General features: G+C 38.4%; 52 protein-coding genes and 3 pseudogenes (2 of these 55 running past the window's edge). 26 read left to right on the top strand and 29 right to left on the bottom strand.

All coding sequences use genetic code 11. The features are described from left to right. The 6 genes and pseudogenes from F985_RS23840 to sdhC all read right to left on the bottom strand — a co-directional run. Positions 1-1,696, bottom strand: the 5' portion of a protein-coding gene (locus F985_RS23840) for a 2-oxoglutarate dehydrogenase E1 component (protein WP_004705894.1). The gene continues 1,145 nt to the left of window position 1, outside the view; 1,696 of the gene's 2,841 nt are visible here — the first part of the coding sequence; the start codon lies at positions 1,694-1,696; the stop codon falls past the left edge of the window. Between the two features lie 157 nt (positions 1,697-1,853). Then, positions 1,854-1,982 (bottom strand): annotated as a pseudogene (locus F985_RS25540) (hypothetical protein). A gap of 283 nt (positions 1,983-2,265) precedes the next feature. Further along, positions 2,266-2,976: a succinate dehydrogenase iron-sulfur subunit gene (locus tag F985_RS23835; RefSeq protein ID WP_004705893.1), complete on the bottom strand. Its 711-nt coding sequence runs from the start codon at positions 2,974-2,976 to the stop codon at positions 2,266-2,268. 14 nt (positions 2,977-2,990) lie between these two features. Next, positions 2,991-4,826, bottom strand: coding sequence for a succinate dehydrogenase flavoprotein subunit (gene sdhA / locus F985_RS23830; RefSeq protein ID WP_004705891.1), 1,836 nt, complete (start codon positions 4,824-4,826; stop codon positions 2,991-2,993). A gap of 12 nt (positions 4,827-4,838) precedes the next feature. Beyond that, complete coding sequence (gene sdhD, locus F985_RS23825; RefSeq protein WP_003655454.1) at positions 4,839-5,204, bottom strand: succinate dehydrogenase, hydrophobic membrane anchor protein; 366 nt, start codon at positions 5,202-5,204, stop codon at positions 4,839-4,841. After that, positions 5,204-5,605, bottom strand: a complete 402-nt coding sequence (gene sdhC, locus F985_RS23820) for a succinate dehydrogenase, cytochrome b556 subunit (protein WP_001984863.1) — start codon at positions 5,603-5,605, stop codon at positions 5,204-5,206. Before sdhC ends, sdhD begins: the two co-directional genes overlap by 1 nt. Positions 5,606-6,555: 950 nt before the next feature. Here sdhC and gltA point away from each other — a divergent pair. Continuing rightward, on the top strand, positions 6,556-7,830 hold the full coding sequence (gene gltA / locus F985_RS23815; RefSeq protein WP_004705890.1) for a citrate synthase: 1,275 nt from the start codon (positions 6,556-6,558) through the stop codon (positions 7,828-7,830). Between the two features lie 69 nt (positions 7,831-7,899). Here the strand turns inward: gltA and F985_RS23810 are convergent, their stop codons facing one another. Continuing rightward, positions 7,900-8,385, bottom strand: a complete 486-nt coding sequence (locus F985_RS23810; protein WP_004705889.1) for a DUF1289 domain-containing protein — start codon at positions 8,383-8,385, stop codon at positions 7,900-7,902. Between the two features lie 111 nt (positions 8,386-8,496). Between F985_RS23810 and trhO the strand changes: the two genes are divergently transcribed. Then, the gene (gene trhO / locus F985_RS23805; RefSeq protein ID WP_004705888.1) at positions 8,497-9,429 is read left to right on the top strand and encodes an oxygen-dependent tRNA uridine(34) hydroxylase TrhO; all 933 of its coding nucleotides are present in this window, start codon (positions 8,497-8,499) and stop codon (positions 9,427-9,429) included. 37 nt (positions 9,430-9,466) lie between these two features. Here trhO and F985_RS23800 read toward each other — a convergent pair whose 3' ends face one another. The 3 genes from F985_RS23800 to F985_RS23790 form a co-directional block, all read right to left on the bottom strand. Further along, the gene (locus F985_RS23800) at positions 9,467-10,588 is read right to left on the bottom strand and encodes a hypothetical protein (RefSeq protein WP_004705886.1); all 1,122 of its coding nucleotides are present in this window, start codon (positions 10,586-10,588) and stop codon (positions 9,467-9,469) included. Positions 10,589-10,814: 226 nt separating this feature from the next. Continuing rightward, the gene (locus F985_RS23795; RefSeq protein WP_004705885.1) at positions 10,815-11,339 is read right to left on the bottom strand and encodes a YecA/YgfB family protein; all 525 of its coding nucleotides are present in this window, start codon (positions 11,337-11,339) and stop codon (positions 10,815-10,817) included. A gap of 72 nt (positions 11,340-11,411) precedes the next feature. Then, complete coding sequence (locus F985_RS23790) at positions 11,412-11,618, bottom strand: PA3496 family putative envelope integrity protein (protein WP_000099358.1); 207 nt, start codon at positions 11,616-11,618, stop codon at positions 11,412-11,414. Positions 11,619-11,976: 358 nt separating this feature from the next. Here F985_RS23790 and rpoD point away from each other — a divergent pair, with 358 nt between their 5' ends. The 6 genes from rpoD (at position 11,977) to F985_RS23760 (ending at position 18,533) form a co-directional block, all read left to right on the top strand. Continuing rightward, positions 11,977-13,863: an RNA polymerase sigma factor RpoD gene (gene rpoD / locus F985_RS23785; RefSeq protein WP_004705884.1), complete on the top strand. Its 1,887-nt coding sequence runs from the start codon at positions 11,977-11,979 to the stop codon at positions 13,861-13,863. A 97-nt stretch (positions 13,864-13,960) separates the two neighbouring features. Beyond that, a complete protein-coding gene (locus F985_RS23780; protein WP_002051390.1) occupies positions 13,961-14,248 on the top strand; it encodes a YbeD family protein in 288 nt (95 codons plus the stop codon). A gap of 181 nt (positions 14,249-14,429) precedes the next feature. Beyond that, complete coding sequence (lipB, locus tag F985_RS23775; RefSeq protein ID WP_004705883.1) at positions 14,430-15,083, top strand: lipoyl(octanoyl) transferase LipB; 654 nt, start codon at positions 14,430-14,432, stop codon at positions 15,081-15,083. An 80-nt stretch (positions 15,084-15,163) separates the two neighbouring features. After that, a complete protein-coding gene (locus F985_RS23770) occupies positions 15,164-15,697 on the top strand; it encodes a hypothetical protein (protein WP_004705882.1) in 534 nt (177 codons plus the stop codon). A 1-nt stretch (position 15,698) separates the two neighbouring features. After that, positions 15,699-16,883 (top strand): iron-containing alcohol dehydrogenase, encoded by a 1,185-nt coding sequence (locus F985_RS23765; RefSeq protein WP_004705881.1) that lies wholly within the window; start codon positions 15,699-15,701, stop codon positions 16,881-16,883. A 264-nt stretch (positions 16,884-17,147) separates the two neighbouring features. Further along, positions 17,148-18,533 (top strand): APC family permease, encoded by a 1,386-nt coding sequence (locus F985_RS23760; RefSeq protein ID WP_004705879.1) that lies wholly within the window; start codon positions 17,148-17,150, stop codon positions 18,531-18,533. Between the two features lie 38 nt (positions 18,534-18,571). Here the strand turns inward: F985_RS23760 and F985_RS23755 are convergent, their stop codons facing one another. Continuing rightward, complete coding sequence (locus tag F985_RS23755; protein WP_004705878.1) at positions 18,572-19,132, bottom strand: flavodoxin family protein; 561 nt, start codon at positions 19,130-19,132, stop codon at positions 18,572-18,574. 115 nt (positions 19,133-19,247) lie between these two features. Between F985_RS23755 and F985_RS23750 the strand changes: the two genes are divergently transcribed. Next, positions 19,248-19,628 carry a winged helix-turn-helix transcriptional regulator gene (locus tag F985_RS23750; protein WP_004705877.1) on the top strand — a complete coding sequence of 127 codons (381 nt, stop codon included), beginning with the start codon at positions 19,248-19,250 and terminating at the stop codon, positions 19,626-19,628. Positions 19,629-19,710: 82 nt separating this feature from the next. Next, positions 19,711-20,412, top strand: a complete 702-nt coding sequence (locus tag F985_RS23745) for an IS1-like element ISPa14 family transposase (RefSeq protein ID WP_001223318.1) — start codon at positions 19,711-19,713, stop codon at positions 20,410-20,412. A gap of 77 nt (positions 20,413-20,489) precedes the next feature. On the opposite strand, the gene F985_RS23740 is transcribed toward F985_RS23745, so the two are convergent. From F985_RS23740 to rplU, 7 genes are all read right to left on the bottom strand, one after another. Further along, entirely contained in the window at positions 20,490-20,963 is a 474-nt protein-coding gene (locus F985_RS23740; RefSeq protein ID WP_002051239.1) for a tRNA (cytidine(34)-2'-O)-methyltransferase, read from the bottom strand. Positions 20,964-21,037: 74 nt separating this feature from the next. After that, complete coding sequence (gene cysG, locus F985_RS23735) at positions 21,038-22,411, bottom strand: siroheme synthase CysG (protein WP_004705875.1); 1,374 nt, start codon at positions 22,409-22,411, stop codon at positions 21,038-21,040. Between the two features lie 67 nt (positions 22,412-22,478). After that, positions 22,479-23,750, bottom strand: a complete 1,272-nt coding sequence (gene serS, locus F985_RS23730) for a serine--tRNA ligase (RefSeq protein WP_004705874.1) — start codon at positions 23,748-23,750, stop codon at positions 22,479-22,481. Between the two features lie 118 nt (positions 23,751-23,868). Beyond that, the gene (locus tag F985_RS23725) at positions 23,869-24,657 is read right to left on the bottom strand and encodes an RsiV family protein (protein ID WP_004705873.1); all 789 of its coding nucleotides are present in this window, start codon (positions 24,655-24,657) and stop codon (positions 23,869-23,871) included. Between the two features lie 132 nt (positions 24,658-24,789). Next, positions 24,790-25,485: an outer membrane lipoprotein periplasmic chaperone LolA gene (gene lolA, locus F985_RS23720; RefSeq protein ID WP_004705872.1), complete on the bottom strand. Its 696-nt coding sequence runs from the start codon at positions 25,483-25,485 to the stop codon at positions 24,790-24,792. Between the two features lie 241 nt (positions 25,486-25,726). Further along, on the bottom strand, positions 25,727-25,984 hold the full coding sequence (rpmA, locus tag F985_RS23715; RefSeq protein ID WP_004705871.1) for a 50S ribosomal protein L27: 258 nt from the start codon (positions 25,982-25,984) through the stop codon (positions 25,727-25,729). An 18-nt stretch (positions 25,985-26,002) separates the two neighbouring features. Next, a complete protein-coding gene (gene rplU / locus F985_RS23710) occupies positions 26,003-26,314 on the bottom strand; it encodes a 50S ribosomal protein L21 (RefSeq protein WP_004705870.1) in 312 nt (103 codons plus the stop codon). 96 nt (positions 26,315-26,410) lie between these two features. Between rplU and F985_RS25950 the strand changes: the two are divergent. The 9 genes and pseudogenes from F985_RS25950 (at position 26,411) to F985_RS23670 (ending at position 37,438) form a co-directional block, all read left to right on the top strand. Continuing rightward, a pseudogene (locus F985_RS25950) lies at positions 26,411-26,710 on the top strand (hypothetical protein). A 46-nt stretch (positions 26,711-26,756) separates the two neighbouring features. Then, entirely contained in the window at positions 26,757-27,734 is a 978-nt protein-coding gene (gene sdsA / locus F985_RS23705) for an All-trans-nonaprenyl-diphosphate synthase (protein WP_004705869.1), read from the top strand. 14 nt (positions 27,735-27,748) lie between these two features. Further along, positions 27,749-29,809, top strand: coding sequence for a site-specific recombinase (locus tag F985_RS23700; RefSeq protein ID WP_004705867.1), 2,061 nt, complete (start codon positions 27,749-27,751; stop codon positions 29,807-29,809). 183 nt (positions 29,810-29,992) lie between these two features. Next, the gene (locus F985_RS23695) at positions 29,993-30,619 is read left to right on the top strand and encodes a phosphatase PAP2 family protein (protein ID WP_004705866.1); all 627 of its coding nucleotides are present in this window, start codon (positions 29,993-29,995) and stop codon (positions 30,617-30,619) included. A gap of 24 nt (positions 30,620-30,643) precedes the next feature. Next, complete coding sequence (gene adeI, locus F985_RS23690) at positions 30,644-31,894, top strand: multidrug efflux RND transporter periplasmic adaptor subunit AdeI (RefSeq protein WP_004705865.1); 1,251 nt, start codon at positions 30,644-30,646, stop codon at positions 31,892-31,894. A 12-nt stretch (positions 31,895-31,906) separates the two neighbouring features. Beyond that, complete coding sequence (gene adeJ / locus F985_RS23685) at positions 31,907-35,083, top strand: multidrug efflux RND transporter permease subunit AdeJ (RefSeq protein ID WP_004705864.1); 3,177 nt, start codon at positions 31,907-31,909, stop codon at positions 35,081-35,083. Next, entirely contained in the window at positions 35,083-36,537 is a 1,455-nt protein-coding gene (gene adeK / locus F985_RS23680) for a multidrug efflux RND transporter outer membrane channel subunit AdeK (RefSeq protein WP_004705863.1), read from the top strand. Before adeJ ends, adeK begins: the two co-directional genes overlap by 1 nt. A 108-nt stretch (positions 36,538-36,645) precedes the next feature. Next, positions 36,646-36,996, top strand: a complete 351-nt coding sequence (locus tag F985_RS23675) for a YbjQ family protein (RefSeq protein ID WP_004705862.1) — start codon at positions 36,646-36,648, stop codon at positions 36,994-36,996. A 7-nt stretch (positions 36,997-37,003) separates the two neighbouring features. Then, a complete protein-coding gene (locus tag F985_RS23670) occupies positions 37,004-37,438 on the top strand; it encodes a YbjQ family protein (RefSeq protein ID WP_004705861.1) in 435 nt (144 codons plus the stop codon). Here the strand turns inward: F985_RS23670 and F985_RS23665 are convergent. The 3 genes from F985_RS23665 to F985_RS23655 are packed head-to-tail and all read right to left on the bottom strand — an operon-like array spanning position 37,435 to position 39,432. Then, positions 37,435-37,869, bottom strand: a complete 435-nt coding sequence (locus F985_RS23665) for a nuclear transport factor 2 family protein (protein ID WP_004705860.1) — start codon at positions 37,867-37,869, stop codon at positions 37,435-37,437. The two genes, F985_RS23670 and F985_RS23665, sit on opposite strands and share 4 nt — an antisense overlap. 53 nt (positions 37,870-37,922) lie before the next feature. Continuing rightward, positions 37,923-38,729: an SDR family NAD(P)-dependent oxidoreductase gene (locus tag F985_RS23660; protein WP_004705858.1), complete on the bottom strand. Its 807-nt coding sequence runs from the start codon at positions 38,727-38,729 to the stop codon at positions 37,923-37,925. 25 nt (positions 38,730-38,754) lie between these two features. Beyond that, the gene (locus tag F985_RS23655) at positions 38,755-39,432 is read right to left on the bottom strand and encodes a hypothetical protein (protein WP_004705857.1); all 678 of its coding nucleotides are present in this window, start codon (positions 39,430-39,432) and stop codon (positions 38,755-38,757) included. Between the two features lie 196 nt (positions 39,433-39,628). Here F985_RS23655 and F985_RS23650 point away from each other — a divergent pair, with 196 nt between their 5' ends. From F985_RS23650 to F985_RS23640, 3 genes are all read left to right on the top strand, one after another. Then, positions 39,629-42,526: a valine--tRNA ligase gene (locus tag F985_RS23650; protein ID WP_004705856.1), complete on the top strand. Its 2,898-nt coding sequence runs from the start codon at positions 39,629-39,631 to the stop codon at positions 42,524-42,526. Positions 42,527-42,591: 65 nt separating this feature from the next. Continuing rightward, positions 42,592-44,046, top strand: coding sequence for an AAA family ATPase (locus F985_RS23645; protein WP_004705855.1), 1,455 nt, complete (start codon positions 42,592-42,594; stop codon positions 44,044-44,046). 3 nt (positions 44,047-44,049) lie between these two features. Next, a complete protein-coding gene (locus F985_RS23640; RefSeq protein WP_004705853.1) occupies positions 44,050-44,721 on the top strand; it encodes a hypothetical protein in 672 nt (223 codons plus the stop codon). A 40-nt stretch (positions 44,722-44,761) separates the two neighbouring features. Here F985_RS23640 and F985_RS23635 read toward each other — a convergent pair whose 3' ends face one another. Next, positions 44,762-45,778 carry a hypothetical protein gene (locus F985_RS23635; protein WP_004705852.1) on the bottom strand — a complete coding sequence of 339 codons (1,017 nt, stop codon included), beginning with the start codon at positions 45,776-45,778 and terminating at the stop codon, positions 44,762-44,764. 126 nt (positions 45,779-45,904) lie between these two features. Continuing rightward, positions 45,905-46,810 carry an AEC family transporter gene (locus F985_RS23630; protein ID WP_004705851.1) on the bottom strand — a complete coding sequence of 302 codons (906 nt, stop codon included), beginning with the start codon at positions 46,808-46,810 and terminating at the stop codon, positions 45,905-45,907. A gap of 117 nt (positions 46,811-46,927) precedes the next feature. Here F985_RS23630 and F985_RS23625 point away from each other — a divergent pair, with 117 nt between their 5' ends. The 3 genes from F985_RS23625 to F985_RS23615 all read left to right on the top strand — a co-directional run bounded on the left by F985_RS23625 (position 46,928) and on the right by F985_RS23615 (position 50,263). Further along, positions 46,928-47,812, top strand: a complete 885-nt coding sequence (locus tag F985_RS23625) for a LysR family transcriptional regulator (protein ID WP_004705850.1) — start codon at positions 46,928-46,930, stop codon at positions 47,810-47,812. Between the two features lie 305 nt (positions 47,813-48,117). After that, positions 48,118-49,305 carry an ammonium transporter gene (locus F985_RS23620; RefSeq protein ID WP_004705849.1) on the top strand — a complete coding sequence of 396 codons (1,188 nt, stop codon included), beginning with the start codon at positions 48,118-48,120 and terminating at the stop codon, positions 49,303-49,305. A 259-nt stretch (positions 49,306-49,564) separates the two neighbouring features. Next, positions 49,565-50,263: a phosphatase PAP2 family protein gene (locus tag F985_RS23615; protein WP_004705848.1), complete on the top strand. Its 699-nt coding sequence runs from the start codon at positions 49,565-49,567 to the stop codon at positions 50,261-50,263. Here the strand turns inward: F985_RS23615 and F985_RS23610 are convergent. From F985_RS23610 to F985_RS23590, 6 genes and pseudogenes are all read right to left on the bottom strand, one after another. After that, entirely contained in the window at positions 50,260-51,594 is a 1,335-nt protein-coding gene (locus tag F985_RS23610) for a two-component system sensor histidine kinase PmrB (RefSeq protein WP_025469260.1), read from the bottom strand. The two genes, F985_RS23615 and F985_RS23610, sit on opposite strands and share 4 nt — an antisense overlap. A gap of 25 nt (positions 51,595-51,619) precedes the next feature. Next, on the bottom strand, positions 51,620-52,294 hold the full coding sequence (locus F985_RS23605) for a DNA-binding response regulator PmrA (protein ID WP_004705846.1): 675 nt from the start codon (positions 52,292-52,294) through the stop codon (positions 51,620-51,622). Positions 52,295-52,308: 14 nt separating this feature from the next. Beyond that, a complete protein-coding gene (locus tag F985_RS23600; protein ID WP_031944592.1) occupies positions 52,309-53,958 on the bottom strand; it encodes a phosphoethanolamine transferase in 1,650 nt (549 codons plus the stop codon). Between the two features lie 181 nt (positions 53,959-54,139). Beyond that, entirely contained in the window at positions 54,140-55,444 is a 1,305-nt protein-coding gene (locus F985_RS23595; protein WP_004705844.1) for a DcaP family trimeric outer membrane transporter, read from the bottom strand. 272 nt (positions 55,445-55,716) lie between these two features. Further along, a pseudogene (locus F985_RS25970) lies at positions 55,717-55,906 on the bottom strand (hypothetical protein). 81 nt (positions 55,907-55,987) lie between these two features. Then, a complete protein-coding gene (locus tag F985_RS23590; protein WP_004705843.1) occupies positions 55,988-57,235 on the bottom strand; it encodes an MFS transporter in 1,248 nt (415 codons plus the stop codon). A gap of 127 nt (positions 57,236-57,362) precedes the next feature. Here F985_RS23590 and F985_RS23585 point away from each other — a divergent pair, with 127 nt between their 5' ends. Then, positions 57,363-57,671 carry the start of a lysophospholipid acyltransferase family protein gene (locus F985_RS23585; RefSeq protein ID WP_004705842.1) on the top strand. It continues 318 nt past the right edge of the window, so only the first 309 of its 627 coding nucleotides appear in the window; it begins with the start codon at positions 57,363-57,365; its stop codon lies beyond the right edge, outside the window.

Below are 57,671 nucleotides of genomic sequence, written 5' to 3'. Positions count from 1 at the left end.
GTTTGCTCATGCCCTCGCCTAATTCTTTAAGGCGGTTCAAGTCGAATGAAGTATCCCAATCGTCTGTGTAGTCATGGCCCAAATATGGAGTCCAATCAACAAACATTTTGGTATTTGGTTCAAGAATCAATGCGTTTGCTACATGATTACCCGCTTCTAAGTCAGAACGGTAATCTTCAACCATTTGATCCGCTTCAGCACGATCAAGTACTTTCTGTTGTACAAGTTGATCAGCATAAAGTGTACGAGTAGTTGCTTTCTTCGCAATTACTTGATACATCAATGGTTGTGTACCAGATGGCTCATCTGCTTCGTTATGGCCGCGACGGCGATAACAGAACAAATCGATAACAACATCTTTACGGAATTCGTGACGGAAATCATGTGCTAATTGAGTAGCAAAGATAACTGCTTCAGGATCATCGCCATTTACATGGAAAATCGGCGCCTGAATCATTTTAGCAACGTCTGTACAGTACTCTGTAGAACGCGCATCACGCGGATCAGAAGTTGTGAAACCAACTTGGTTGTTCACAATGATATGAACCGTACCACCAACCGTATAGCCACGAGTTTGTGACATTTGGAAGGTTTCCATGTTCACGCCTTGACCTGCAAATGCAGCATCACCATGAACAATAACTGGTAATACGTCATCACCGCCGATGTCTCTACGACGTACTTGACGTGCACGTACAGAACCTTCAACTACAGGACCAACAATTTCCAAGTGAGATGGGTTAAATGCCAATGCCAAGTGAACTTCGCCACCTGGAGTCATTACATTACTTGAGAAACCTTGGTGGTATTTAACGTCACCTGAACCTTTTTTATGAATTGATTTACCTTCGAACTCACCAAATAAGTCCGCAGGATTTTTACCCATAATATTAACAAGAAGGTTCAAACGGCCACGGTGTGGCATACCGATAACAACTTCTTTACAACCTACAGCACCAGCACGCTGGATAATCTCGTTTACCATAGGAATAAAAGATTCGCCGCCTTCAACACCAAAGCGTTTAGCGCCGACGTATTTATTACCAAGATATTTTTCTAGACCCTCAGCAGCAGTTAAACGCTCTAAGAAGCCTTTCTTTTGATCATTTGAGTAATTGAACTTACCACGGGCACTTTCAAGACGTTGTTGAATCCAACGCTTCTCTTTTGTGTCCACGATATGCATGTATTCAACACCGATTGAACCACAATAGATTGCTTCCATTGCTTCAATCATTTCAGCAAGAGTTGCTTCACTCTTACCAATCTCAAGATTGCCTGTGTTGAATACTGTGTCTAAATCTGATTTGGTTAAACCATGTGCTGAAAGATCTAAATCAGGAATATCTTCACGCTTAGCAAGACCTAATGGATCTAATTTAGCTTTTTGATGTCCGCGATTGCGATAAGCAGCAATAAGTTGTAAAACGCCAATTTGACGACGCTCATGCTCAGTACTTACAGTACTTTGTACAACAGGTTGAACACGGTTAGCATTACGTCCTAGTAATAGGAATTGCTCACGCACAGCGCTGTGTGGTTGGTCACCTTTTGGATATTTATCGAAATATTGGCGCCAGTCCTCAGCTACAGAGGTTGGGGAAGTCAGGTACTGCTCGTAAAGTTCTTCAATATACGCTGCACTATCAGCGGAAAGTTCAGTGTCAAGACGCAATGCGTCAGCAACTTCTTGCATTTGTGGACCCATTTCCTATTGCAAAAAATATTACAGGCTGCCTTTTAAGCACACCCATGATGCATAATGTCAAATCGGTAAAAATGACACTACTTACCCAACAGGTCTTTACGACCATGGGGCGTCATACTACCTAGAGAGAAAACTCCATAGGTAATTAATGAATCACAACGCCCTCAATGGCATCATCACTCACCTTATACTCGATTAAAACCGAGCAATTTTTTGCAAATCTTTTTAGAAAAATTAACTATACAATTAACTTTTCTAAAATGACTTTGACCATAAAAATTAAGCACTGATCTAAGATCGTGCCACTTAATTTAATTTCACTAGTATACGCTTTTTTCACCTATAACTTTGTGGCAAATCGTATCATGTTCTTAACGAACGATTGATTTTTTTGACACATACCATCTATAAATTGGCGAAATACATATCCAATTTTATCTATTAATATATGGTGCTTTATATAAAAACCCCTATTTTACCGACTAAAGTATAAGGTGCGTATTATAAAGTTAAAAAAAAACGCACATCAAGGATGTGCGTTTCCTATTTGCGCAGAATTAACCCGCTTGATCTAACAACATGTTACGGATATGACCGATTGCTTTTGTTGGATTCAAACCTTTAGGACATACTGACACACAGTTCATAATACCTTTACAGCGGAATAAGCTGAATGGATCGTCAAGACGAGCCAAACGATCTGCTGTTGCAGTATCACGAGAGTCGATAATAAAACGGTATGCATTCAACAATGCTGAAGGACCCAAGAATTTATCAGGGTTCCACCAGAATGATGGACATGAAGTTGAACAACATGCACAAAGAATACATTCATACAAACCATTCAAGTGTTCACGCTCTTCAGGAGACTGCAAACGCTCTTTAGGTGGAGCTGGTTGGTTATTGATCAAGAATGGCTGAATTTTGTCATATTGATCATAGAATTGGTTCATATCAACAACCAAATCTTTAATAACAGGCAAACCTGGCAATGGACGAATTACAATTTTCTCAGGTAGGTCGTTTAAATTCCATAAACAAGCCAAACCATTTTTACCATTGATGTTCACACCATCCGAACCACAAATACCTTCACGGCATGAACGACGGAATGTTAACGTTTCGTCTTGAACTTTCAAAGCAAGCAATGCATCAAGCAACATACGGTGCTTATCAGTCAATTCAAGTTTGAAAGTTTGCATGTACGGCGCTTTATCCTTATCAGGATCATAGCGGTAGATTTCGAACGTACGAGTACCTCTACTCATCTTTATACTCCCGATTAGAATGTACGTGGTGCTGGTGGAATTGCATCAACAGTTAACGGCTTGAAGCGCACTGGCTTATATTCCAAACGGTTATCTGATGAATACCACAAAGTATGTTTCATCCACTCATCATCACGGCGACCGTATGAATAAGTTGGGTGATCAGCTGGTAATTCATAATCAACTACCGTATGCGCACCACGACATTCTTTACGCGCAGCAGCTGAAATTAATGTAGCTTTTGCAACTTCATATAAGTTTTCAACTTCAAGCGCTTCAACACGCGCAGTGTTAAATACTTTAGATTTATCTTTCAAGTGGATGTTACGTACACGTGGCTCAAGAGCAAGAATCTCTTTAACACCTTTATCAAGTAAAGCTTGAGTACGGAATACACCCGCGTGATCTTGAACGATATCACGAATTGCATCAGCAACTTCTTGAGCGTTTTCACCAGTAGTTGAGTCATCCAACTTACGCACGCGCTCTAAAGTTTGCTCTAATACCTTTGTTGGAAGCGGTGCATATTCATCACCATGGTGCTTAGTTACGTAGTCGATAATGTGCTCACCAGCAGCTTTACCAAATACAACTAAGTCAAGAAGTGAGTTAGTACCTAAACGGTTTGCACCATGTACTGATACGCAAGAACATTCACCAATTGCATAGAAACCTTTTACAGGTTTAGTGTAGTTGTCTGTACCAGGTTCTGGTAAGCACACTTGACCATGCATATTCGTAGGAATACCACCCATTTGGTAATGGATTGTTGGTACTACTGGAATTGGTTCTTTAGTAATGTCTACGTTTGCGAATTTTTTACCAATCTCAAATACAGATGGTAAACGCTTCATAATTGTGTCAGCACCCAAGTGAGTCATATCAAGCAAGATATAATCACCTTTTGGACCACAACCACGACCTTCTTTAATTTCTTGATCCATAGAGCGTGATACGAAGTCACGTGGAGCCAAGTCTTTTAAAGTCGGCGCATAACGTTCCATGAACGGTTCGCCGTCTTTATTACGAAGGATTGCACCTTCACCACGACAACCTTCAGTTAACAATACGCCTGCGCCCGCAACACCTGTAGGGTGGAACTGCCAGAATTCCATATCTTGTAATGGAATACCAGCACGAGCAGCCATACCAAGACCGTCACCAGTGTTGATATAAGCGTTTGTTGATGCACGGTAAACACGACCAGCACCACCAGTTGCAAACAATGTTGCTTTGGCTTGGAATACTGCGATGTTGCCAGTTTCTTGGTCAATTGCAGTTACACCGAGTACATCACCTGCTTCGTTACGGATCAAATCAAGAGCGATCCATTCAACGAAGAATTGAGTACCCATTTTCACGTTGCTTTGATAAAGCGTGTGTAATAATGCGTGACCAGTACGGTCAGCAGCAGCACAAGCACGTGGAACTGGTTTATCACCATAGTTCGCAGAGTGACCACCGAACGGACGTTGGTAAATTGTACCATCGGCGTTACGGTCAAACGGCATACCCATGTGTTCTAGTTCATATACAACTTTTGGCGCTTCACGACACATAAACTCAATTGCGTCTTGGTCACCTAACCAGTCAGAACCTTTTACTGTGTCGTAAAAGTGGAAATGCCAGTTATCTTCTTGCATGTTACCTAACGACGCACCGATACCGCCTTGAGCAGCAACTGTATGTGAACGTGTTGGGAAAACTTTAGTAAGTACTGCAACTTTCAAACCTGCTTGAGCAAGTTGGTAAGATGCACGCATACCAGAACCACCACCACCAACGATAACAGCATCGAAAGTGAGGTTTTGAATATTTGAATAATCTTCTTTAGGGGTTATCGCGCCCATGATATCTTCCTATCAATTCGCCCAGAAAATCTGGATACCCCAGATTGCGTACACAAACACTGCAATAATGACAGCCGTAGTCAGTACAAGGCGTAAACCTTTCGCTGAAGGACCCATTTGACGAGTAGTGACGTAGTCAGTGAAAACCTGCCACATACCAATCCATGCGTGTGCGATAAGCGACAAAATTGCCAATAAAGAAAAAATCTTCATTGGTAATGTCATCATGAAGCCAGCCCATTGTTGATAGTCAAATCCGCCTTTGCAGAGAATCCAACCCAAAAGAACAACAGTATAAGCTGCCAATACTACAGCACTTACACGCTGGATAAACCAATCACGAGAACCTGAACCTGTTAAACCTGTAGCACTTTTCATTAGAACATAATCCATACAAAGGCTGCGATAATGGCTACCACAGATAAGATCAATGAAATTGTCGCTGCAATACGACCGCTTTGCAGTTCTTCAGCAAAACCTAGATCTGCAAGCAAATGCTTAACCCCAGCAATAAAGTGGAAAATTAAGCCGGCTACAAATACCCACACGACAAAACGTACAAGGATATTTCCGAAAACGACATTTTTAACGTAGTCAAATCCTTCTGGCGAAGATAATGATTTATCTAAAATCCATAATAGAACTGGTACTAATAAGAAAACGATGACACCTGATAAACGGTGTAAAATTGATGCAATAGCCACGGGTGAGCGTAAATTTACCGCTAACACCTGACCCATGGACAAATTGACAGGTCTGTTGCTTTTCACAGCGGGCATCCTGTAGGTAGAAACTCCGACCGGAGTTTGTTGAATTAATTCCAAGGAAAGCTGGCATTGTTAGGCAAGCACAGCTCATGCCTAACCTATAAACGACACTGAATTATAAAACGCGAAATATCAAAATACAAACAATCCACTTTGCCTTTTCCGCAAAAACTCATTAAATAAGAATCATTCACACAGCTAAACAGCAATCCTCCCTGTACAAAAGTTAAAATTAAACAAAACATGTGCTTGTTTAATCTCATCTTTTATAAAAAAAATCTTTTCTACTGCTTTATTTAAAATAAGTGCGTTTTAGACTAAAGATAAAGTTAATAATTCATCAAGTCTAATCAAAAGGATAAACCAAAATTGCGCTTACACCCTAATTTTAATAACTTTATTTAAAAATAATTAACACCCTTTTTATATTAAAAGCAATAAAGAGCCACTTGACTCTTAACAATGAGCACTATTTTTACAAAAAATGAGTTTTAATTTTTACAACATGATCAACAAGCTATTTTTTAAACAATTAAACTTAAAAAAAGTACAACTTTTGGAATTAACAAATGGTGATAATTAGGTTATTTTTGAATCACAATTTAAAATTACAGACTGAGTTTTATGATTTTTTTAAGCAAATTGGCATTTTATAACCAGTTCTGAGTCTAATTTTTTATTTATAAATTTGCTTACAATTGTACTCACCCTTCATTTTTTTTCTGCACGTTCTTATTGAATTGACTTATGATACCATCCCGATGCAGTGATTTTACTGACTTTTTTGCTCGGGTCTTAATGACTAACTCTCTGTGGGAACGTCATTTTTTATCCATAAGTATAATTGACAAAATTTCAGTACTCACTAATCTTATAGCAAATTTTGACACCGTCTGATTCGCACATGAGAAAATTAGGATTTCGAGTCAGATAATCATTCACCAGGACAGGAGATCTATTGAATGTCTGAAGCAAATGGCAAAAAAGCCGTATTACATCTTGATGGCAAAGAAATTGGATTACCAATCTACAGTGGCACTTTAGGTCCAGATGTAATTGATGTGAGCAGCATACTGAAAGAAGGTCATTTTACTTTCGATCCTGGTTTTATGGCGACAGCCGCATGCGAATCTAAAATTACTTTCATTGATGGTGACAAAGGTATTTTATTACACCGTGGTTACCCGATTGACCAACTAGCAACTCAAGCAGACTATCTTGAAACTTGTTATTTATTATTAAATGGCGAGCTCCCAACTGCTGAACAAAAAGTTGAGTTTGATACGAAAGTTCGTGCTCACACTATGGTTCACGATCAAGTTAGCCGTTTCTTCAATGGTTTCCGTCGTGATGCTCACCCTATGGCAATCATGGTTGGTGTTGTTGGTGCATTATCTGCGTTCTATCACAACAATCTTGACATCGAAGACATTAACCACCGTGAAATCACTGCAATTCGTTTAATTGCAAAAATTCCAACACTTGCTGCTTGGAGTTATAAATACACAGTAGGTCAACCATTCATCTATCCACGTAACGATTTAAGTTATGCGGAAAACTTCTTACACATGATGTTTGCTACTCCTGCTGACCGTGATTACAAAGTTAATCCTGTTCTTGCTCGTGCAATGGATCGTATTTTCACGCTTCATGCTGACCATGAACAAAATGCGTCTACTTCTACAGTTCGTCTTGCTGGTTCTACTGGTGCAAACCCGTATGCATGTATCTCTGCTGGTATCTCTGCTCTTTGGGGACCTGCTCACGGTGGTGCAAACGAAGCAGTTCTTAAGATGCTTGATGAAATCGGTAGCGTTGAAAACGTTGCAGAATTCATGGAAAAAGTTAAGCGCAAAGAAGTTAAACTTATGGGCTTCGGTCACCGCGTTTACAAAAACTTCGACCCACGTGCTAAAGTCATGAAACAAACTTGTGACGAAGTACTTGAAGCTTTAGGTATCAATGATCCTCAATTAGCACTTGCTATGGAACTTGAGCGCATTGCACTAAACGACCCGTACTTTGTTGAGCGTAAACTTTACCCTAACGTAGACTTCTACTCTGGTATCATCCTTAAAGCGATTGGTATTCCAACAGAAATGTTTACTGTAATCTTCGCTCTTGCACGTACAGTTGGTTGGATCAGCCACTGGTTAGAAATGCACAGCGGCCCTTACAAAATTGGTCGTCCACGTCAGCTTTACACTGGTGAAGTTCAACGTGACATCAAGCGTTAATATTCGAGAGAACATTAATGTAAAAAAGCTGCCTCTTGGCAGCTTTTTTATAAATAAGTTTTTTAAAAATTATTCTTCTTCAAACATATTTAACAAGTGATGACTAATACCATCAGCTCTTAACCAAGCCAATTCATAACTTGCTTTAGCCAAAGCCAAGACGCGTCTTTCAAATTCATCCCAAATTGTTTTAACTTGAGAATCTAAAATACCCAAACCACTTTCTGAGGCAAGATGTTTATTTTTTTCACAGATTTTTAAGGCATGATAAAGCTTACGACCTTTACTCGCCCCTTCCATCAAACGAACACGTTTACTTAGAATAAAACCCTCGACATGCTGGAGATTTGCATGAGGCAGCATAGGTACCAAGATTTGGTTCAATTGATCATCTAAGCGTTTCCAGACAGCCAAACGCTGCTCTGCTGTATAAGTATTCCATTGAATGACTTCATGGTTAAAACGGCGACAACCACGACATACCTGATCACCAAAAACTGTTGAACAACGCCCTGCACATGGGGTGAGAGAGAGCGTTCGATGATCATTACTCAAAACAAACTCCTTAAATAAACCATATACTTTTTATGGTTTTCTCGCTTATTACTCATTTTCGCGCTAAAATATGCGCCTTAAATTTCTATCTTAATACATTTGGAGTTTTCCATGAACGCTACTGTAGAACAGCTTGCACCTGTAGAACAGCAAGCGACCGCGGGTTGGGTTGTTGCAGCACTATATCAATTTAAAGAAGTTCAAGATCCTGCCGATCTTCAACAACGTCTTTTAGACTTAGTGAAAACAATCAACCTTTGTGGAACTCTAATTGTAGCAGGCGAAGGAATTAATGGTACCGTGGCTGGGGACCGTGAGGCAATTGATAAAATTCATCAATTTTTGTTAAACGAAGGTTTTAAAGCGATGGAATATAAAGAGTCCCATAGCTCCGATAAACCTTTCCGTAAAATGAAAATTAAACTTAAAAAAGAAATTGTAACTTTAGGCGTAGAAGTAAAACCTCGCGATTTAGTTGGTCACTATCTTGATCCTAAAGAATGGAATGATTTAATTGCACGTGATGATGTTATTCTAATCGATACACGTAATGATTATGAATATAAGGCTGGTACCTTTAAAGGTGCGATTGACCCTAAAACAGAAACATTCCGTGAGTTTCCAGAATACGTTAAAAAAGAGCTAGAACAACACAAAGACAAAAAAATTGCGATGTTCTGTACTGGCGGTATTCGTTGTGAGAAATCAACATCTTTACTTCTTCAAGAAGGATTTACAGAGGTTTACCACTTAAAAGGCGGTATTCTTAAATACTTAGAAGAAACTCCAGCGGATGAAAGCCTTTGGGAAGGTGAATGTTTCGTATTTGATGGACGTACTGCTGTAACTCATGGTGTTGAAGAAGGTGCAAACATTAAATGTCATGCTTGTGGCTGGCCTTTAACTCCGGAAGAGTCTGCGCTTCCAAGTTATGAACATGGTGTTTCATGCGTGTATTGCATCGACAAAACAACTGAAAAACAAAAAGCTGGCTTCCGCATGCGCCAATCACAAATTGCCGCAGCTAAACGCAAACGCTTATAATTAAAAAAAGGGCATCAAATGATGCCCTTTTTTTAATTTACTTATAAAGCTCCATTAGCTTTTTAAACTCTGGGCTAGCACAATTCATTGAAGGCACTGTTGGAGACTTTCCAACAACCCCCCTCAACTTCCCATCACCAGAAAAGTCTAATCCAATCTGACTATAAGTATTTATATCTGTGTAAGGCCCTGTATTAATTATAAGATCTACAATTTCTAGTTCACCTTCATCAAAAGTAAAGTCCATGCCATCCTCTTGTTCTTTATCTAATAATGCTGATACTGTTTGATTCCCTTTAGTTAAACTTACTTTATTGCCTTGTTTAACTAAAATACATTTTTCATCAGAATCAGTAGCAACTAAATTACTTTCTGAAAAATCATCAATAACCTTCTCAGAGCATTTATTATATTGTTCCATATTTTCTGTTTTCGGAAGTGCTTGGCAAGCATCTTTATTAAAGCCAAAAACTTTTGCTACACTATTATTTAGAAATTCTATTTTCTCAGGTATTTGAGATAAATTTCCATCTTTAATTAACATTAACAGTGCATCATAGTCTTTAATATTTCCATTATTCTTAATAGTTTCCAACAACTCTTGAATAGCTTGAGGAATAGGGTTATTTGCTTTCATCTCAGTATTAAATAGATCTATATCATTATTAATACCGTATCCCTTTTTAATAAGTTCAGCTACCAAAGCAGAATTTGCCAAATTTAACTTTTCTTTAGTTATACTTCCAGATTGATACCACGTTACAGGAACCTGGTTACTTGCATAAGCAACAACCATATCCGTAAGCGGGTTAATATTTACACTTCCCTCATGATCGATATAACTATGATAAGTTTGCCCATTAGCTTTCACCTCTAAACGACAAGGAAATTTACTGGTGTCTATTTCTCCTTGCCATTGTCCTTGTGCATTAACAATTACATTATCTTTAAAACCAAACCCATCTTTACAAATTGCTGTTACATTTTCCCCATTTAAAGCAGAAGTTGAAAATGCAGTACCAGAGATTACTTTATAAGCAACTTGATTTTGGGTTGATTGTGCAATTTTTTCTTCACTGACACTTTTGCTATTTTCATTACCACAGGCTACAAGTAATATTACTGAGAGTACGCCCGTAATTTTAAAAATTATTTTCATATTAAATCACGTTATTAAAGCATTAAAGATTTTCATATCACCAATAAAAAATATTCATGGCGAAATAAATTAATTTTTTGATTAAGAAATTGATATCAAAAAATTTGCACGTGATTATATAGAAATAAAATTAATGTCAAAACATTATATTTAATTATGTATTAAAAATAATTAAAACATAAAAAACGCCCTAGAAAGGACGTTATTTATTATTTCTTCTAATAAATTAATTTGGAGTGTGATACATCAAATATAATTCATTCAAATTATCTGGAATTTCTTCTGCCAGTTCATCCATTAACTGTCCATTGCGACGGAAAGATTCCATCTGTGGATCTTCTTCATCAATTCCGCTAAAAACCATGATCGGTAAAGTTAAATCAACCAATTGTTCTTCATACTCAGGAGCAAACCATGCTTCTTCGTTTAAGAACATTGCGTCAACAAAACCAACACTCCAATCGCCTAGACTTGACTCAACATCCGCTTCCTCAACTTCAAATGGAAATTCAATTCCATTTTCATTTGCTAAATCTTGACGAATCGACTCTAACCAAAGTTTGATTTGAAGAATGATCTCAGCAGGAACCTTTTTATGGTTACTATCAAATAATTCATCTAACCAACGGTCAAATTGAGGACCTACTGCAATTGCACATAAAAAACCATGAGTTGCAGCAAAGTCTAGACCATACTCATTGTGGTCTCCATCTAGATATTCACTTAACTGGTCTAAATCTAATGCACTCATTGTGTTACCTGACTTTAAAAGAAATTGACGATAGCATAGCACTTAAGCCGACGATGCCCTATTTAGTTTTGATCAGTCTTCATCATCAAGATCATCATCGTCTAAATCATAATCGAAATCTTTTAACTCACGCTCTAAACGACGCTGTGCCAATAGATCATCAATTAATCTACGTTTTTCCAACGATTCTTTTGCACTGATTTTGCCTGATGACTCATCAAAACCGACATCATCATCATCGCCGTAGTTATCATCTAGTTCAAAATCTGTAGAAGACACTAAAACTACCTCATAATGAAAAAATGTGAATGGGTCTAGCCGCTATTTATCTTTCTTACTTTTCCTTGTCAAGTTTTATTTATATTTTTTTCATTTAATTGCTCATTTGTACTGTTTTTCACCCAAAAAATTGTGTATTTATAAAACACCATAATCTTTCGATAAGGGAAGATTTGTACAAATTTTTCTATGATTTAAACTTGAAAAAAATGATTTTAGCCCAATATTCAAAAAATAGTCGTGAATTCAAAGATATTTTTTATTTAACGGTCATCGATCAAAGCCAAAACATTTCAAGCAAATTGTGCTATCATGCACGGTTTTTCACTGCCACAGATTCAACAAAGAGTAAGCAAAGATGAGCGATATGCATTCCCCTACTTCTCAAGTAGCGGCTCTGATTAGCCGAGGCAAAGAACAAGGTTACTTAACTTACGCTGAGGTTAACGATCATCTGCCGGACTCGATTACTGAAAGCGAACAGATTGAAGACATTATTCAGATGCTTCAAGACGTTGGTATTCCTGTACACGAGCGTGCACCTGAATCTGACGATACTATGTTCGGTGAGTCAACTGACACAGCAGATGAAGTTGCTGAAGAAGAAGCTGCTGCCGTACTTGCATCGGTTGAAAATGAGCCTGGACGTACGACAGACCCTGTACGTATGTACATGCGTGAAATGGGTACAGTAGAACTATTAACCCGTGAAGGTGAAATCAGCATTGCCAAACGTATTGAAGAAGGGATTCGTGATGTCCTGAATTCAATTGCTTACTGGCCAAATGCGGTTGAAGTTGTATTAAAAGAATATAATGATTTTTTAACTGGCGAACGTCGTCTTGCAGATATTTTATCTGGTTACCTCGATCCTGAAACTGATGAAGATATTCCTGAAGTTTTGGAAGACGTTGAGGAACTTGAGGAAGAAGACGAATCATCTTCAAAATCAACAAAAGAAGTTAAGCTTGATGATGACGATGAGGAAGAAGAATCTGAAGGTGATGATGACTCTGAAGGTGATTCAGGTCCTGACCCAGAAGTTGCAAAAGTTCGTTTTACTGAATTAGAAGCAGCATGGACTCAAACAAAAGCTATTATTGAAAAACATGGCCGTAATAGCCGTGAAGCAAATGAAGCACTTGAGTCTTTGGCAACTGTATTCATGATGTTTAAATTTACTCCACGTTTATTTGACATCATTTCAGAAATGATTCGTGGCACTCACGAACAAATCCGTGCTAATGAACGTGAAATTATGCGTTATGCAGTACGTCGTGGTCGTATGGATCGTACTCAATTCCGTACATCTTTCCCAAAACAAGAATCTAATCCAGCTTGGTTAGATGAACAAATTGCTAAAGCTCCTGCTGAAATTAAGGCGCATTTAGAAAAAGTTCGTCCAGATGTTCTAGCATTCCAGCAAAAGATTGCAGATATTGAGAAAGAACTTAATTTAAGCGTTGCTGAAATTAAAGATATTTCTAAACGTATGGCGATTGGTGAAGCCAAAGCTCGTCGTGCTAAAAAAGAAATGGTAGAAGCTAACCTTCGTTTGGTAATTTCGATTGCGAAGAAATACACCAACCGTGGTTTACAGTTCCTTGACTTGATTCAAGAAGGGAACATTGGCTTGATGAAAGCTGTAGACAAGTTTGAATACCGTCGCGGTTATAAATTCTCGACTTATGCAACTTGGTGGATTCGTCAGGCAATTACCCGTTCTATCGCAGACCAAGCACGTACAATTCGTATTCCTGTACATATGATTGAAACGATTAACAAGATTAACCGTGTTTCTCGTCAGTTATTGCAGGAAATGGGCCGTGAACCTACTCCAGAAGAGTTAGGTGAACGTTTGGAAATGGATGAAGTTAAAGTTCGTAAGGTTCTTAAAATTGCTAAAGAACCTATTTCAATGGAAACTCCAATTGGTGATGATGAAGATTCGCATCTTGGGGACTTTATTGAAGACCAGAACATCACTTCTCCAATTGATGCTGCGACTTCAGAAGGCTTAAAAGAAGCAACTCGTGAAGTTCTAGAAAACTTAACTGAACGTGAAGCTAAAGTATTGAAAATGCGTTTTGGTATCGATATGCCAACTGACCATACTTTAGAAGAAGTTGGTAAACAGTTTGATGTAACGCGTGAACGTATTCGTCAAATCGAGGCGAAAGCATTACGTAAATTACGTCACCCTTCTCGTTCTGAACACTTGCGTTCTTTCTTAGAGAATGACTAAGTTCTGAAATCTTGAAATTTCGGTACTAGTCCCCATTTAATAGAAAGAGCTACAAACGCCTGCGATGATGCAGGCGTTTCACATGATGAGGTTACTTATGTTAGACCGCACTCCATCTCGCGAACTCCGTGAAGACCTTTGGGTATTTCCAATGGACTATCCAATTAAACTGATTGGCGATGCGGGTGAAGAATTACGTATAGCTGTAGTTGATATTCTAGTGAAACATTTTCCTGACTTTGACCAATCAACGTTAAAAGTACAAGAATCTCGTACAGGCAAATACCATTCATTAACCGCACAATTACGTTTTGATGAATTGGAACAAGTTCATGCTTTGTATGCAGACTTGGCTGCTTGCCCGCAGATCAGAACTGCACTTTAATTTTAAGATGCCATGACAAATTTCGTGTCATGGCATTTTTATTTCTATCAAGCTTATTATAAATAATTACAAATATTTAGAATCGTTTAAGCAAAATACTTTAAACTCATCAAGAGCATATTTTCACAACCTAAAAGTGAAGTTGCTCTTCTGTTAAGTACATCGCACAGGAAAATGTTTAATGAGCCTTGATAAACCCACTTTGATTATTCGTCAGTGGAACGATTTACAAGATTATCAAAGCAAATTCGAATTGATGAAAAACCTGACTAATCAACGTGATGAAAATACACCCGATGAGCTGTGGTTACTCCAGCATCACGAAGTTCTAACTCAAGGTCAGGCAGGAAAACCTGAGCATATTCTAATTCCATCTAACATTCCTGTGGTTCAAACTGACCGTGGTGGGCAAGTGACATGGCATGGACCTGGTCAACTCGTTGCTTACTTCATGTTTGATCTTAATCGTCTGAAGTGGAATGTGCGTACATTAGTCAGTTTTGCTGAACAATTTATGATAGATGTTTTAAAGAAATATAATATTGAAGCATATGCAAAACCTGATGCTCCAGGTGTATATGTAAATGACAGAAAAATAGGTTCCTTAGGTTTCAAAATTCGTCGTGGTCGTAGTTATCATGGTCTAGCCTTAAACCTAGACTGTGCATTAACTGGTTTTCAAACAATTAACCCATGCGGTTATGCTGGTTTGGAAATGGTTCGCATACAAGATTTGGTGACTCCATATCCATCATTTGAACAACTTTGTCAGGACTTTATTGAGTATATTAAGACATCTGGTCACTTTAATGACCCTGAAGTCAAAATTGAATAAATGATTTTGAGATGGAATAAAAATATATTAGAGTAATTACTCTAAATTTGCTTTTGCATAATTTTAAGAAGGGATAGCAAGTGATTTCGACAAAAGCTGTAAAGCCCACTCTGCAACTTGCCTACGTTAAGCTCATGATGGACGTTGTTGGTCGAGGCTTAGTCATGGCAAGTCAGGTTGATAGTGAAATACAAGAGGAAGTGTCTAAATTTCCTGTTCACTTTGTACTTTCAATGAATGTTTTCCCAAATGGACCAGCATTTTTTGCACGAGTGACAGAAGATAAACAATTAGAACTGCTGAAAAGAGCGGAAAAAAAACCTGATTTAACCATCACTTTTAAGCATGTGACACATGCATTTTTGGTGTTCTCTTTTCAGGAAAGTACCGCTCAAGCATTTGCAAATGACCGCATGATTGCTGATGGCGATGTATCCGCAGCAATTCGTTTAGTGCGCTGCCTAAATAAAATGGAATCTCTCATTTTACCAAAATTGGTAGCGTCACTTGCAGTTAAAGAATATCCAACCGAACTCACCCTAAAAGAAAAATTCAACGAAGCTGCAAATATTTACTTAAAAGTAGCTAAGTCTTACTTCAAGCGGAGCGCATAACATGGCTAAACCATATTACGAATTCTTTTGTCCTGTAAAAGTCATTGCCGGTAATGCTGCTTTAGAACATATTCCGTTTGAACTTGCAACTTTAGGTGCAAAGCGTCCACTTATCATTACAGATAAAGGTGTCCGTGCAAATGGCTTACTCAACCCTATTGAAGCTGCATTTAGCACGACTGATGCGGTGATTGGTCATGTTTTTGATGATGTCCCACCAGACTCAAGTCTTGAAGTAGTTCGTCTTGCTGCTGAAGCTTATCGCACAAATAAATGTGATGCGATTATTGCTGTTGGTGGTGGCTCTGTTATTGACACCTCTAAAGCAACCAATATTTTAGTCTCAGAAGGTGGAAATGACCTTCTTCAATATTCTGGCGCTCATAACCTACCAAAACCGTTAAAGCCATTTTTTGTGATTCCGACCACTTCAGGTACAGGTTCAGAAGTGACTATGGTTGCGGTGGTTTCCGACACACAAAAGAATGTTAAATTGGCATTTGCTTCATACTATTTAATGCCACATGCTGCAATCTTAGATCCACGCATGACATTAACATTGCCACCTCACTTGACGGCAATGACTGGTATGGATGCATTAACACACTGTGTGGAAGCATATACATGTATGGCAGCCAATCCACTCAGCGATGCTTATGCGAGTGCAGGTATTAAAAAGATTAGCGAAAATCTATTTAACGTTTTAGAAAATCCAAATGACTCACAAGGTCGTTTAGAGCTTGCACAAGCTTCCACAATGGCAGGTATCGCATTTTCCAATTCGATGGTAGGTCTTGTACACTCTTTAGGACATGCATTAGGTGCGGTCGCTCACCTGCCCCACGGTTTATGTATGAACCTATTCTTACCTTATGTGCTTGAATACAACAAACAAGTAAATGGTCAGAAAATTGGTGAGTTACTATTACCTCTAGCTGGTGCAGATATTTATGCCCAAACTCCAGCAACCCAACGTGCAGATAGAGCAATTACGACTATTCTAGCAATGCGTGATCGCTTGTTTAGCCTAACCAAGTTACCTCGTACCTTGCGCGAAACTGGTAAGGTTACTGAAGCTCAACTTGATGAAGTTGCTGAAAAAGCACTAAATGATGGCTCTATTATTTATAATCCTAAGGAAGCAAGCTTAAAAGACATACGCGAGATCTTACAAAAAGCTTGGTAACTTAAGTTTTAGATATTTAAAGTAAAACTTAAAGGTCTGATTTTTATGATAAATCAGACCTTTTTTATATCTATGAATTTTTATTCATCATTTTCTTTGGAAATATGGCAAAAAATTTGCTAAAAATTCCACGAAAGTACTGACAATTTGCATCAATTTAGGATAGATTGGCGCACTTTATCTTTTATGTAGGGGGGATCGTTCGTCTCAAACGATCCTTAACACCAAGCTGATCCTTGATCAACGATTATGAGGATAACGCCGTTGACAAACTTATCTGGGACTAAACCAACAGCTAAGCTCCAAAAGAATCTTGTGCTATGGCACATCATTATTATTGGTTTAGCTTATATTCAACCATTAACTTTATTTGATACTTTTGGTTTAGTATCAGAACGAAGTGGTGGTCATGTACCTACTTCTTATATTTTTGCGTTAGTTGCAATTTTATTGACGTCAATCAGTTATGGACACATGATCAAACGCTATCCTTCTTCAGGATCAGCATACACCTATGCCCAAAAGTCAATTCACCCTAATGTTGGTTTTATGGTGGGTTGGTCATCTTGGCTAGACTATTTACTTTCACCACTCGTCAATATCATTTTGGCCGATATTTATTTAAGAGCATTGTTTCCGGAAGTAAATAATTGGTTATGGGTTATTGGCTTAACTGCATTAATGACTGTTATTAACTTATTCGGCGCACGTTTTGTTGCTCGCTTTAACAGTACAATTGTAGTTATTCAACTTGGTGTTATTTTTTACTTTGTTTATCAAGTGTATACCTTGCTTACCCAAGGTGTATATGCTGACGGTACGCTAAATCCGGATAAGGCTGAATTATGGTCACTCACTCCTTTTTGGAATGATATGACCTCTATTAGTGCTTTGATTGGTGGTGCAACGGTACTGTGCTTTTCTTTTACAGGTTTTGATGCTTTATCTTCACTTGCCGAAGAAACAAAAGATGCAGAAAAAACACTTCCAAAAGCGATTTTTTCAACAGCACTTCTTGCTGGTGTCATTTTTATCATAAGCACTTACTTTATCCAGCTGTATTTCCCGAGCAACCCTACTACGTACTTTAAACCTTTAGATGAATCACAACCTGTGATGGTTGCAGCAATTGGTAGCATTGCATTTAAAACATTAGTTTTATACTTTGCCGTGGTTGCAGTAATGGCATCGGGTATTTCAGCACATGCTGGTGTATCTCGCTTAATGTATGTTATGGGACGTGATGGCGTTATCAATAAAAAGTTGTTTGGTCATATTAGCCCAAGATTACATACTCCAACTTACAACATTCTTATTGTTGGTGTAGTTGCGCTGTCTGCTGGCTTTTTAGACCTTGAACATATTGTTAACTTAATTAGTTTCGGGGCCTTAACTGCTTTTAGTTTTGTAAACTTCTCTGTAATTTCGCGTTATGCGCTTAGAGATGGTAAAAACAAATCTGTTAAAGATATTATTAATTACATTATTGTACCGACACTTGGTTTTGCCAGTGTGTTCCTAATGTGGTTGGAAATTGACAAGCTTGCTTTACAAATTGGCTTGGCTTGGGCAGTGGTTGGTGTAGGTTATCTTGCTTACAAGACCAAAGGCTTTAAATACAATGCTCCTCAACACAACGAGCATGAATAATAAAAAAGGCGCTCAAAGCGCCTTTTTTTATGGACTTATTATCCAAATATTTTATTTACAATACCTTGTACGCGTTTTGCATAAAGTTTTGCTGTTTCCAAGTCCCCTGTTGGAATCTCGTCTACACTTGCATCAGATGGCGACTGAACAAGTAAACCTACTGAACCGCCTAGGTTATTTACATCTTCACGTGTTGCACTTTTTGTATTTGATGGCGGCAATCCAAGACTCACCCAAATACCGCCGTGTTGTGATGCTAAAGTTTGTAATTGGATAAGCGTAACTTGCTTATCACCATTTAGACTTGCACTATTGGTAAAGCCTGCAAATACTTTATCTTCCCAACCACGTGTAAACCAAATTTTTGAAGTTGCATCAGCAAATTTTTTAAATTGCCATGGTGCTGTACCCATGTAAGTTGGAGCACCGAAAACAATACCTTTTGCATTGTTTAATGTTTCCCAATCTTGCTCAGTAATATTACCTTCCTGATCAATCTGGATAAGTTGAGCATTAATTTCATTAGCAAAAGTTTCAGCAACTACTTTCGTGTGGCCATAACCAGAGAAATATACAACCGCAATATTAGAATTAGACATGGGATAAACCTGTGTTTTATTAAATTCCATTTTATGATATATTTTAGAAACTAGGTGTCAATTAGTTACCACTTGGTAACTAGTATATTTTTTTAGAAATAAGTAGGTAAATGGTATGAATGAATGTCTAAAATACAATATTTTTCAACAACATTGCCCTGCTCGTTTATTTTTTGAAAAAATTGCAGATAAGTGGGTTTTACTCATCTTAAATATTCTTGAGGAAGAAACGCAGCACTTCAATCTACTCAAAAAGAATATTCAAGGTATTTCACCTAAAGTCTTGTCACAAAAGTTAAAAATGCTAGAAAGAGATGGCTTTATCGAACGCAAGATTCAAGACACTTCACCTATTCGTGTTGACTATTCACTTACACCATTAGGCCAAAATGTCGCTTCAATGGCCTTCCAATTAAAAGAATGGGCTGAAACAAACATTGAGCAAGTTTTAGCAGCACAAATCACCTATGATGAAAAAGTACTAGAACAAGCTTAAATTAAAATTAGATTAAAAAAATAGGTGGTGTTTCAAAAAGTATGCTGAAACAAAGCAGGTTGAATTTTGATAAAATAGAGAAATGCGAATAACTCTAGAAATCAAATGTCCAACCTGCCTCAGTGACAGTATAAAGAAAAATGGCATCAAAGTAGATGGGAAACAAAACTATCAGTGCAAAGACTGTAAACGTCAGTTTATTGGTGACCATGCTCTGAGCTATCTAGGATGTAATTCAGGCATTACTCGAAAAATATTACAGTTGATGGTCAGAGGTAGTGGTATACGAGATATCGCTGAAGTTGAGCGAATCAGTATCGGTAAAGTTTTACGTACTTTAACCGAATCGACCTACCAAATTCAGCCTAAACAAAGTCATTATGAGTCTCTTGAAGTTGATGAGTTTTGGACTTTTGTGGGAAATAAAAATAATAAACAATGGCTTATTTACGCCTACCATCGAGAAACAGGTGAGATTGTTGCTTATGTTTGGGGTAAAAGAGACTTAGCTACAGTTCAACGATTGAAAACAAAGCTTAAACAATTAGGTATTCACTACACCCGAATTGCAAGTGATCATTGGGACAGTTTCATAACTGCTTTTAAAAACTGCAAGCAAAGTATTGGTAAATTTTTTACTGTAGGTATTGAAGGTAATAATTGCAAAATAAGGCATCGAATTAGGCGTGGTTTTAGAAGGAGTTGTAATTTTTCAAAAAAGATTGAAAACCATTTTAAAGCTTTCGACTTAACCTTTTTTTACATCAATAATGGCTTCATTTAATGTCAGCATACTTTTTGAAACACCACCAAAAAATAAGGCCTTTACTGGCCTTATTTTTTATTTAAAGAGTTAACAAATTAACCTAAATTTTTAAAACCTTGCTGACGCCATGCTTCGTAAACAATTACAGCCGTTGCGTTAGACAAATTCAAACTTCTAGAGTTTTCAGCCATAGGCAAGCGAATCCACTGCTCTTGAGGGAACATCAAACGAACATGCTCAGGCAAGCCGCGTGTTTCTGGCCCCATCAGTAAAGCCACAGGTCGATTCAAATCAACTGTATGCGGAGTTGCAGAACCCTTTGTCGTTAGAGGAAAGACATGCTCAACACCTTTTGACTTTAAGTCTGCGAGGCATGCTTCAATATTGTCCCAAATCTGCATTCTTGCCCATTCATGATAATCAAGCCCTGCACGTTTAAGCTTTTTATCATCAAGCTCAAAACCTAAAGGCTTAACCAAATGCAATTGAGCCCCTGTATTCGCACATAGTCGAATAATATTTCCTGTGTTTGCAGGAATCTCAGGCTCGTATAGAACAACATGAATCACTTAATTACTCACTTAAATTACTTTTTGGTTAACTCAGGCAATCATTAACTTGATCAAAGATAATTATTAGCCCATTAGTTCCACTGTAACTGTTCACGCAGACGCACGACCTCACCAATAATCGTGAGAGTCGGCGCATGAATTTGATGTTCTGTCACTTTAGATGCGATATCAGCAAGTGACCCCACCACAACCTTTTGTTCAGGGGTTGTACCCTTTGAAATTAATGCAACTGGCATATCTGGGCGCTGTCCGTGAGCGATTAATTGCTCACAAATACGTTCCAAGCCTACTAAGCCCATATAAAGAACTAAAGTCTGGTTCTCATATACCAGCTCATTCCAAGGAAGCTCAGGAGAACCTTCTTTTAAATGGCCAGTTAGGAAACGTACACTCTGCGCATAATCACGATGAGTGAGCGGAATACCCGCATAAGCTGAACAGCCTGATGCTGCAGTAATCCCCGGAACCACCTGAAATGGCACACCAGCTTGGAATAATTCTTGGATCTCTTCACCACCACGCCCAAAAATAAACGGATCACCACCTTTTAAACGACAAACGCGCTTTCCTTGTTGAGCATATTCAACGAGTAAAGCATTGATCCCATCTTGGGGAACCGAATGATTTGAGCGAGCTTTTCCGACATATATTTTTGTCGAGTCTCGACGGCATAACTCTAAAATAGGTTGAGATACCAAACGATCATAAATGACCACATCAGCTTGCTGCATTAAACGTAAAGCTTTTAAGGTAAGCAGTTCAGGATCACCAGGACCTGCGCCCACTAAATAAACTTCACCTTTAGGTGCTTTCCACTCCTGCAATGCTTGTTCAAGCATGCTATCGGCAACATCTAGGTTATCGTTAAAAACCTGCTCTTTTAAGGGACTTGCATACAAGTTTTCCCAAAAAATACGGCGTTCATCGGGATTAGAAATTTTTTCTTTAACCTTATTTCGCCATTTTCCTGAAAACTCAGCTAACTTCCCCATTCCATGCGGAATGGATATCTCTAACTGTGTGCGGATTTGACGAGATAAAACAGGAGATGTCCCATTTGAAGCAACCGAAATCACTAAAGGTGAACGGTCAATAATCGCAGGAACCATAAAACGGCAATGTGGAATATCGTCAACACTGTTTACGAGTAAATTACGTACTTCACATTGCTCGAAGACTGTTTTATTGACTTGCGGATCATTGGTCGCGGCAATGACGAGTCGATATGGTGTACTTAAAAACTTTTCAGAGAAAACTTCAACAAAATGCTGACCATTTGTTGTTGTTACTAATTGCAGAAGCTGTTCTTCAATTTCAGGAGCAACAATATCAATTATTGCTCCCGCCTTAGCTAATAAGGTTGCCTTGCGTAAAGCAATATGCCCTCCGCCCACAATCAGACAACGTTGCTGCTGCAACTTCAAAGAGATTGGAAAAATATCCACCTTAAACCTCTACATCAATCATCTGATTATGTTTAAGCAAAAAACGTGCACAATTTAGATGCAAAGTTTAGTCAATAAACGTTACACCACCCATATATGGGCGTAATACTTCTGGAATCTCAATTGAGCCGTCTTCACGTTGGTAATTTTCCATAACTGCAAGCAAAGTACGTCCTACTGCAAGACCTGAGCCGTTTAGCGTATGCACTAATTCAGTCTTCTTCTGATCCATACGGAAGCGCGCTTTCATACGACGTGCTTGGAAATCCCCCATATTAGAGCAGCTTGAAATCTCACGATATGTATTTTGGCTTGGAACCCATACTTCTAAGTCGTAAGTTTTCATCGCACCAAAGCCCATATCACCACCACAGAGCAAAATTTTGCGGTATGGCAAACCAAGTGCCTGCAAAATACCCTCGGCATGTGCAGTGAGTTCTTCAAGTGCCTGCATAGATGTTTCAGGTTTAACGATTTGCACCATTTCAACTTTATCAAATTGGTGCTGACGGATTAAGCCACGTGTATCACGTCCATAAGAACCAGCTTCACTACGGAAACATGGTGTATGCGCTGCATATTTTAGTGGTAAACGGTCTGCATCAATGATTTCGTCGCGAACAAAATTTGTGACAGGAACTTCAGCTGTAGGAATAAGGTAGTATTCTTTTTCGCCTTGAAGTTTAAATAAATCTTCTTCAAATTTTGGTAATTGTCCTGTCCCACGAAGTGAGTCAGCATTAACCAAATAAGGCACGTAAGCTTCAGTATAGCCATTCTTTAAAGTATGGGTATCAAGCATGAACTGAGTTAAAGCACGTTGTAGACGCGCTAAAGGCCCCTTCAACACGCTGAAACGTGAACCGGTAAGTTTGGTCGCAGTTTCAAACTCTAGGCCGCCCATCCACTCGCCTAAATCAGTATGATCTTTGATTTCAAAATCGAACTGACGAGGTGTACCCCATTTTGAGATTTCAACGTTATCACTTTCATCTTTACCAACTGGAACAGATTCATCTGGTAAGTTTGGAATGCTTAGTGCTTTTTGCTCAATCTCATTTTGTAGTTCTGATAAAGCAACTTCAGCAGCTTTAATCTCATCACCAATGGCCTGCATACGTGCCATGATTTCAGAAGCATCGCCACCGGATTTTTTAATCTGACCCACTTGTTTAGCACCGGCATTTCGCTCTGCCTGTAACTTTTCAGTTTTTGATTGCAAGTCTTTACGGCGAGTTTCTAAAGATGCCCATTCTTGGACATCTAGCTGAACACCACGTTTTGCCAAAGCTGCATTAACGACTTCAATATTATTTCTGAGTAACTTAGGGTCGATCATAATTAATCATAATATGGGTAAAAAACTGGCTATAGTGTAAGCCCTTAGCACTAAAAAATATAGTGATCATCTTCATATCGAATAGCTTTCACACAATTCCGAGAAGAGACCACATATTTTACATGTTGTAGTTTGGCACACTTGGTAAATACTCAGGTTTAATGAACTTAGCTGCCTCAAAATACGGCAGTGTTAATTCAGTCATACCCTCTGCATAAGAAGCCAATTCATAAACTGGATAAACAAAAACAATCCCATTGGCACCATAGTAGTAATTATCACTTAACTGTAGTTTTTCACGGGTAATATTGTGGTCTTGAAGCCAGTTGATATTCGCATCAAAAAGTGCATCAACAAGTTGTTTTTCTACATCTGGCTTAATAAGCTCAGCAACAGTAATGTGCTTTTTATTTAATAAATCGAAATTTACAAATTCTTGATGTGACATGCCATGTGCTGCACCTGCGGAGTATGAGTATGTCTGTAAGGCAAAGGTTGCAAGATTATAATTTTGTCCTAAATAACGAACATAAATTGCACTTTGACTTGAACGAGGCTCTCCCTCTGGTACTTCAACAGGTTTATCAGCCAAGTTTGCAAAAGCATTCGGGTCTGCCTTTTTTATACGGTTCGTAAAATAATCATTAATCCATTTTTCATTCGTTTGTACTGTCTGGAAATCATATTCAGTACAGCCATCTTCAAGGCAAACTTTAGACTTTGGTAATTTTACTGGAATTACTTTTGCCTGAATAACAGGAACTTCTGCTTGTTTTTGCTCTTTTACTGAAGCACTAGATGCGGGTTGCTCATCTTTAGCTGCAGATTTTGGCTGACAGCCACTTACTGCCACCATGGCAGCTACTATAGGAAGAATGAAAATAATTTTCTTGTCGTAAAGTCGCATGTTAATCCCCGTATATTCTCTTTTATCACTATACAAAGCGTAAGAATAAGACGGGGTTAAAAAATGTATCTAGGGTTGATATATAAAAAGAAAGCCACCTGAAATGGTGGCTTTCTTAAAGAGTCAGAATAATTATTGATCAATAATATCGGTGCCTTTAGGAGGCGTAAAATTAAAAGTAGAAGCTGGAATTGAAGCATTCACTTTCACATTATTAAATTTCACGTAAGTGGTTTGACCTAAAGAATCTTGTAGCACCATTAACGTAGGTGCTTTGTTTGCACCAAAACTAATCGTTAAACTTTGAAAAGCGCCATCTTCTTTTTTAGGGAATAAAGTGAAGTATAACTTAGACTTATCTGGCTGAGTCACTCGATAAGACTTCATGATTTGATTAGTATTACCAGAGAGCAATAAAGCTGGTGTATCGGCTACTTGTGAATCTAAGCTTTGACGTACGGCTTGTTGTAAATCAGGATCATAAATCCAGACTGTTTTACCACTAGTTACAATAGTCTGTTTAGACGGGCTCACAGTTTCCCAATAAAATTTCCCTGGACGTTCGACCTTCATAGACCCCTTAAACGTCTGGTTCATATGCTGAGCACCTAAACCTTTTTTCTGTACCATAGTTTTTGTATTAGATTTCGTTGTTTGCTCAAAATCGGCAGTTAAACGTTGTAATCCTGACAACTGATTTACCAAGTTCCCAATTGCCTGTTGCTCCGGTGCTGCTACTGGTGCAGCGAACGCTGTAGTACTCATTACAGGAGCAAGCACTGACGCGCTGAGTGTAATAGCACACATAGTTTTACGAAGCATATTCATGTCATCACCTTTTTAGTTGCTGTAAGATAACCTATTAAGCTTTGATTAGAACAAGCAGAATAAGCTCTTCATTTCATGACCCATATTAACCGACAAACTCAGTGCTAATCATTGAGAAAATAAGATATTTTGTTATGTTATTCATATTGTTTGTAGAATTTCATTCATCATGATGAAGATAAAATTAATGAAGTTCCATAAAAAAAGCCCACAAAATGTGGGCTTTTTTTAAAGCTAAAACTTAAACAGCTTCAACTTTTACGTAGCGACGGCCAAATTGACCTTTCACTTCGAATTTTACTACGCCGTCAGCAGTAGCAAATAAAGTATGGTCACGGCCCATACCAACATTTGCACCAGCGTGGAATTCAGTACCACGTTGACGAACGATGATGTTACCAGCAGTTACAGTTTGACCACCGTAAACTTTAACACCTAACATTTTTGGGTTTGAATCACGACCGTTCTTCGTCGATCCACCGGCTTTTTTAGTTGCCATGTCTCTTACTCCTCGTGATTAGCCTGAAATACCAGTAATTTTCAACTCAGTGAACCATTGACGGTGACCTTGTTGCTTACGGTAGTGTTTACGACGACGCATTTTGATAATGCGGATTTTGTCGTGACGACCATGACCAATCACTTCTGCAGTTACTTTAGCGCCAGCTACAACTGGAGCACCGATTTGAATGCTGTCACCATTTACAACCATTAATACATCATCAAATGTAATAGTTGCGCCAGACTCAGCTTTCAATAATTCAACTTTAAGGGTTTCACCCTCAACTACACGGTGCTGTTTACCACCGCTTTGGATTACTGCGTACATAATGTACTCCAATCAGCCCGTGTCGTCGTGTCGATAAAGGGATATATCGATCTTAAAACGAACGCCACTGGGGTTATACAAGGCGACAGATTTTAAGTGAAATTTGATCAAACGACAAGTGCTTTATCTTTATCTATACAACTAGAGGTGGTTATTCTTACACAATAAAAACAGCTTCGATTCGAATTTAGTACTTTTCATTGATTCTGAATAGAATTTAAAATAAAGTTCCAATCACAACTTGCAACAAGAACAAGCTGTATTCATGTTGACGTTATTAAAATTTATTGTTTTGTCGGAAACACATCGTTTTGCCGAAATAAAGAACAAAGAACTCTTCATGAATATACAATGATGAATATCAATTGCTTGTTTCCCTGTTTAATGCACTTTTAATTGATACACTAACGCCAATTATTACCTATACGGGGTTTTTCTTCATATGGTCATCGATTTTAAGCAAGACATTCTCGCTCCTGTTGCTACAGACTTTGCTGCGATGGATCACTTGATTAATGAAGGAATTAGCTCAAAAGTCGGCTTGGTCATGTCGGTAAGTAAACATGTTGTTGAAGCTGGCGGCAAACGTATGCGCCCAATCATGTGTCTACTTGCAGCACGCGCTTGTGGCCTCGACAATATGCAAAATGCACAGCGTCTGGCAGCCATTATTGAAATGCTCCATACAGCAACTTTAGTGCATGATGATGTGGTCGATGAATCGGGGCTTCGACGTGGCCGTCCTACTGCCAATGCGACTTGGAACAACCAAACTGCCGTGTTAGTGGGTGATTTCCTTATTGCTCGCGCTTTTGATCTATTGGTCGACTTAAACAACATGACCTTATTAAAAGACTTCTCAACAGGTACATGTGAAATTGCAGAAGGTGAAGTATTACAGCTTCAATCTCAGCATCAACCCGATACAACTGAAGAAACATATTTAAAAATTATTCACGGTAAAACTTCTCGTTTATTTGAACTTGCAACTGAAGGTGCTGCTATTTTGGCGGGCCAAGAAGCCTACCGCGAATCTTTAAGATTATTTGCAGGTCACTTCGGAAATGCATTCCAAATTATTGACGATATTTTAGACTACACGTCGGATGCTGAAACATTAGGTAAAAATATTGGTGATGATTTGATGGAAGGTAAACCTACTTTACCGTTAATTTCAGCATTAGCACATTCAACAGGTGAAGAACACGCCATTATTCGTCGTAGTATTGCGACTGGTGGAGTTGATCAATTATCAAAAGTCATTGAAATTGTGCAAAAGTCTGGCGCTTTAGATTATTGCCAGCGTCGTGCCCAAGAAGAAACAGAAGCAGCACTGCAAGCCTTATCTATCTTACCTGATACACCTTATCGTCAGGCATTGATGAATTTAACTCGGCTTGCATTACATCGAATACAGTAGATACTATTTTGCCTATGCATATAAATTTTTCAGATCATTTTTTAAAAATCCAGAAACAGCTTGAAAATCCTCAAGCTGTTATTGATGAAAATATACTTATTGATTTAGTCAATGCTTTACGGCCATCCGATCCTCACGGTACGGAGGAGATACAACAAAAAATACAAGCATTTATTGACAGCCTTTTACTTACCCCTACCGCTTCAGCTCTCTTACAATCCTTTTTATTACGTTTAATTAATCAATATAAGCAAGTGAGCTTATATGCAGATAGCGGAATTCTGTCTTTAGATGGTTTCTGGAATCAGCTTGGGCAAAGACTCGGTGGCCATTTCCTGCCACTTATTGAAGATTCAAGTCAACTCAAAATTTTGATTGGGAAAATTTTTTATTTAGAAAGTGATTCAATCTGGTTGAATCATATTGATGATAAAAATTGGGCAACATTATTCGGACTTATTGGACAAAGTAATAGTAACGTCGATGAAAAACACGCTATTCAACGAGAGATGATTAAGGCTATTACCGTCTTGTCTTATCGGATTAGCGGTATTGGTCTTTATCCCGAGTTTATTAATGCTCAACCAGAACTAACTGAATACGAATCACCTTTTTTGGTACAAAACCGCGAAATTATTGAGTTTATCGAAAAATATAAAAAACAAGATATTTCTCAACATGATACTGTCGTAACAGTACCTCCAGATGCTTCTCAAGCCTTTGTAATGTTAGAACAATGTCGAGATGTTGTTTTAAAAATACGTCGAGCCACCAAAAGAATCGGTGTTAGTTTAAGTTTGACTTATTTATTGTCTTTGCTTGAGCAGTGTTTAGACCGAATTGAATTATTACTTTATCTAGTTGTAGACGACAGTGAAGGACGCTACGTTTCTTTAGGAAACCTAATTTCGGACTTAACTAAAGCCCATTATAGTGAAAAAAGTGTTCGCTCTTTATTAAGCACCACCAGTGAACTCATCGCGTTTCAGGTTACAGAAAATGCGAGCCGTACCGGTGAACATTATGTAAGTACAGACACTAAAGGCTTTTGGGGAATGTACAAAGCTGCTGCTGGTGCAGGTGTCATTATTGCCTGTATGGCAACATTAAAGATTCTTGCTGCACGAATGACAATGGCACCGCTCATGCAAGCCTTTACGTTCAGTATGAACTATTCACTTGGTTTTATTCTGATTCACGTACTGCACTTTACCGTTGCAACAAAACAGCCAGCAATGACCGCTGCTGCACTCGCTGCAACTGTACAGCAGCGTAAAGGCTCTAAAACTGCACAAATTGCAGAATTAGCAGCACTTATTATCAATATTATTCGAACTCAGTTTATTGCTATTTTGGGTAACATCTCAATTGCGATTCCTACTGCCGCGCTCATTACTTTTGCTTGGCAGTTTTACCTAGATGAGCCTTTATTAACCCATACCAAAGCAACCTATTTATTACATAGCTTAAATCCTTTTACGTCGTTAGCAGTTCCACATGCAGCAATTGCAGGTGTGTGTTTGTTCTTGTCGGGTCTGATTGCAGGCTATTTCGATAATATGGCTGTTTATAGAAAAGTTGGACCACGTTTAAAAGCTCATCGCCGACTACGCAGTTTATTTGGACAAGAACGTCTTAATCGTTTTGCTGAATATATTGAACGTAACTTAGGTGCACTTGCGGGTAACTTTCTATTTGGTGTCATGCTAGGAAGTATGGGAACCATAGGTTTCATCCTTGGTCTACCTCTTGATATTCGACATATTGCCTTTGCTTCAGCGAACTTCATACAAGGTTTAATGACCATTAATGGTAGCCCTGATATTGGTTTGATTATAGTTTCGTTTTTAGGTGTGCTCTGTATCGGCCTCACCAACTTATTCGTAAGTTTCACCTTAACGATTATTGTAGCCCTACGCGCACGCCGAGTTCGCTTTGAACAATGGAAACCTTTAGCCAAACTAGTCATGACCCATTTTCTTACACATCCAAGCGATTTCTTTTGGCCACCCAAACAGCCACTAGAACTCGAAGAAAATACACAAGCCAGTAGCGGTAAAAAAGCAGAACACTGAGTTTTGCTTTGTACATAAAATGTGAATTTCGTCAATTTTGTTGTGATTGTTTTTCCAAATGTTAAAAAAATTTCAAAATGAATTTACGATGATCTATCAGGCTTGAAAAAAAGTGTACTGGCAAGTACACTTTCAACGGCGTTCAATAGTGAAAAAACTATATGAATGAGCAAAGGTGTGTTTATGCCCTATCTATTGCTTTGTATTGGTTGTGTTTTTTTAGGATTAGGTGTTCTTGGTCTTTTTGTACCAAGTCTTCAATCTTTGGACTTGCTCACCGTTCAAACATTGAGTCATCATCGTTTAGATTATCTTAATAGTATAACTACCTTTCTTGCACGCGTAGGCGGCATGCCTTTTGTATGTTTTTTATCCTTTCTAGTATGTGTATATTTAGCATGGTATAAAAAATTTATTACTGTTATTTTCATTAGCTTGGGAGTTATCGGCAGTATCACCATTGGTTGGCTGCTCAAATGGTGTGTTAACCGGCCTAGACCTCCTGCGGCATATCATATTGTTGAAAGTTACGGTGCATCGTTCCCAAGTGCACACAGTGTTTATGCATCAACACTGGCTTGTCTGGCAATGATTATGTTATGCCATAAGCACAACACTAACTCTCCTTATATTGTTTTGATCTCCTGTCTTTGGTTTGTGTGTATGGGGCTTTCAAGAATATATGCAGGAGTTCATTTCCCAACAGATGTACTCGCTGGTTGGGGCATTGGTTTTATTTGGATTGCACTGCTTTGGCTCTGGTTATTACAAACACAAAGTAGGTTAAGTAGAAAACAAATATATTTTTAGATTTTATCTAAACGAGGTGGAACAATGATGTCGGCTAAGCTTTGGGCACCAGCCCTTACTGCTTGCGCATTAGCAACAAGTATCGCACTTGTTGGTTGTAGCAAAGGCTCCGATGAGAAACAGCAAGCTGCTGCTGCTCAGAAAATGCCGCCTGCAGAAGTAGGTGTTATTGTTGCTCAACCACAAAGTGTTGAACAAAGCGTTGAGCTTTCAGGCCGTACTTCAGCATATCAAATTTCTGAAGTTCGCCCTCAAACAAGTGGCGTGATTTTAAAACGTTTATTTGCTGAAGGAAGCTACGTTCGTGAAGGTCAGGCACTGTATGAGCTTGACTCTAGAACGAACCGCGCAACGTTAGAAAATGCAAAAGCATCTCTCCTACAACAACAGGCAAATCTAGCTTCACTACGTACCAAGTTAAATCGTTACAAACAACTTGTTTCTAGTAATGCTGTGTCTAAACAGGAATATGATGATTTACTTGGTCAAGTTAATGTTGCAGAAGCACAAGTTGCTGCAGCTAAGGCTCAAGTAACAAATGCAAATGTAGATCTTGGTTATTCTACAATTCGCTCTCCTATTTCTGGGCAATCTGGACGTTCGACAGTAACAGCTGGTGCTTTGGTTACTGCAAATCAGACTGATCCGTTAGTGACAATTCAACAGTTAGATCCAATCTATGTTGATATTAATCAGTCTAGTGCTGAATTATTGCGTTTACGTCAACAATTGAGTAAAGGCAGTCTGAATAATAGTAACAACACGAAAGTAAAATTAAAGCTTGAAGATGGTTCTACCTACCCAATCGAAGGCCAGCTTGCTTTCTCTGATGCTTCTGTAAACCAAGATACAGGAACAATTACATTACGTGCCGTATTCTCTAACCCGAATCATCTGTTACTTCCGGGTATGTATACCACTGCACAAATTGTTCAGGGTGTTGTTCCAAATGCTTATCTGATCCCACAAGCAGCCATTACACGTCTACCTACAGGTCAAGCTGTAGCAATGCTTGTTAATGCTAAAGGGGCTGTTGAGAGTCGTCCTGTTGAAACCTCAGGTGTTCAAGGACAAAACTGGATTGTGACAAACGGCTTAAAAGCCGGTGATAAAGTCATTGTTGATGGTGTTGCCAAAGTTAAAGAAGGGCAAGAAGTATCGGCAAAACCTTATCAAGCTCAACCAGCAAATCCTCAAGGTGCAGCACCAAATGCTGCTAAACCGGCTCAATCAGGTAAACCTCAAGCAGAACAGAAAGCAGCTTCAAATGCATAAGGGGTAGATTGAATGGCACAATTTTTTATTCATCGCCCCATCTTTGCGTGGGTGATTGCATTAGTCATTATGTTGGCGGGTATTCTCACGCTAACAAAAATGCCTATTGCACAGTATCCAACGATTGCACCACCGACTGTCACGATTGCTGCGACTTACCCTGGTGCATCGGCTGAAACCGTTGAAAATACCGTAACCCAGATCATTGAACAACAAATGAATGGTCTTGATGGCTTACGCTATATTTCATCTAACAGTGCTGGTAATGGTCAGGCATCTATTCAGTTAAACTTTGAGCAAGGGGTTGACCCTGATATTGCACAAGTTCAGGTTCAAAACAAATTGCAATCTGCAACTGCTCTTCTACCTGAAGATGTACAACGTCAAGGTGTAACTGTTACTAAATCTGGTGCCAGCTTCTTGCAAGTTATTGCATTTTACTCACCAGATAACAGCCTTTCAGACTCAGACATTAAAGACTATGTAAACTCGACAATTAAAGAACCGCTTAGCCGTGTTGCTGGTGTTGGTGAGGTACAAGTATTTGGTGGTTCATACGCAATGCGTATTTGGCTTGATCCGGCCAAACTAACAAGTTATCAACTCACTCCAACTGATATTGCGACTGCGTTACAAGCACAAAATTCGCAAGTTGCTGTAGGTCAGTTAGGTGGCGCACCTGCCGTACAAGGTCAAGTACTTAACGCAACAGTAAACGCACAAAGCTTGTTACAGACTCCTGAGCAGTTTAAAAATATCTTCTTAAAGAACACAGCATCTGGTGCTGAAGTTCGTTTAAAAGATGTTGCTCGCGTAGAGTTAGGTTCTGATAACTACCAGTTCGACTCAAAATTTAATGGTAAACCAGCAGGCGGTCTTGCAATTAAAATTGCAACCGGTGCTAACGCACTAGATACAGCTGCTGCTGTTGAACAACGTTTATCTGAATTACGTAAGAACTATCCAGCAGGTCTTGCTGATAAGTTGGCTTATGACACGACTCCATTCATCCGTCTTTCAATTGAAAGTGTAGTACACACATTAATTGAAGCTGTGATTTTGGTATTCATCGTCATGTTCCTATTTTTACAAAACTGGCGCGCAACGATTATTCCAACGCTTGCAGTTCCAGTAGTTGTATTAGGAACATTTGCTGTTATTAATATTTTCGGTTTCTCGATTAACACTTTAACCATGTTTGCTATGGTATTGGCAATCGGTCTTCTGGTCGATGACGCCATTGTTGTAGTCGAAAACGTTGAACGTGTAATGAGCGAAGACCATACCGATCCGGTTACGGCAACTTCTCGTTCAATGCAGCAGATTTCTGGTGCGTTAGTGGGTATTACCAGTGTATTGACAGCGGTATTCGTACCAATGGCCTTCTTTGGTGGTACAACGGGTGTAATTTACCGTCAATTCTCGATTACCCTTGTAACAGCAATGGTTCTATCGCTAATTGTAGCGTTAACATTCACCCCTGCACTTTGTGCAACTATTTTAAAACAGCATGATCCGAACAAAGAACCAAGCAATAATATCTTTGCTCGTTTCTTTAGAAGCTTTAACAATGGTTTTGACCGCATGTCGCATAGCTACCAAAATGGTGTTAGTCGCATGCTTAAAGGCAAAATCTTCTCTGGCATTCTTTATGCTGTTGTAGTTGCCCTTTTAGTATTCCTGTTCCAAAAACTCCCATCTTCATTCTTACCAGAAGAAGATCAGGGCGTTGTAATGACACTTGTTCAACTACCTCCTAATGCAACGCTTGACCGCACAGGTAAAGTGATTGATACCATGACAAACTTCTTTATGAATGAAAAAGACACTGTTGAGTCTGTCTTTGCCGTTTCTGGTTTCTCATTCACAGGTGTGGGTCAAAATGCTGGTATTGGATTTATTAAGTTAAAAGACTGGAGCAAGCGTACATCACCAGAAACTCAAATCGGTGCATTAATTAAACGTGGTATGGCATTAAATATGATCGTTAAAGACGCATCTTATATCATGCCATTACAACTACCAGCGATGCCTGAATTGGGTGTAACTGCCGGATTTAACTTACAGCTTAAAGATTCAAGTGGTCAAGGCCATGAGAAACTGATCGCCGCTCGTAACACGATTTTAGGTCTTGCATCACAAGATAAACGCCTTATGGGTGTGCGTCCGAATGGTCAGGAAGATACACCTCAGTATCAAATTAATGTAGATCAGGCTCAAGCTGGCGCAATGGGTGTGAGCATTGCTGACATCAACAATACAATGCGTATTGCATGGGGTGGTGCATACATTAACGACTTCGTTGACCGTGGCCGTGTGAAAAAAGTTTATGTTCAAGGTGATGCGGGTAGCCGTATGATGCCTGAAGACTTAAACAAGTGGTATGTACGTAATAACAAAGGTGAAATGGTTCCATTCTCTGCATTTGCTACTGGTGAATGGACTTATGGTTCTCCTCGTCTTGAACGTTATAACGGCGTATCATCGGTCAACATTCAAGGTACTCCTGCAACTGGCGTGAGCTCTGGTGATGCCATGAAAGCAATGGAAGAAATTATTGGTAAGTTACCATCTATGGGCTTACAAGGTTTCGACTATGAATGGACAGGTTTATCACTTGAAGAACGTGAGTCTGGTGCTCAAGCTCCATTCTTATATGCGCTTTCATTGTTAATCGTATTCCTTTGCTTAGCAGCATTGTATGAAAGCTGGTCAATTCCATTCTCGGTTTTACTGGTGGTACCACTTGGTGTCATTGGTGCGATCGTATTGACTTACTTGGGTATGATTATTAAAGGAGATCCAAATCTCTCAAATAACATTTACTTCCAAGTAGCAATTATTGCGGTGATCGGTCTTTCTGCAAAAAATGCGATCTTGATTGTCGAGTTCGCAAAAGAGCTGCAAGAGAAAGGTGAAGACTTGCTTGATGCAACTTTACATGCTGCAAAAATGCGTTTACGCCCAATTATCATGACGACCCTTGCCTTCGGTTTCGGTGTACTTCCACTTGCTCTTTCAACAGGTGCTGGTGCAGGAAGTCAACACTCTGTAGGCTTTGGTGTACTTGGTGGCGTACTCAGTGCAACGTTCTTAGGTATCTTCTTTATCCCTGTATTCTATGTGTGGATTCGTAGTATCTTTAAGTACAAACCAAAAACCATAAACACTCAGGAGCATAAATCGTGATGCAAAAAGTATGGTCTATTTCAGGTCGTAGCATTGCGGTATCTGCACTTGCGCTTGCTTTGGCAGCTTGTCAAAGCATGCGCGGCCCAGAACCAGTCGTGAAAACCGATATACCACAAAGCTATGCATATAACAGCGCTTCTGGTACGTCTATTGCTGAACAAGGTTATAAGCAGTTCTTTGCTGATCCTCGTTTGCTCGAAGTGATTGACTTGGCTCTTGCCAACAACCGTGACTTGCGTACAGCAACGCTCAATATTGAACGTGCTCAAGAGCAATATCAGATTACAAAGAACAATCAGCTTCCAACTATTGGTGCAAGCGCTAGTGCGATTCGTCAAGTTACTCCAAGCAGTAATCCAAATAACCCCTACTCTACTTATCAAGTAGGTTTGGGTGTAACTGCTTACGAGCTTGATTTTTGGGGTCGTGTTCGTAGTCTAAAAGATGCTGCTTTAGATAGTTATCTTTCAACTCAAAGTGCTCGCGATTCGACTCAAATCAGTCTTATTAGCGAAGTTGCTCAAGCATGGTTAAATTATTCGTTTGCAACAGCAAACTTACGACTTGCAGAGCAAACACTTAAAGCACAGCAAGACTCTTACAATCTCAACAAAAAACGTTTTGATGTAGGTATCGACAGTGAAGTTCCATTACGTCAGGCACAGATTTCTGTAGAAACTGCACGTAATGACGTAGCAAACTACAAAACACAGATTGCCCAAGCACAAAACTTGTTGAACTTACTTGTGGGTCAACCAGTTGCACAAAACTTGTTGCCTACACAACCAGTAAAACGTGTTGCTCAGCAAAATGTATTCACTGCTGGTTTACCAAGTGACTTACTTAACAACCGTCCAGATGTAAAAGCGGCTGAATATAACTTAAGCGCTGCGGGTGCGAATATTGGTGCTGCAAAAGCACGTTTATTCCCAACCATTAGCTTAACGGGTTCAGCTGGTTATGCATCAACTGACTTAAGTGATCTATTTAAGTCCGGTGGTTTTGCATGGTCAATTGGCCCAAGTTTAGATTTACCAATCTTTGACTGGGGCACTCGTCGTGCCAATGTAAAAATTTCTGAAACTGATCAGAAAATTGCATTGTCTAATTATGAAAAATCAGTTCAATCTGCGTTCCGCGAAGTGAATGATGCACTTGCTACACGTGCCAACATTGGTGACCGTTTAACAGCACAACAACGTTTGGTAGAAGCAACTAACCGCAACTACACACTTTCAAATGCTCGCTTCCGTGCTGGTATTGATAGTTACCTGACTGTTCTTGATGCACAGCGTTCATCTTATTCAGCAGAACAAGGTTTGTTATTGCTTCAACAAGCAAACTTAAACAACCAAATCGAGTTATATAAAACTCTAGGTGGTGGTTTAAAATCAAACTCTTCAGATACAGTGGTACATCAACCATCAAGTGCTGAACTGAAAAAACAATAAGCTTTAAATCTGATTTTCATAAAAGCTCACTTCGGTGGGCTTTTTTATTGCAACTCATCTGAATATTTTCTATCTTGAATCTTTAAAAATGTCGATTGATAAAAAACAATGTTATTAAGTAATTTAGAAAACGTTCCAGGCCATCAAATTTTAAAACAACTCGATGTTGTGTATGGAAGCACTGTTCGTAGCAAACATGTGGGCCGTGACCTCATGGCAAGTTTAAAAAATATTGTGGGTGGTGAACTTACAGGCTACACCGAACTTTTAGAAGAATCCCGCCAAGAAGCCATGGATCGTATGATTGCCAAAGCCCAACAGCTTGGTGCGAATGCAATTGTTGGTATTCGTTTTTCAACTTCAAACATCGCCCAAGGCGCTTCCGAGCTATTTGTATATGGCACAGCAGTCGTTGTGCAACCTCAAACTCCACATCTACCAGATCCATTTAAAGTATAGGTAGAAAATGGACAATCTTATTTTTCAGCTTGTTGTTTTCCTTATTCTTTTTAGCATTGGATGGGCTTTTGGCCGCCATATTGAGCGAAAGCATTTGAATGAACTTCTAGAAAAAGAGCAACAATTTGCCCATATCAGAATTGATACCAACCGTTTTGCAACAAGTGATCAGTTAGGTCATTTTATTAGCAGTAATGTAGTCATTTCACATGACTATTTTAAATATGTACTGGCTTCTATAAAAAACGTTTTAGGTGGTCGTCTTAGCAGTTATGAAAGTATTGTTGAGCGTGCTCGTCGCGAAGCGATTATTCGTTTAAAACAACAAGCACATAGTGTAGGTGCGAACCATATTATGGGAGTTCGGCTGAGTACAACCGAACTCGGTATGCAAGGCGGAATGGTTGAGGTTTTCGCTTATGGTACAGCAGTCAGAGACTAGCACTGCCCCATAGCAGAAAAGTGAATACGTGGATTGCCAATATTTTTAGTTAAGTGTTGGCAAATTCCGGTAATTTTCCATTTGTCCTGTTGTTTTGCCAAAGTAAAATAATAGCGACCAAAAGAATGAAAATAATCATTTTCCGAAAAACGGTAAATTTGATAATTACACTCTAGCCATGCTCGGTCTTGTTCAATCCGAATAAGAGGATTACTCAAATTGTGCTGTAGTCGTAAATGCGACAAAGCTTGTTGCCGAGAACCTTTAAATTCATGACAAGACACCACACATAAAGGTTCTCCTCTAAACTGGAAATAGTCCACCTCAAGTTGATCGGCCAATAACTCATCAAACGCATCCCAATTTTTCTGGTCAAAGACCAATTGAAAACGCGTTACAACGTCTAAGATACGATGGTAGTCTTGATCCATGGCGAACCTTCTATGTGGGTTTTCCATCAATTTAGCACGGCGAAATCTCTTTTTTATTTCACTTTTGTTTTTCGAATCATTTTATAGAGTAATTTCGGGGACATACGGGAAACCATCACACCCAGTTTTTCTTTCGTGCCGCCCACTACTATATACTCTTGCCCTTGCATTAACGCCTTAACTGACTGTTCTGCAAAAAAATCTGCTTCTAATCCATTTTCAATTGCTTCATCTTGATGGCCCTGAGGCTGCCCTGCACCATTTAATGCATTAAAAGAAACATTGGTTTTTACAAAGCCCGGGAAAATCACAGAAACTTCAACGCCCTGATCTGAAACTTCGGCACGTAAACTGTTGGCCCACATATGAATAGCAGCCTTAGCAGCCGAATAACTTGCACGGTACTGTGTACCTAATAGCCCTGCTACACTAGAGACAAATACAACTCGGCCAGACTTTTGTTTGAGCATGGTCGGCAGCACAGTTTTAGTTAATGCGACTTGTGAGAAATAGTCCACTTCCATAATGGCTCTTTCAGTTTCCATTGTGGTGTCCTGAATCAAAGCACGTTGACTTAAACCCGCATTATTAATAAGCCAGTCGATTCGGCCTTTGGCTTTTAAAATCTGCTCATACGCTTCTTGAACTTGCTCTTGCTTGGTAATGTCTGCAACTACCGACAAATGCTGGTCTGGATGGAGTAAACCAACGCGAACTTCTTCTAATTCTTCAAAGCGGCGTGAAGTTAAAATCACTTGAGCACCTTGCAGAGCAAACTCACCAGCTAAAGCTTTACCTAATCCAGAAGATGCTCCCGTAATCCACACCACTTTATTTTGCAAAGTATCAAGTTTGGCCATTTTAACTTCCTATTATCTTTTTAAATTATGCTGCTTGATGCATGAAGGCCAAAAAGTGGTTGATATAATGAGTTGCTGTGGTCTGATCAACCTGCGTCCCCAATTTTTCCAAACGTTTATAGCCCAAATGCGTTGTCATATTAATGACCCCATTTAGGGTTTTATCGACAACCAAATTAAATTTTAAACGTTTTTTAGGTTCACGTACTAGGCTTGTTACGCCTAAATCCACAATTTGAATCAAGGTTTGAAAAGCTTCTTCTACGCTTTGCATATTGCCTGCACGTATTTGCTCGGTCAGTGTTTGAGCTTGTTGCACAAGTTGTTGGGTTATGGGGTATGTAATATAAACATCTTGCTCACGTTCTTTCATGAGTGAGGTCATATAATCAACCAAAGGTAAAAGTCGTTCATTACCAAAAAAAGAGACTGACCAAGGCATATACTTTCGGAAAGTATCTAAAATTTGTTGAAGAACTTTCTCGGACTCATGACGCTGTTTCTCAGTCATAGCCGAGTTGTCTTGCTCTGCCTGCAACAATACCGAGAATACTTGCTCAATAATTTCACAAGATAAATCGGAAAGAACATTACCTAATACTTTGGATTGGCTTTCTTTTATCCCAGCGTGCAATTTCTCTCGAATCGCAGCAAATTGCGTATAGGTCGAGTCGGAAATTTTTAAGAAAACTTTATAGCTCATGAGTTGCATCCCTTATCAATTCTTTTGTAATTTTTGTGCCGTGTCGCTACACGATTAAATTGTATTCCATGCTTCATAAATCTACCGTTTTTTGAAAAAAATACAAAACCGTTTATCTGTTTTCAGCACATTAATTTCGAGGCATTTTTTTGCTACAATAGATGCAATTTTTTATGCATATTCGATCTAAGCTACTATGTCTGACGCTCAAACCGCTCAAAATATTGCCACCACATACGATCCAACCGAGATCGAAAAGAAGTGGTACAAAACGTGGGAAGAACAAGGTTACTTCAAACCTTCTGGTCACGGTGAATCATTCTGTATCATGATTCCGCCACCAAACGTCACTGGTAGTTTGCACATGGGCCATGGTTTTAACAATGCCATTATGGATGCCCTCACCCGTTATAACCGCATGATGGGTAAAAACACTTTGTGGCAACCGGGTACTGACCATGCTGGTATTGCAACTCAAATGGTTGTTGAGCGTCAACTTGGCTTACAAGGTGTAACTCGTCACGACTTAGGCCGTGAAAAGTTCATCGAAAAAGTTTGGGAATGGAAAGAACAATCTGGCGGCACAATTACGAAACAAATTCGTCGTTTAGGTTCTTCGGTAGACTGGTCACGTGAACGCTTCACGATGGACGAAGGTCTATCAAACGCAGTTAAAGAAGTATTCGTTCGTTTGCACGAAGACGGTTTAATTTACCGTGGTAAACGTCTTGTAAACTGGGACCCTAAACTTCAAACAGCACTTTCTGACCTTGAGGTAGAAAGCAAAGAAGAAAAAGGCTCACTTTGGCATTTTAAATATTTCTTTGAAGACAAATCAGTTAAAACTCAAGACGGCAAAGACTATTTAGTCGTTGCAACAACTCGTCCTGAAACTTTACTTGGTGATACTGCGGTTGCTGTTCATCCTGAAGATGAGCGTTATGCACACCTTGTTGGTAAAAACATTGTATTGCCAATTACAGGTCGTTTAATTCCGATCGTTGCCGACGACTACGTTGAAAAAGACTTCGGTACTGGCTGTGTAAAAATTACCCCTGCTCATGACTTCAATGACTATGATCTAGGTAAACGCAATAGCTTGCCAATCATTAATATCTTCAACAAAAACGCCGAAGTTTTAGGCGAGTTTGAATATATTGCCAAAGCTGGCGAACAAATTTCTAAAACTATTACTGCACCTGCGGAATATGCTGGTTTAGAGCGTTTTGAAGCACGTAAAAAATTAGTTGCTCAAGCTGAAGCTGAAGGCTGGTTAGATCAAATCCAACCGTATGACTTAAAAGCGCCACGTGGCGACCGTTCAGGCGTGATCATTGAGCCATTACTGACTGACCAATGGTACGTAAAAATTGCGCCGCTTGCTGAACCTGCAATTGAAGCAGTTCAAGATGGTCGCATTAAGTTTGTTCCAGAGCAGTACAGCAACATGTACATGGCGTGGATGCGTGATATTCAAGACTGGTGTATTTCACGTCAGCTTTGGTGGGGTCACCGTATTCCAGCTTGGTACGATGCAAATGGCAATATCTATGTTGGCCGAAATGAAGAAGAAGTCCGTGCGAAAAACAACATCGCGGCTGACGTTGAACTTAAACAAGACGAAGACGTTCTTGATACATGGTTCTCATCTGCACTTTGGACATTCTCAACTTTAGGTTGGACTGGCGATGCGCAAAAAGATGCAGCAAATGATTTCTTAAAAACCTTCCACCCAACAGATGTGTTGGTGACTGGTTTTGACATCATTTTCTTCTGGGTTGCCCGTATGATCATGATGACCCTACACTTCATGAAAAATGAAGATGGTTCATCGCAAGTTCCATTTAAGACTGTTTACGTTCACGGCTTGGTACGTGATGGTGAAGGTCAAAAAATGTCGAAGTCTAAAGGTAACGTACTTGACCCATTAGACTTGATTGACGGTATTGATTTAGAAAGCTTAGTTGCAAAACGTACAACTGGCCTAATGAACCCGAAAGACGCAGCGAAGATTGAAAAATCAACGCGTAAAGAGTTCCCAGAAGGCATTAATGCTTATGGTACTGACGCAGTTCGTTTCACGTTCTGTGCGCTTGCAAACACTGGTCGTGACATCAAATTCGACTTAAAACGTGTTGAAGGCTACCGTAACTTCTGTAACAAAATCTGGAACGCAACTCGTTTCGTTCTGATGAATGTTGAAGGTCAAACTGTTGGTACCGACGCTCGCCCTGATCTATGGGAACTTCCAGAACAATGGATTATGAGCCGTCTGCAAAAAGCGGAAGCTGCTGTACACCAAGCGTTTGTAACGTATCGTTTAGACCTTGCTGCACAAGCGATTTACGACTTTATCTGGAATGAATACTGTGACTGGTACGTTGAGTTAACTAAACCAGTTCTAAACGATGCAGAAGTTTCAGAAGAGCGTAAAGCTGAAGTACGTCGTGTGTTGCTTGCAGTAATGGAAGCATCATTACGTTTGGCTCATCCGCTTATGCCATATTTGACAGAAGAAATCTGGCAGACTCTTGCACCAATGCTTGGTCAAGGCGGCCCAACGATTATGACTGCTCAATACCCTATTCCTGAGCAAGCAAAAATCAATGAACAAGCTGAAGCAGATATGCAATGGCTTCAAGGTTTGATTGGTGCGGTACGTAACATCCGTGGTGAGTTGGGCTTAGGTAATGCGCGTTTGTTGCCAGTATTACTTCAAAACACATCTGATGCTGAACGTGAACAAATCATTCGTATTGAAGCATTGTTCAAAGCACTAGCTAAAGTTGAAAGCATTGAGTTCTTGAATAAAGACCAAGAACCACCGTTATCTTGCTCTAGCGTTGTTAGCCATGCATCGGTATTTGTACCAATGAAAGGCTTAATTGACCCTAAAGCTGAGCTTGCTCGTTTGCAAAAAGACTTGGATAAAATCCAAAAGCAACACGACCAAATCGCGGGCAAACTTGCAAACGAAGGCTTTGTATCTAAAGCACCGGCAGCGGTTGTTGAGGGTGAAAAAGCGAAGCTTGCTGAGTTTGCTGCTCAGTTAGAGAAAGTTAAAGCGAATATGGAGCAGATTGCTGCGCTTTAAGGTGTTGTTAATTTAATCCAATTTGTGTATAAAAGGCTGATTATTCAGCCTTTTATATTATCAAAATGAAATATATTCAAAGTATTAATGCAAAATTAGATTTTTTAAACCACAATGTAAATATTGATTTAAAAGGGCGAAATTTAATTTTAACGGGGAAAAATGGTGTTGGTAAAACCAGATTTCTAAATCAATTAAATAATACAGTTCTAAGTAAACTTATTCATGATATCCCCCATATTTTTCAGCATCATTATATGCAAAAAGTTAATATTATAAATATTCTAAAATCAGAAACATCTGATTTAGAAAATAGTTTTTATTATAAAAATCATATAGAAAATTTAAAAAATAATATAAACCCCTTAAATCTTTTAAATTTTCTAGAGGAACTATTAGGTAAATCTGACTCCTACAACCCTCAAGAAACTGAAGAATTTATTAAAAAAGCAACAGAATTAAAAAATATAATTTTAGAATATAAAACTTTTCTACAAAATAGCAACCTTAATTATTTACCTATACACTCACCTATATATAATATTGATTATCTTATTAATGAAATAGGTTCTACTCATAATCAAGAAAATATTAGTTTAGCTGTGAATGGAATAGGAAACTTAAACCAAAACATACAAGCATCAAAAGTTACTTTTAATTTTTTCCCCGCCCATAGACAATCTCAAATTACACCCTCTACAAATACTACTGACTTAAATCAATATATTAATAGTGCAAAGCATGAATATTCCTCTAAATTAGGACAATTTCTAGAACAATATTTATTAAATATTAGAATTGAAAAATCTCTTGCTTTATCTGAAGAGAATGACAACGAACATGCAGATCAAATTGATTCTTGGTTCCAAAAATTTGATGAGGATTTAAAATTTTTATTTGAAGATGAATCAACTAAATTAAAATTTGATTATAAAACAAGAAAATTTAGTCTAATGCAGTCTCATCGTGAATTTACATTCCAATCTTTATCTTCAGGCTTTACAGCAATATTTGATATTTATAGTGACTTATTAATGAGGTCTAGACTTTTAAATATTCTGCCTAATGAACTAAATGGGGTAGTTCTAATTGACGAAATTGATGCCCATTTACATATTTCACTTCAGAAGAAAATCTTACCATTTCTTACCAAATCATTTCCAGAAGTTCAATTTATTGTAAGCACGCATTCTCCTTTCGTGATCACTTCAACAAATAATGATACTGTAGTTTATGATATTTCTAGTGGTGAATTTTTTGAAGAGGATTTAAGTCTTTATTCTCATGAATCTATAATAAAAGAACTCTTTCATGTAAAGGAAGAAAATGAAAATATTAAAATACTATCAGATCAGCTTTTACAGTTCATTGAATCAGAAAACTTAACTCAAGACCTAAATACAATTCAAGAATTATTAAATGAAATTAATAAAGATTTTGAAAAGTTATCAGTAGAACTACAGCTCCAGTATATGGTTGCTAAAAATAAACTTGCTAAATTAAAACATGAGGCAAACTAATTCATGTTTTCAGTTACTCGACCTACTACTTTTCCTAAAAGTTTAACAAAATCTACTAAAGACTACCGTGCTGCTGATGTTGTTGAAGTACTTCAAGATATATTTTTTTCTAAATGTTATCTATGTGAAAGAAAAGGATTCTCTGACGTAAATATTGAGCACCGTGATCCACACGAAGGCGACCTTATTAAAAAATATGATTGGAATAATCTTTTCTACGCATGTGTTCGATGTAATGGTATTAAAGCCAATATATATAAGAATATTATAGATTGTTGCCAAACTTTAGATGTAGCTCAAGCTATTGAGTTACACTGCCCAATAGTCAATAACGATGACCATAAAGTAATTGTAACAGTTGGAAGTTTAGCAAGTACTATCGAAATTGAATCTACAATTAAACTTCTTGACCAATGTTTTAATGATACGAATACAGCTCTAAAAGGTATAAGTAGGCACACTTTAATAAAGCAGATACAGAAATATCAAACTAAACTTTTAATTATTAAGGATGAGCTTTTGGATGATTCATTGATACTAACTTCTTCTGAAAAAAATCTGAGAATAGAAAAGTTAAAGGTTATGTGTGACCCTGAATTCCCTTTCTCTGCATTTTGGAAATGGTATATCACTCGTGATGTTGATTTATCAAAAATTGTTGGAAATGTTTTTTGATTGGCTCTAACCCTCTCCCATACGGAGAGGGTGAAAAGCATTAAAGCACTCCATTCTCCAATAACATCTCCACTCCACTCACTTTTTTCATATGCTTTAAACGCTCTTTTTCCCACTTCAACTGCTGCTTTAGCTCAGCACAATCAGTATCTATAGCTTTATACACATCACTAATATGTACATGCTCTGATTTTATATTCTTTGCTAACTGAAAAGAATCTAAGATCTCAGCAATTTGGCTTTCAAGCTGCTGACTTTGTGCATCCAAAGCCAGTTTATAAAACCGCAATTGCTCGGCAGATAATTCTTTAGCGCCTAGCCCTTTATTCTGTTCAAGCTGTAACTGGAGTTTGAGTAAATAGAACAAGTCCTGCTTTTCATAGGCCTGACTTGCCAGTTGGAACAACTCAGTTTTTTCTTCTTTTTTGGTTTCATCTTGCTCACGGTCTGGGTGAATCATCGCGGCAATTTTTAAATAGACTGTTTTAAGCGACTGTGCTGCCATTTGCTCAGCTTGTTCACGTTTCTGTTGCTGTCTTTGCTGTTTAGCTTGTTCTCGCGCTTGTTGTTGCTCGGCTGCGTATTGCTCAAAGTCTTCTTCAAACTCTAAACCTTGATCAGCACTTTCTTCATATCCAAATTCTATTGGCTGAGCTTTTTTATTCTTTTTTACAGACTCCCCCGCATGTTGCTGATAAAAGGTATCGATTTGCTTTACTAACTCTAACTGTTCAGCAGATAGCATTTTGGAGCGCTTCAACATTTGTGCAAGCTGGGCAATTTTTTCGTCTAGTTGTTGTATATCTGCTTTAGAAAACTCATGGCTATGCAACATATTCCAAAGTTGATCCAACTGCTGAAATAAGACCTCATGTAAATCGCTATACACAGGCATCAGTTTTTGCCGAATGTGCTGTTGAATCTCGGCTTGCGCATTTTGCCATGTGCTTAGGCTAATTTTTTGCTGTTCTATTTTATCAATCAGGCGATTCAGTTTTTTCTGCTGTGCAGACGGTTCAGACCTTTGCTGCAAGCTCACTTTGAGATCAAAGGACATACTCATCCACCCGAAAAAGAAAAAAGTGTAGCAATAATCAGATGAGGAAGGTAGCCAAGCATTCTTTAAGTCAGAATCAGCCTATTCATTTTTAGAAAATAGAATGCGACTTATCTAAGTTATAACCTAAGAAATCCACCAAATTACTAATGGTAAAGTCACGGCCGCACATAAGGTTTGAAAGCTAATTACAGCTGCCATAAGCTGACTATCGCCACCCAAAACTTTAGTTAAAATGTAGGAAGCAGAAGCAGTCGGTAGCGCAAAGGAAATAACTAAAATTTGTGTTTGTAAACTTGGTAAACCAAACCACGTACAGACCGCGTAAGCCAAGGCAGGCACAGCTAAAAGTCGCGCAAACGTATCTGCCGCTAATACCACAATATCTTTTTTAATTTGCAAAAACTGTAAAGCTGCGCCAACACATAGCAAACCTAGTGGCAAACTCGACACCGAAAAAAGCTTAATAAACTGAGTAAAGCCATCCCAAATCGGGATATGAAGTGCATTGACTGCTGCCCCGACTACACACGATGCAATTAAAGGGTTTTTAAGCAGTGCAATCAAAACAGGTTTAATTGCCATGTGTTCTTTAGAGGTTAGAGCAAGCACCGAAATAATATTTACAAGTGGAATGCAAAGTGCCAATAAAATTGCCAGTATTGCCATTCCTTCACTTTTAAAAAGCGAAGTGACTAGAGCCAAACCAATATAGGTATTAAAGCGAACCATACTTTGTACATGCACACCAAAACGTGCAGGTGGTATGTGCCAAAACATTCGGAGTATGTATAAAAAGGTGGTCACAGCTAAAACCACAATCAACATCGCAATAATCGCTGTACTCAAGCTTTGTAAGTCAATTTTCGCGGTCGATAACGTACTGAAAAGCAAAGCGGGAAATAAAATATAGTAATTAAGCTTCTCTGCCCCAGCCCAAAACTCATCGCTAAAAAAACGATATTTTTTAAATAAGAATCCCGATGCAATTAATGCAACTAAGGGAAATAGAGATAAAACAATGCTATTCATTTCTTTACTCGAGTTTTGTTGAGGCTTGCTGTTTTTGGCAATGACCTTGGCTTACTCATATATTAAAGATAATGAAAACTCATGATAAAATGAGTTTTTACTCATAACAAATACAACATGAGCTTTACCCAGCTTGAAATTTTCGCACTTATTGCTGAACTAAAAAGCTTTACTGCTACAGCAGAAAAGCTGGGAATTTCACAGTCGGCAGTTTCCCATGCGCTTAAATCATTAGAACAACAATGGGGCATTAACCTCATTTCACGAACTCAAAGCGATATTGAGCTGACTACGACAGGTCAACAGTTATTGACTCATGTAAAAGAGCTATTGAGTATTTCCGATACATTAGAAAAAGAAGTGGCAGCGATCCATGGTTTAAACGAAGGCACATTACGTATTGGCTCTTTTGGGGCGTCATCCTCTATTTATTTACTGCCTGAAATTTTAGAAACCTTTCGGCAGCGTTACTCAAAAATCGAAATTTATATTGATGAAGGTGAAGATAAAGAAGTTGCTCAATGGTTATTAGAACGGCGCATAGAAGTTGGTTTTTTGATTATGCCAGATGAGCGTTTTGACACGTTTCCATTAATTGAAGATCGTTTTGTTGCCCTAATTCCGAATGGTTACCCGCTCGCACAACAACTCTATATCGATCCAGCACAGCTAGAAAACTACCCTTTTATTATGACAATGGCGGGTAGTCGACATCAGGTCGAATTAATTTTAAAAAACTTTAATGTGAAGCCAGACATTAAATTTTATGTTTCACAAATTTTGAGTATTGTGAGCATGGTTCACAATCAGTTGGGAGTGTCTATTGTGTCTGATATGGTCATTACCAAAAAGCTACTCTCACTTTATCCAAACGTGGTTAAACGCCCTTTTAAACCGAACCTTAAACGTTCTATTGGCCTTGCAGTAAAAAATAAAAAACACATCAGTCCAGCCGTAAAAGCATTCATAGAAGTTGCTCAAGAGGTTTGGTCTAATCAATAATTTAGTCAGAATTTAATTCGTTTATATTTTAATAACGAACTCATTTAGGTCATTTTATAAACAAATTGGATGACTTTTATCATAAAAATGTGCCATAACAGCCTATTTTAAGCAAATTAACGCACCATTTATCGCCATAAATTAATTTTACAATCCAAATTGGTGCGCTTATTGCATATTCACTTTTATGCAATTGAGTTTGTTTCGACAAACTTAGGTTTTTAGATTCCTTAAATCTATTTTGGTGCAATTTACAGACCCAGATTTGTTCCAAAATGGAATTTAGCACTTTTTTCGAGCATGCTATGCAAAATGTAGATCTATTTTTCTTATTACTTGGTGCAGTTTTGGTTCTAGCCATGCACGCAGGTTTTGCATTCTTGGAACTTGGTACAGTTCGCCACAAAAATCAGGTGAACGCGCTTAGTAAAATTCTGACTGACTTTGCCCTTTCTGCAATCGCCTATTTCTTTGTTGGCTACTATATCTCTTATGGTCAGCATTTCTTCCATGACGGCACAGCCCTAGCAAGTGATCATGGCTACAACCTTATGCGTTGTTTCTTTTTACTTACTTTTGCTGCGGCAATTCCTGCGATTATTTCAGGTGGTATTGCTGAACGCGCCAAAATGCGTTCACAAGCGATCGCAACGCTCGCTTTAGTTGGTCTGGTTTATCCTTTTTTTGAAGGTATGGTCTGGAATGGAAACTACGGTCTACAAAAGTGGTTAGAAACGACCTTTGGCGCAGCTTTTCACGACTTTGCTGGTTCAGTCGTAGTGCATGCTATGGGTGGTTGGATCGCGTTGGCTGCTGTTATTTTATTGGGTGCACGCTCTGGTCGTTATAAGAAAGATGGTCGTGTAAGTGCTCACCCTCCTTCTTCTATTCCATTTTTGGCACTAGGTTCATGGATTTTAATTGTGGGCTGGTTTGGCTTTAATGTAATGAGCGCTCAACGTCTTGATGCCATTTCTGGCCTAGTCGCTATTAATTCACTCATGGCAATGGTGGGCGGAACCATTACCGCAAATGCAATTGGGAGAAATGACCCGGGTTTCTTACATAACGGTCCACTTGCTGGTTTAGTTGCAATTTGTGCAGGATCTGACATTGTTCATCCTATTAGTGCACTTGTGATAGGTGGTGCAGCTGGTGCAATGTTCGTCTACCTATTTACCTATACTCAAAATAAACTCAAGGTAGATGATGTACTAGGTGTATGGCCATTACATGGTGTTTGCGGCGCATTCGGTGGTATTGCCGTAGGTTTATTTGGTCAAAAGTGGCTGGGTGGTTTAGGCGGCGTATCTTTCATTTCTCAATTGATTGGAACAACACTCGCTATTGCCATTGCACTCGCTGGTGGCTTTATTGTTTATGGCTTACTTAAAGCAACTATTGGTATTCGTTTATCTCAAGAAGATGAGTTTAGAGGTGCAGATTTATCTATTCATAAAATCTCTGCCAACTCTGAAGAAGGTATGTTTTAATTCAGCGATTATGAAGCAGGATTTAAATATCCTGCTGCATACTGCGCTATATAAGTAAAACTTCTTAAATAAAAACACTAATTATTGATTAAAAAATATTCTTTTAAGTCTTTATTTAATCAATTTAGAGTATTGAAAAATATATTAATTTTAATATTATCTTAAGATTTATAGATGAAATATTAAATAGTTTAAGAACAATTTAAGTTTTATTTTATGTAATGCCTTCAATTCACGCTTAAATTGATGTTACAACACAATGAATCAACAAAAACATTTTTTTCAGCTTCAGCTTATTTTTCTTACCATCAGTTTTTTTATACTTTTATTTGTATTTCCAGTGGGTGGAAAAATTGATATGTATCTTATCCAACCTTGGATTGATTCAACTGGTCAATTTTTTAATCGGGAAAATTGGTATCTTGAAAGACTTAATCATCAAATCGTAAAAGATATTATTACTGCGGTTTATATTATATTCTTTGGCCTCTGGCTTGCTTCATTTAAAGTAGAAAAGCTAAAAATATATCGCTGGCAATATGGCTATATGTTTTTTGTCAGTATGATCGGTAGCGGTGTTGTTGGTCTACTCAAGTCACAATCTGCTCATGCCTGCCCTTGGAATATGGTTCATCCTAACAGTTTAGGTGGCTATATTTGGGACTTCACGGCGAAACACGGACATTGTTTCCCGGGTGGTCATGCTAGTGCCGGTTTTATCATCATGACTGGTTATTTTGTTTATCGCCTCGAACAACCTAAACGTGCTTACTTTTATTTAATTGCAGGCATTTTATTGGGTTTTATGATGGGCTGGGCACAAATGATGCGAGGAGCACATTTCTTAAGTCATAACTTATGGACTGGTTGGGTCGTTTGGGCAGTTAATATTTTATTTTATGCGATTTGTATTCATCGCTTTGAGTTTGAAAAACAATTAAAACAAGAGCTTAGTTAAGCTCTTGTTTCATTTACATGTAGTACTTTAGGTAACTTCACTAAAACAGAAAGACCACCAAGCTCTAAACTCTTGTCGAGACTTAAAGTTCCACCAAGTCTTTGAGTTGCACGGTCTACAATTGATAAACCTAAACCACTTCCTACTTCTAGATGGTGGTGTACTCGATAAAAACGTTTAAGTACCTTATCGTAATTTTCAGGGTCTATACCTGCACCACTATCTTCAATTTGAATACATGCGTAGTTATCTGGGTCGGTATAAACTGAAATGTTAATAACGCCTTGATGCGGTGTGTATTTAATCGCATTATCAATTAAGTTAAAAATAATCGAATGCACAGTAGGTTCAATACTATGCATCTCAACAGGATCATTTCTCACAAAGCCTAAATCGATTTCTTTTTGCATGGCTAAATTAACTAACTGCTCAACGCAATTTAAAGCCACATCGTTAAGCTGAAAATAGCCTGTAGGTTCAACCATACTAAGCGTTACGTCTTGCTTTGCCAGTGCCAAAAGCTGTGTAACCAGATGCTGAATACGTGCCAATCCCTTGCTTAAGTTGTGCAACGACTCATGTTCAGGGAACTGGCTTAGCAAAATCTTGGTTTGTAAGTTCAGTGCAGTAACAGGTGTTCGTAGTTCATGAGCAGCATCTGCAATGAATTGCTTCTGTTCATTTTGTGCTTTAGAAATACGGTCGAACAGACGATTCATTTCATCAATGGTAGGTAAAAGCTCCTGAGGATAATTATGCACCTCAATTGGTGTCAATTCCTCAGAATCTCGTTCCATTAACTCATTTTTAAAATCATCTACTGGTTTTAAACCACGACTAATAATAGCGGCCAAGGCAAATATCGCAAAAGGTAAAATAATTAAATAAGGAATGAACATGCTGCCCGCAAGCTCCCATGCGAAAGCTTCACGAACACGTTCTTGTTGACTCACCTGAATTTGATAGTCTTTTAACGGTAGAACATATGTTCGGACTACACCCTCAGCGGTTTTATGTGAATAAAACCCAGCTTGCTCGACAGGAGGAACCAATAAGTGCAGATGATGAGATAAATTAGCCTGATCTTTATAAGCCCAGATATCTAAAAATAAATCTTCTTCGTGGTAAGTTCGATGTAAGTCAAACTTGCTACTTACTGCTTTTAAGGGGTACTCAGCTGTTCTTTCGGCTAAGTACTGCATTTGAGTATCTAAAATTTCATCGACTTCTTGAAGTGCAACCTTATATGCACTAAAAATCAAAATACAACCTAAGATCACACTGAAGATTGAGGTGCCCCAAATCAGTCGCTTTTTTAGTGAATAATGCACGTTCATGAAGTCCCGAAATCTTAAATTATGATTGACCTAAACGGTAACCCAACCCTCGGATCGTTCGAATAAAGTCTTTACCCAACTTTGCTCTTAAATGATGGACATATACTTCAATCGTGTTGCTAGTCACATCACTATCAAAATCATATAACTTATCTTCCAAATTAGCTTTCGAGAAAATTTTATTTGGATGACTCATAAGCGGTATCAGAATTGCCCACTCGCGGTTTGATAAATCAATACGTTGCCCTTTAAATGTTGCAATATGCTGTTCAACATTTAAAACCAGATCACCACTTTCTAAGAGTTGATCTTGGCTCGCAAGTTGAGCCTCTACCCCTGTACGGCGTAATAACGCATGAATGCGAGCAAGTAACTCATCGAACTCATAAGGCTTAATTAAATAATCATCTGCTCCCAGATTTAAACCATCAACACGGTTTTGCAACTGATCACGCGCAGAGATAATCAAGACTGGTGTTGCTGCTCTTTGACGGATCTGCTTTAACACCTGCATACCATCCATCATTGGCAAGCCTAAGTCTAAAAGAATGAGATCAAACTTATTCTTTGCCAGTTGGGCCAAACCATCTAAACCGTTATTGACCCATTCCACCTCGAATTGATGATATTGCAGCAACGTAGTCGTTGACTCTGCAATCATAAAATCATCTTCAATCATCAAGATTTTTGTCATGTTCTAGGCTCGCTTTAGTTTACATTGGCACAAGAGTGCAACATGTCGAGTTGAGGGTTGATGACCTGAGTTTTTACATCCAACAAACTTAACAAACTTGGGAATAAATTATCCTGACTTAACTTTTGTTTGGTTTGTTGGTTTAAACAATTTACTTGAGCAAGATTATGTTTTTTCCAGTCATCAGAGAACCACATGATCATTGGGATATGCGTTTGTTGGCTCGGTGCGATTGAATACGGTGAACCATGTAAATACATACCATGTTCACCTGTAGACTCACCATGATCAGATAAATACCAGAAACCTGTTTGATAATTCGATACTTCTTTTAAAGTATTAATCATTTGGTTCAATACATGGTCTGTATATACGATTGTATTATCATAAGTATTTACGAGTTCAGCTGGCGAGCAACCCTGTATCGCATTGGTATCACAAGTTGGTTTAAATGGTTGGAACCCATCAGGTGCACGCTTGTAATATGCTGGCCCGTGGCTACCCATCTGATGTAATACAACTAAACGTGGACGCTTATCATCTTTTGGAATAGAAGCCAAATACTGTTTTAAGCTATCAACCAGAATGCCATCAAGACATTCATCATCTTTACACCACTTTTGCTTTAACTCTTCTGGAATTTGATATTGCTCAACGCGATCGCATGCACCTTTACAACCTGAGTTATTATCAATCCAAGTCACTTGATAGCCTGCACGTTTAGCAATATCCAGTAATCCTTCGCGGTGACCCGCTAACTGCTCATCATAATCAGCACGTGACATACCAGAGAACATACATGGCACAGAAACTGCTGTTGCCGTACCACAGGATGTCACTTGTGAAAAGTTTAAAATATCTTGTTTAGAAAGCTCTGGATTTGTATTTTTGGCATAACCATTAAGCGAGAAGCTTTCAGCACGTGCGGTTTCACCCACTACAAGCACCATAAGCTTAGGTAAATCTTTCTGAGTTTGTTGCACTTGATGAGCATCTTCACCATATTTCACAAGTGGAAGATTTTTCTTAGGTGCTTTTTTACGGTAATAAGACATGACCGAAGAAATGGTATTCTGAGGTGATATCATTCCTTTTAAATCACGATGCTCTCTAAATATTGCTGCAAAATCGACATAATAAGTAAACAGCAAACCACCTACGACCGCAAATGCAAGAGCAATTGAAAGTACTTTTTTAAGTAAAAGCGGAAGTATTTTTTCTGATTTGAGTTTGACCTGAGTAATCAAAAATATAGGTAAAACCACAAAGAAGATGGTCCAGAGTGCAAAACGCAAAGAAAGTAAATCTGTAACTTCAGAGACATCTGTTTGCACGATATTTTGAATTTGGTCAGGTGAAACAATCACACCCAAAGTATTTACAAAATATGAGCTAAATCCACCAATAAATACCAACAAAATGGCAAAAAATTTGGCTGTCCATTTCCAGTTTAAAATTTGTAAAGCTGCATAATAGATAGCAACAACAATCACTACGGTAGCCGCTAAAAATAAGGTTGCTTTTATACCTAAATATGGTGTTAATAAGTGAACTTTCTTATAAAAACCAATATTTAGAATTGCTCCTAACCAAATGGCTATAATGACGTTGAACATAAACAGGGAAATCTGCTTATTTCTTAATTTAGAAAAAAAACTCAGCATCTCTGGTTACTACGACCTTTTATCATCTTCTAATGTAAAAATTGAAACTTAAAAATGACTTAAATACTAGAATGATCGGTATAAATCATTTTTAAGCGCTTAGTATTATTTAACTCAACTACAAATAAAAAGTCGAGGTTAACTAGAACCTCGACTTTTTCACACTTAAATCTTTGAAAAATTAGAAGCTATATTTTGCCATTAAACCAATACGGTTATCTTTGTAAGACTTGCCAGCAAATGTATCACGCTTACCGTTAATATATTCAAGACCTAAGTCAATTGGCTTAACAGGTGAATAAATAAAGTTGATCCACGCTTGCTGAACTTTTTCATTACCAGCTGTATATACTTTAGCATAATCCGTGCCATCATCAGCAAATTCTGCACCGTACGCTAAAGTTGAGCGTAAGTTAGGTAGAATTTTATAAGTACCACCTACTTGTACAGCAACAAATTTATTTTGCTCGATATTGTTATTTACCAATGTATAGGCAGCGTTACTACCGTATAAATAGCTACTATCACCAACTACATATGAAACATCAGCAAATACTTTTAAAGGATCAGAAACTTTAAAGTCTGTACCCGCAGCAATACCCCAGCCAGTTTTATTATCATCACCAATTGATGATTTATAATTTTCCACTAAAGCACGAGCTGATGCAGAACCTCTACCGTCTGCATAACCTTGAGTAATTTTAGCAGTTAATGCAGGTAAGCTATACTTGATACTATCGCCAGTTGCCGCAGAAGTGCTATCGCCTTTTTCAGCAGAAACAAACAATTGTGTAGTTGGACCTAACTTATAGCCATAGCGTACTTGCGGTACACGTTTAGTACCACCACCGACGTTTGTCGAGAAGTCGATCATTTCTGGTGCATGGCTTGATAAGAAATTAGATGTCGTTTGACCAAATAACCAGTCATTATACGTTAAGTAAGCATGGCGAATACGCAATGAACCATTTGAATCTGTTGTTGAACCAGCAAAGTCAACTTCGAGTTTACCGCCCACTTTGGCATCATTTACTGGAGCAGTAAAATCTAAGCCAAGACGTGTTGTTTTAGCAGTTGCACGTAATTTATCGTGTGTTTTACCATCAGTCTTACTAACGTCAGCAAAGTCATTATCTGCACCTTCGATAATGTAGTTAGCATCACCACGAACAAAACCATAAAGGTTTACATCGGCACCAGCTTTAGATTTAAATCCAGCTAATGGCGAAGCTGGCGCAGAAACTGGTTGTGGCTGTGCTTTAACTTCAGCTAACTGTACTTGCTGTTGTTGCTGTACTTGTTGCTGCTGCTGTTGTACTTGACGCTGTTCTTTAACTAATGCTTTTAATGCTTCAACTTCTTGACGAAGTTTTTGAATTTCCTCTTTTTCAGAGGTTGCCGCATTTGCCCCACTCATCATTAAAGCTGTTACTGTAATAGCTAAACTTTTAACAACAAACGATTTACGATTAAGGAATAGATCCATCAAAAACTCCTAAAAATATATTTTATGTCGCTTATCCATGCCAAGTTGATTCGTGTGACCATTGAGCACTAAAAAATCAACTCTTCTCCAAATTTGATTGCATTAATTTTATTACCGCAATCAAAACCAATTTTAACGCTGGGTAAGATTAAAAATTCCAAATCAAAAACATCAAAACAGCTTTTTGTTTACAGAACTTTTACCTTAACTTCATGTTGTAACGAATCCTACACAACTCTCTTATCTTATAGAATGATTAAATCATTATTTCATTATTCTTTTTTAGACTTTAGGCTAATATACAGTCTAATTGAATATTCTTTTATCCAAATCGATTGATTCACATGATTTTTCTTGTTATCCGCATCCCTTTTCTCCATCTAGCTTCCATTTGCTACTCAAACAAGATGGCATAATTAATAAGCCATTTGAATAGCTAAAAATATACATTTTTAAAAGAATGACTAAAATACATAACCACCATTTTTTAACATAACTTAAGCTGATTTAAGTCTCTTTATTTCATCGACTTAATATCATTTTTTATACAGTTTTTGTTGCTTTCCATACGTAAATAGGAATTAAAAATAGTACAGCAATAGTGACAATAGCTATCAAATAATGGAAATAACCAAGTACATCTCCAATAACACCACTCAAAGTATAAAGCCCACCACTTACGGTCGCCATGACCGAAACCTGAAAAGTAAAATCAGTGCCTGCATAGTTCTTTCGGCTGTAATGCATGACTAAGGTTAACATTACAACGAGTAACATCGCGGCAAAGGCATCTTCTAAAGCATTTATAGTATAGATAAGCCATGCATTTATTTTTATGTTTTGCTCGTAAGCATAAGCCAAATAAACATAAGCACCTAAACTCATGATTTTTAATATTGAAAAACTAATTAATGTAGTTGGTCTAGACAAATACTTTAATACCCACCCTGCAATAAATGCCCCCACTAAAGCAGCTACAGCGCCTAGCATAGTGATGTAAACACCAATTTGGGTAAAACTTAATCCCATATCAACCATTAAGGGTTTGAGTAACGGCCCAGCTAAGCCATCGGCCACTTTAAAAGTGATAAGTACCATTAACCAAGATCGAAGTTCTTTATTTTGAGAAAAATAACTCAAATAAGCCTTAATTTTTGTGACTAAATTTAGCTGGCTAGGTTCATTAGTAGAATGAGAACTATGAACAGGTTCTTTAAATAGTAAAACTGGTAGCGTATTGACGAAGACTAAAGCAGCTAGTAATAAAAATGTCGGCTGCCATGACAACCAGTCTAGACACCACAGCACAGCTCCCCCACCCACGATAAAACCAAGCCGAGAACCTACCACTTGAAAAGTATTTCCCCAATGCTGCTGATCGTGTTGCAATAAATTAACAGCTAAAGCATCGGTTGCAATATCTTGTGTTGCGCCCGTCAAGTTCATAAATAACAGTGCAATAAAAAATATAAATAAGTACAGCGGCTGATCTAAGGCTTGAATGGGAAAGAAAGATAAAACACAAAGTACGGCCACCGTCAAAAGCTGAGTAGGTAAAATCCAGCTCCGATAATGTCCTAAGCGTGAAATCGCATGACGGTCTACCCACGGTGCCCAAAATATTTTGATTGACCAAGGCAGCATGAGCAGCCCAAAACCACCAATATGTGCTAGTGAAACACCTTGGGCTCTTAATATTACTGGCAAGGCATGGGTCATAAACCCCACAGGTAAGCCTTGTGCCCAATAAAGGGAAAAGAGCAAAAAATAAAGATTTTGCTGTCGGAACATATATACCTACTTTTATTTCTTTATGCGGTAATCACATGAAATACCATGTGTGGTCTTACATTTTGCCAATGAAGCACAGATTTCAAAAGATTAAGATAAAACAAAGGATGATTTAAAACTTAAAAATATGGAACAACATTTCCCTACCCTCCCTCCAGAGGTACCTCAACGTGGTAATGCTTTAAGTCGAGCATTATTTAAAAAACTTTTTTTGGCTCAAGGTTGGACTATAGAAGGTGAAGTGCCCAACTTTCCTAAAGCAGTAGCTATTATTTCTCCCCATACATCTAATATTGATGGCTGGTATGGTTTTCTTGCCATTTTTGGATTGGGTATTCAAATTACGGTGCTAGGCAAAGACAGTCTATTTAAGCCACCGTTTAAACGCGCTCTAGATTGGGCAGGTGTTATTCCTGTAAAACGTGACTCAGCCAAT

The sequence above is a fragment of the Acinetobacter seifertii genome (assembly GCF_000368065.1).
GTDB classification, from domain to species: Bacteria; Pseudomonadota; Gammaproteobacteria; order Pseudomonadales; family Moraxellaceae; genus Acinetobacter; species Acinetobacter seifertii.
The sequence above is the reverse complement of the archived record's forward strand: the minus strand, read 5'-3'. Positions and strand labels throughout refer to the sequence as shown.

What these genes read in the sequence shown, in the direction of transcription:
- F985_RS23795 (WP_004705885.1), bottom strand. Translation starts at nt 11,339, where the DNA reads ATGAGTGCATTAGATTTAGACCAGTTAAGTGAATATCTAGATGGAGAC.
- rpmA (WP_004705871.1), bottom strand. Translation starts at nt 25,984, where the DNA reads ATGGCAACTAAAAAAGCCGGTGGATCGACGAAGAACGGTCGTGATTCA.
- sdhA (WP_004705891.1), bottom strand. Translation starts at nt 4,826, where the DNA reads ATGGGCGCGATAACCCCTAAAGAAGATTATTCAAATATTCAAAACCTC.
- F985_RS23640 (WP_004705853.1), top strand. Translation starts at nt 44,050, where the DNA reads ATGTTTTCAGTTACTCGACCTACTACTTTTCCTAAAAGTTTAACAAAA.
- F985_RS23600 (WP_031944592.1), bottom strand. Translation starts at nt 53,958, where the DNA reads ATGCTGAGTTTTTTTTCTAAATTAAGAAATAAGCAGATTTCCCTGTTT.
- lipB (WP_004705883.1), top strand. Translation starts at nt 14,430, where the DNA reads ATGAGCCTTGATAAACCCACTTTGATTATTCGTCAGTGGAACGATTTA.
- F985_RS23650 (WP_004705856.1), top strand. Translation starts at nt 39,629, where the DNA reads ATGTCTGACGCTCAAACCGCTCAAAATATTGCCACCACATACGATCCA.
- F985_RS23605 (WP_004705846.1), bottom strand. Translation starts at nt 52,294, where the DNA reads ATGACAAAAATCTTGATGATTGAAGATGATTTTATGATTGCAGAGTCA.
- F985_RS23590 (WP_004705843.1), bottom strand. Translation starts at nt 57,235, where the DNA reads ATGTTCCGACAGCAAAATCTTTATTTTTTGCTCTTTTCCCTTTATTGG.
- F985_RS23700 (WP_004705867.1), top strand. Translation starts at nt 27,749, where the DNA reads ATGCATATAAATTTTTCAGATCATTTTTTAAAAATCCAGAAACAGCTT.
- F985_RS23750 (WP_004705877.1), top strand. Translation starts at nt 19,248, where the DNA reads ATGAATGAATGTCTAAAATACAATATTTTTCAACAACATTGCCCTGCT.
- F985_RS23635 (WP_004705852.1), bottom strand. Translation starts at nt 45,778, where the DNA reads ATGTCCTTTGATCTCAAAGTGAGCTTGCAGCAAAGGTCTGAACCGTCT.
- adeJ (WP_004705864.1), top strand. Translation starts at nt 31,907, where the DNA reads ATGGCACAATTTTTTATTCATCGCCCCATCTTTGCGTGGGTGATTGCA.
- F985_RS23800 (WP_004705886.1), bottom strand. Translation starts at nt 10,588, where the DNA reads ATGAAAATAATTTTTAAAATTACGGGCGTACTCTCAGTAATATTACTT.
- adeK (WP_004705863.1), top strand. Translation starts at nt 35,083, where the DNA reads ATGCAAAAAGTATGGTCTATTTCAGGTCGTAGCATTGCGGTATCTGCA.
- F985_RS23630 (WP_004705851.1), bottom strand. Translation starts at nt 46,810, where the DNA reads ATGAATAGCATTGTTTTATCTCTATTTCCCTTAGTTGCATTAATTGCA.
- gltA (WP_004705890.1), top strand. Translation starts at nt 6,556, where the DNA reads ATGTCTGAAGCAAATGGCAAAAAAGCCGTATTACATCTTGATGGCAAA.
- sdhC (WP_001984863.1), bottom strand. Translation starts at nt 5,605, where the DNA reads ATGCCCGCTGTGAAAAGCAACAGACCTGTCAATTTGTCCATGGGTCAG.
- F985_RS23655 (WP_004705857.1), bottom strand. Translation starts at nt 39,432, where the DNA reads ATGAGCTATAAAGTTTTCTTAAAAATTTCCGACTCGACCTATACGCAA.
- F985_RS23745 (WP_001223318.1), top strand. Translation starts at nt 19,711, where the DNA reads ATGCGAATAACTCTAGAAATCAAATGTCCAACCTGCCTCAGTGACAGT.
- serS (WP_004705874.1), bottom strand. Translation starts at nt 23,750, where the DNA reads ATGATCGACCCTAAGTTACTCAGAAATAATATTGAAGTCGTTAATGCA.
- sdsA (WP_004705869.1), top strand. Translation starts at nt 26,757, where the DNA reads ATGGTCATCGATTTTAAGCAAGACATTCTCGCTCCTGTTGCTACAGAC.
- trhO (WP_004705888.1), top strand. Translation starts at nt 8,497, where the DNA reads ATGAACGCTACTGTAGAACAGCTTGCACCTGTAGAACAGCAAGCGACC.
- adeI (WP_004705865.1), top strand. Translation starts at nt 30,644, where the DNA reads ATGATGTCGGCTAAGCTTTGGGCACCAGCCCTTACTGCTTGCGCATTA.
- F985_RS23835 (WP_004705893.1), bottom strand. Translation starts at nt 2,976, where the DNA reads ATGAGTAGAGGTACTCGTACGTTCGAAATCTACCGCTATGATCCTGAT.
- F985_RS23660 (WP_004705858.1), bottom strand. Translation starts at nt 38,729, where the DNA reads ATGGCCAAACTTGATACTTTGCAAAATAAAGTGGTGTGGATTACGGGA.
- F985_RS23665 (WP_004705860.1), bottom strand. Translation starts at nt 37,869, where the DNA reads ATGGATCAAGACTACCATCGTATCTTAGACGTTGTAACGCGTTTTCAA.
- lolA (WP_004705872.1), bottom strand. Translation starts at nt 25,485, where the DNA reads ATGAATATGCTTCGTAAAACTATGTGTGCTATTACACTCAGCGCGTCA.
- F985_RS23675 (WP_004705862.1), top strand. Translation starts at nt 36,646, where the DNA reads ATGTTATTAAGTAATTTAGAAAACGTTCCAGGCCATCAAATTTTAAAA.
- F985_RS23670 (WP_004705861.1), top strand. Translation starts at nt 37,004, where the DNA reads ATGGACAATCTTATTTTTCAGCTTGTTGTTTTCCTTATTCTTTTTAGC.
- F985_RS23725 (WP_004705873.1), bottom strand. Translation starts at nt 24,657, where the DNA reads ATGCGACTTTACGACAAGAAAATTATTTTCATTCTTCCTATAGTAGCT.
- F985_RS23625 (WP_004705850.1), top strand. Translation starts at nt 46,928, where the DNA reads ATGAGCTTTACCCAGCTTGAAATTTTCGCACTTATTGCTGAACTAAAA.
- F985_RS23645 (WP_004705855.1), top strand. Translation starts at nt 42,592, where the DNA reads ATGAAATATATTCAAAGTATTAATGCAAAATTAGATTTTTTAAACCAC.
- rplU (WP_004705870.1), bottom strand. Translation starts at nt 26,314, where the DNA reads ATGTACGCAGTAATCCAAAGCGGTGGTAAACAGCACCGTGTAGTTGAG.
- F985_RS23615 (WP_004705848.1), top strand. Translation starts at nt 49,565, where the DNA reads ATGAATCAACAAAAACATTTTTTTCAGCTTCAGCTTATTTTTCTTACC.
- F985_RS23620 (WP_004705849.1), top strand. Translation starts at nt 48,118, where the DNA reads ATGCAAAATGTAGATCTATTTTTCTTATTACTTGGTGCAGTTTTGGTT.
- F985_RS23780 (WP_002051390.1), top strand. Translation starts at nt 13,961, where the DNA reads ATGTTAGACCGCACTCCATCTCGCGAACTCCGTGAAGACCTTTGGGTA.
- rpoD (WP_004705884.1), top strand. Translation starts at nt 11,977, where the DNA reads ATGAGCGATATGCATTCCCCTACTTCTCAAGTAGCGGCTCTGATTAGC.
- F985_RS23595 (WP_004705844.1), bottom strand. Translation starts at nt 55,444, where the DNA reads ATGGATCTATTCCTTAATCGTAAATCGTTTGTTGTTAAAAGTTTAGCT.
- F985_RS23765 (WP_004705881.1), top strand. Translation starts at nt 15,699, where the DNA reads ATGGCTAAACCATATTACGAATTCTTTTGTCCTGTAAAAGTCATTGCC.
- sdhD (WP_003655454.1), bottom strand. Translation starts at nt 5,204, where the DNA reads ATGAAAAGTGCTACAGGTTTAACAGGTTCAGGTTCTCGTGATTGGTTT.
- F985_RS23755 (WP_004705878.1), bottom strand. Translation starts at nt 19,132, where the DNA reads ATGTCTAATTCTAATATTGCGGTTGTATATTTCTCTGGTTATGGCCAC.
- F985_RS23695 (WP_004705866.1), top strand. Translation starts at nt 29,993, where the DNA reads ATGCCCTATCTATTGCTTTGTATTGGTTGTGTTTTTTTAGGATTAGGT.